The following is a 44,501-nucleotide window of genomic DNA, read 5'->3' on the forward strand; positions in this document are numbered from 1 at the left end:
CCCGGGCCACGATCAGCGCCGTTTCCTGGACCTGTTCGCACGCGACCTCGCCCCCCGCCTGCGCGCATTGACCTGAGATTTCACCGCTCATGGCGTGCCCGCCGTAGCAGTAGGCGTGAACCCCAACCGCTGCGGCGCGGCAGGCCTCCACCGCGACAATGCCGGGATCTCGGTGGGGCACGTTTGAGTCCGGAGATCGCGGGTAGCACGGCGAGGACTTCGACGACCGAGCCGAGGAGCCGCGGTGGGTATACGTCAGTGGATCACGGAGTGGCCGGTCTACCGGCAGTTGACCGGCGAAGACCCCCTCGGCAAGGCGGCCGCCGCGCAGTCCGAGCACAGTCGATCGTTGCAGGCCAGAACGACCGACGCCGACCGTGTCGTGACGTCGGTGTGCCCGTACTGCGGTGTGGGGTGTTCGCAGCGGGTCTACGTCAAAGACGAGAAGGTCGTTCAGATCGAAGGTAATCCGGACTCACCGGTCAGCCGCGGACGACTGTGCCCGAAAGGTGCGGCGAGCCTGCAGTTGACGACCGGGGAGGCCCGGCGCCATCAGGTCCTCTATCGGCCGCCGCACGCCACCGACTGGCAACCGATCGGTCTCGAGCGGGCGATGGACATGGTGGCTGATCGGGTGATCGCCACCCGGCGCGCGTACTGGCAGGACGAGGTCGACGGCAATCGCACCGCCCGCACGATGGGAATCGCGAGTCTGGGCGGAGCCACGCTCGACAACGAAGAGAACTACCTGATCAAGAAGCTGTTCACCGCGCTCGGCGTCGTGCAGATCGAGAACCAGGCCAGGGTCTGCCACAGCTCGACCGTCGTCGGGCTGGGCACCTCGTTCGGTCGCGGCGGCGCCACGACCTTCCTGCAGGACCTGCAGCACGCAGACTGCATCATCATCGAGGGATCCAATTTCGCCGAATGCCATCCGGTCGGCTTCCAGTGGGTGATGGAAGGTAAGGCGCGCGGCGCCGTGGTCATCCACGTCGATCCCCGCTTCACACGCACCAGCGCGCTGGCGGACCTGCACGTTCCGATCCGCGCCGGCACCGATGTCGCATTTCTGGGCGGAATCATCAATCATGTTCTCTCCGAGGACAAGTACTTCCGCGAATTCGTCGTCAACTACACCAATGCGGCGACGATCGTCGACGAGGAGTTCGGCGATACCGAAGACCTCGACGGCCTGTTCTCCGGTTTCGAACCCGAGGCCCGGCACTACAAGAGCGCCGAATGGCAATACGAAGGCGTCGACGTGGCCTCGGCGTCGGGGCAGCGTGGCCGCGGATCCGGCGAGCCGCACAAGGAAGACGACGTCCGTTCCGCCGGACGTCCCGAGCAGCACGGCATGGGCGGCGCGGCGCTGGAGGGCGAGTTCGTTCGTGACGAGACGTTGCAACATCCGCGCTGCGTCTTCCAGATTCTCAAGCGCCACTACGCCCGCTACACACCCGAGACGGTGCACCGCATCTGCGGCATCCCGCCGGAGACCTTTTTCGAAGTCTGCCGGCATCTGACCGAGAACTCCGGTCCCGAGCGCACCAGTGAATTCGTCTACGCCGTCGGCTGGACTCAGCACAGCACGGGCAGCCAATTCATTCGCGCCGCCTGCGTGCTGCAGATGCTGCTCGGCAATATGGGCCGGCCCGGCGGCGGTATTCAGGCCCTGCGCGGGCACGCCAGTATTCAAGGTTCCAGCGATATCCCGACGCTGTTCAATCTGCTGCCCGGCTATATCCCGATGCCGTACGCGATGCCGCGGCAGAGCCGCGCCGATTTCATCGACTCCCATGCCGCGCGCATCGGCTTCTGGGCGAATATGGACGACTATCTGGTCAGCTTGCTCAAGGCGTGGTGGGGTGATGCGGCGACCGCGGACAACGAATTCTGCTTCGACTATCTGCCCCGGCTCACCGGCTCGCACAGCACCTACGACACGGTCTTCGAGCAACTGGAAGGGCGGTGCAAGGGCTATTTCCTGTTGGGGGAGAACCCGGCCGTCGGCTCGGCGAACGCCACGCTGCAGCGGCTGGGCATGGCGAATCTGGATTGGCTTGTGGTGCGCGATTTTTCGTTGATCGAGAGCGCGACCTGGTGGAAGGACGGTCCCGAGACAGAGACCGGTGAGATACGCACGGAAGACAACGGCACCGAGGTGTTCTTCTTCCCCGCCGCCGCGCACACCGAGAAGTCGGGCAGCTTCACCAACACCAACCGCCTGCTGCAGTGGCACGACCAGGCCGTCGAACCCGACGGCGACGCCCGCAGCGACCTGTGGTTCACCTATCACCTCGGGCGCATCATCCGCGAGAAGCTGTCCGGTTCCACCGACCCGCGAGACCGTCCGATCCTCGACCTCACCTGGGACTACCCGACTCTGGGCGATACCGCCGAACCCGACGCCGACGCCGTGCTGGCCGAGATCAACGGCTTCGACGGGCAGGGCAACCCCTTGCAGAGCTATACGCAGCTGCGCAACGACGGCTCGACCACGTGCGGATGCTGGATCTACTGCGGAGTCCGCAAGGACGGCGTGAATCAGGCGGCACGCCGCAAACCACAGACCGAGCAGGACTGGGTCGCGCTCGAATGGGCCTGGGCATGGCCCGACAACCGCAGAATCATGTACAACCGCTGTTCGGCCGCACCCGACGGATCCCCGTGGAGCGAACGCAAGAAGCTCGTGTGGTGGGACGCCGACCAGCAGAAGTGGACGGGCCTGGATGTGCCGGATTTCCAGGTGACCAAGTCACCGGATTACCGGCCCGGCGACGACGCCGCGGGTGTGGACGCGTTGTCGGGCATCGACCCGTTCATCATGCAGGCCGACGGCAAGGGGTGGTTGTACGTCCCGGCCGGCCTCGCCGACGGACCGCTGCCGACCCACTACGAGCCGCAGGACTCACCGGTGCGCAACGAGCTCTACGGACAGCAGCGAAGTCCGGCACGAATGGTGTTCTCGGACCCCCGGAATCGCTACGCGCCCGATGCCGGCGAGGCGGGCGCTCGGGTCTACCCCTACGTGGCGACCACCTACCGGCTCACCGAACAGTTCACCGCGGGCGGCATGTCGCGCTGGACGCCGTACCTGTCGGAGCTGCAGCCGGAAATGTTCTGCGAGGTCTCACCCGAACTCGCGACCGAACGGGGCCTGGTCAACGGCGAGTGGGCGACGATCGTCAGCCCGCGTGCGGTGATCGAGGCCCGGGTGCTGGTCACCGACCGGATGACGCCGCTGACCGTGTCCGACCGCACCGTGCACCACGTCGGCCTGCCGTACCACTGGGGACCCAATGGGCTCAGTACGGGGGATGCCGCCAATGAACTGTCTTCGGTTGTGCTGGATCCGAATTCGCACATCCAGGAGGTCAAGGCATTCACCGTCGACATCCGGCCCGGACGTCGCCCACGCGGCGCCGATGCGACCGCGATGGTCGCCGACTACCAGCGGCGAGCAGGAGTCACCGACAAGACCGGCACGGGAGTGTGAGCATGGACCTCGAACGAGACCTGACCGCCGACGACCCGCCACACGGCGGTGGCTACCCGGATCAGCACCCGCGGATGGGATTTTTCACCGACACCACGGTGTGCATCGGCTGCAAGGCCTGCGAGGTGGCGTGCAAGGAGTGGAACCACGTTCCCGACGACGGTTTGAACTTCACCGGCATGTCCTACGACAACACCGGCGGGCTGGGCGCCGACACCTGGCGCCACGTCGCATTCGTCGAACAGCGCAAACCGATTGCGGCACAGGCGAATACCGCCGAGGTGGTGGATCTCGGAATGCCGAGCTCCACCAAACCGGGGGACGGTGACGGGGAGCGTGGCGAATTCCGCTGGCTGATGTCGTCGGATGTGTGCAAGCACTGCACGCATGCGGCATGCCTCGATGTCTGCCCGACCGGGGCGCTGTTTCGAACCGAGTTCGGAACGGTCGTGGTGCAGGAAGACATCTGCAACGGTTGCGGATACTGCGTGCCGGCCTGCCCGTACGGCGTCATCGACCAGCGCGAGGACGACGGCCGGGTATGGAAGTGCACGCTGTGCTACGACCGGCTCGGCGACGGAATGGAGCCCGCCTGCGCCAAAACCTGTCCCACCGATTCCATTCAGTTCGGCGAACTGTCGCAGCTGCGCGAGCGCGCCGAAGAGCGCGTCCGGCAGCTCCACGACGCCGGCGTCACGGATGCCCGGCTGTACGGGCAGGATCCCGACGACGGCGTCGGCGGCACCGGGGCGTTTTTCCTGCTGCTCGACAAACCGGAGGTGTACGGCCTGCCGCCGGACCCGCTCGTCACCACCCGTGACCTACCGGCCATGTGGCGCAACGTCGGCATCGCGGCGTTGGGCATGCTCGCCGGGCTGTCGGCGACGTTCCTGAAAGGGCGACGATGAGCGAGCACGAGAGGCAGACCGGCATACCGCAGGATCGGTCTGCGCCACCTGATCGAACGGCCGTCACCGGAGACGTGAATCGGTTGCCGCGGCGCCAGCGGGGACGCGGCCGGGGCGAGAAGAAGATGGTGCCCGACGCGCACTTCGAGTCCTATTACGGCAAGCCGATACTCAACAAGCCGACGTGGGAGGCCCGCGATATCGCTGGTTACCTGTTCCTCGGGGGGCTGGCAGGCGGATCGTCGGTGCTGGCGATGGGCGCGGAATTGACCGGCCGCCGGAAAATGGCCCGCGTCACCAAGGTCAGCGGGCTGGCCGCGATCCTCGCCTCCCTGGTGGCGCTAATCCACGACCTCGGCCGCCCGGAACGATTCGTTCGGATGCTGCGAGTGTTCAAGCCGAGTTCGCCGATGAGCGTCGGTTCCTGGATCCTGGCCACCTACGGTCCGCTGGCGGGAGTCGCCGCGGCCACGGAGATCACCGGATGGTTTCCCCGTGTCGGCAGAGCCGCGACCGTCGGGGCCGGCGTCGTCGGCCCGGCCGTCGCCTCCTACACCGCCGCGCTGATGTCGGACACCGCGGTGCCGACCTGGCACGACGGATATTGCGAAATGCCGTTCGTATTCGTCGGCTCGGCCGCCACCGCGGCGGGCGGACTGGCGGTCCTCGCCTCGCCCGCGCACGAGGCGGGCCCCGCCAGGCGCGCCCTGATCCTCGGTGCCGCAACCGAATTGGCCGCCGGTGTGGTGATGAGCCGCCGCATGGGATTGTCGGCAGAGCCACTGCATCAGGGGACCGCGGGCCGATTGATGAACGCCGCCAAGGCATTATCGGTGTTCGGCGCGGTCGTCGGGGGAGTCGGGGGCCGACGGTCGAGGACCGCGGCGATCATCGGCGGCGCCGCCGCGGTGGCAGGTTCGGCGTGCACCCGGTTCGGCATCTTCCACGCCGGCGTCGCGTCCGCCGAGGATCCGAAGTACACAGTGATCCCGCAACGAGAGCGGCTCGCGCAGCGTGAGGGTGTTCCCGGCTGAATACGAGGGGCCGGGGCGGGTAGTGCGGCCGTATAGCGCCGACCTCGGCTTCCTGCGCCGACCGGCGTCGAAACAATTCACTCCCGGCAGAAGAAGGTGTTGGTAGATGAGCGCGGACAAAGCGGATGTCGTAGACCTGTTGATCGCGCAGCATCGACAGATCGAAGATCTCTTCGACAAGTTGCGCGCCGGACCTGACGACAAGCAGAACCTGTTCGAGGAGCTGGTACGGCTGCTGGCGGTGCACGAGACCGCCGAGGAAGAAGTCGTCCATCCGGCAGCTGCGCGCGCGCAGTTCGGTGCGAAGCCGATGGTGGAGAACAGGCTGGCAGAGGAGAACGAGGCGAAGCGCGACCTCGCCGAACTCTACGACCTGGGCGTGGACAACCGGGAATTCGACGCCAAACTCTCGGCGTTCGCTCGAGCGGTGCTCGCGCACGCCGAACACGAGGAAAAGGAAGAATTCGCCTTACTGCGCCAGTCGTTTTCGGGGACCCAGCTGACCCACATGGCCAATACGGTCCGAGGCGCCGAGGCCATCGCACCTACCCGCCCGCACCCACACGCGGGTGAATCGCGTGCGGCCAACCTCGTGGCCGGACCACCACTGGCCGTGTTCGACCGCGCGCGCGACGCACTGCGGAATGCTCGTCAGCACGACACACAGTGACGTGCAGCGCCACCTCGCGCATGCCGACGACGGGGCCTGCGCAGCGAAATGCGGGAAGCCACCGCGAAATTCGAGTAGCGGTCTACTCGGGTCGGTCGCTCCGTCGGTGCATACGCTGACAGCAACGTAGAAAGTTGAATGTTCGGCGTGGCTGGATCGGATGAAAGTAACGACGTCACCGGCACCGCCCGAACCGGGGTTCGTTGCCGCAGCACATCGCGGCGACGGTCGGCGTGAACGGCGACCCGGGTTTCGTGGCGGCGGTGCGGCTCGGCTTATCGCCGCACAGCGTCGTCGGCACTACACCACACCGGTACCGCTGTGGGCCGCCCCGGGGGTTCCTCGTTCGGTCGGTCGACACGATGTCCCCGGAGTCAGGTGGTGGACATCGCCGGTCTCGGTGGCATCGCGGTTGCCCATGTCGGTTTTGCGCTGCCCCGGTCCGGGAGGTTCCGGGTGATGTTCGATTCGTCGATTCGCCGCGGTCGGCGGCGCGATGGCAAGGGCCAGGTACCTGAGGGCGCGAGTAACGATCACGTCGGCTGGATGCAGAGACGCGCGCCGATCGTCGACCGAATTCTAAGCTGGTGGCATACGGAAGGCGCACGCCACGCATCCACCGACTGGAGACCCTGGTGACAGATAGCCGATCCTCGAACTCGCGACGCACAATCGTCATAACCGGTGCCAGCGACGGCATCGGAGCGGTGACCGCCCGGGCGCTGGCCGCCCCGGACGTCGACCTCGTCATCGTCGGCAGGTCGGCGCAGAAACTTGCCACGGTGACCGCCGACACCGGTGCGACCGCCTTCACGGCCGATTTCGCCGTTCTCGACGATGTGCGCGGTCTCGCCGAGCAGATCGGTGACCATGTCGGCTCGATCGACGTGCTGCTCAACAACGCGGGCGGTCTCTTCGAGCCGCGACAGCGGACCGTCGACGGGCACGAACCCAATTTCCAGATCAACCATTTGGCCCCGTTTCTGCTGACCAATCTGCTGCACGACAAGCTCGCCGCCAACGGCGCGCTCGTGCTGAACACCGCGAGCGTCGGCAACCTGTTCGGGCACGTCGACATCTCCGACCTCGACTACCGGCGCCGCCGCGCCTTCGGATGGCGCGCCTACGGGACGAGCAAGCTGATGAACATCATGTTCACCCGCGGTATCGCGCAGCGCTGGTCGTCGGACGGAATCGTCTCCGCCGCAGTACATCCCGGTCCTGTGGCGTCGAGCTTCGGCCGCGACTCCCGCGCCGTCGGCCTGCTCTACCGCACCCCACTGCGCCACGTCGGAACGATCACCCCCGCCCGCGGCGCCGAACCCCTGATCGAACTGGCCGGCCGCGGCGCCGACCCGGAAATCAACGGCGTCTACTTCCATCGGCACCGAGCGCGAGGCCCCGAGTCCCCGCAAGCACACAACCGCCGCCTCATCGACGAACTGTGGACTGCCTCGGCCGATCTCGTCGGCCTCGGCTGAGCAAACATCGCCGAGAGTATCGCCGGCCCCGGTATCGAGGACTTGTTCGCCGCCGGGCGCAATTTTCGGCGTGAGCTGCAGGGAGATGTGAGCGTCGTAGGCGGTGCGTTATGGTCGGGTTCCAGGGGACGTCCCGGCTACCTGCGCGGCAGCCGGTCCTCGGGTCCGGTACTTGCCTGCGATGCGGTGTCAGGGAGGAAATGTGGATATCACCCAGTTGATCCTCGATGACCATCATGAGCAGCGGCGGCTGTTCGCGATCCTGGAGCAGATCGATCGCGAGGACACCGGTGCGCTGGGGGCGATCTGGGACCGGCTGGCGGCGTTTCTCGAGCTGCATGCGCAGGCCGAGGAGGAGATCTTCTATCCCGCGCTGCTGCAGGTCGGGATCGCGGCGCGGCGTGCGAGCGGGGCGGAGGACGAGACACTTGATGCCATCCACGACCACAACGAGATCAGGGATGCGGTCGCCGACGTAGGGCGGCACCAGGTGGGCACCGACGAGTGGTATGCGGCTGTCGCGGCGGCGAACCTGGCCAATAGCGACCATATGGCCGAGGAGGAGCGCGAGGGGCTCACCGACTTTCGCCGCCTGGCCGGACTGCAGCGCCGCCATCAGCTCGCCGTGGCCTTCGCGGCGTACGAGGCGCGCAACTACGCGGGCGTCGTGCCCGTCGACAAAGATCCGGCCGGCTACGTCCGCGCGGCGGAGGCGGCGCTGCGCGGCGAGGGGAACGGATCGCTCAGTGTGGGCAGCTTGAAGCGAATTCCGCCCAGCTGACGGGAGTCGATCAGTCCTCGGCGAATGTTGCGATGCGCGTGGCACTCTGGACAAGTGCCTGTTCCGGCGGATGGCCGCCGGCACGACAACGCTGGGAGGTCGCAGGACATGGTGAGCGTTATCGGTGGCGGGATCGCGGGCAGTTGCCTGGCCGGTGGTCTCGCGCGGCAAGGGCATCGGGTCGCGCTCTACGAACAACAGCGCCCGGGTCCCGGAGCCGGGGCGTTTCTGTTCATCGACGGGCGCGGACACGATGCGATGGAGGCGATGGGCGTCGATCGCTCGGCGCTGCACGAGGTGTCCTATCCGCTCGCGGGACTCGACTACGAGGACAGTCGCGGCCGGCGCAGCGAAATGCCCAGCCGCGGACATCGTTTCTGGTTGCGCCGCAACCTCATGGGCGTGCTCTCGGAATTCGTCGCGCGCTCCGGCGCCGACCTGCGCTACGGCGAGCCGATCACCGAAGTGACGGTGAGCGACGACGATCACACGATCCGGCGGGGCTCCGACGTCGTCACCACCGAGGAGCTGCTGATCGGCGCCGACGGTATCGACTCCGTCGTCCGGGCCGCGCTGGAACCCGCACGCACACCGGTCTACGCCGGTGATGTCGTGCTGTACGGAATGACCGGCACGCCATTGGATCCGCCGCCGCCCACGACCCCCGCGGTCCTCCACTTCTTCGCCGAGGTCGCCGAAGACGGCAGTGCCGGAAGTACTTTCGGCCACATCTGGCGCCCCGAGGACCCCGCAGCCCTGTGGTTCGTGCGGATCCCGCGCGATCCCCTCCCCGGTACTCGCGACGATATCGGGATGCGGCCGGTCGACGAGTGGGCCGAAACCGTCCTGGCCGCAACGCCTTCCAGCCGGGCGCTGGTTTCGGCCTTCCTGTCGCGGACGGAACTCGTGCACGTCAGCAACGCCCGCAACGTCCCGCTGGAAGGCGCACGCGCACCGCAGGATTCGGTGATCCTGATCGGCGACGCCGACCACGCGATCACTCCGGCGGCCGGTGTGGGAGCCCGTGACGCGCTCGAGGACGCCCGTGCGGTCTTCGACGCGATCGCCGGCACCGCCTCACCCGCCGAAGCGATGACCCAACGCCGCAAGCAGATCGTCACCGACCGCGAAACCGCCCAGCGAGCGCGGCGCCGATGACTGTCACCGCGTCGGCAGATCCGTGAGCCGGGACCATTTCGTTGTGCGCCGATGAATTTCGCGCCCACAGGACGTCTCCTTCTCATGAGGAAACTGAGCTACGGGATCAGCATGTCCCTGGACGGCTACATCAACGACCGCGACGGCAGCATCGACTGGTCGAATCCGGACGACGAGTTGCACCAGTTTCACAACGACCGGTATCGGGACATCGAGATTTCACTGCACGGTCGTCGCCTGTACGAGCTGATGGCCGAGTACTGGCCGCATGTGCCCGAGGATGCGCCCCCGATCCAGCGTGAATTCGGCAGGTTGTGGACGGAGAAGCCGAAGGTCGTCTTCTCGCGGACACTGACCGAGGTGCACTGGAACAGCACGCTGGTCAGTGAGAACGCGGTGGAGCAGGTGCGCAGGCTGAAGGCCGAGGGCGATGGCGTCATCGAGGTCGGCGGCGCGAGTCTGGCGGCCTCGCTGATTCCGCACGGGCTCGTCGACGAGTACCAAGTGTTCGTGCTGCCCGTGGTGCTCGGCGGCGGCACACCGATGTTTCCCCTGCTGGACAAGCGTATTCCGCTCCGGTTGGCGCAGACGCGGCATTTCGACACGGCGGTGATGCTGCGCTACGTCGTCGACTGAGGACGGCTCCGGCTCGAGGTCAGAGAACGTCACCCACCGGGGCCCAACCGACTGGCGATTTGGTAGACGTTCCCGAACGGGTCGCGAACCATGGCGCGGCGGTCACCGTACGGCGTGTCGAGCGGTGCCTCCAGCGTGTCCGCGCCCGCGGCGACCGCGCGCTGGTAGGTGGCCCCGACGTCGTCGACGTAGACGTAGAGAAAGGCCGGAAATGGTTCGCGCTCGCCGGATTCCGAGACCATGATCAGCGAATCGCCGACGCGGACCTCGGTCGGCCGGTTCGGCTCCACGTCGCCGGTCGCCCCGAATACGGTCCGCAGAAACGCGACCGCCGCGGGGTGGTCGGCCACCACCATGCGTGGTGTCACCGAACGAAAACCCGGCGGGGGAGCAGAAGCCGTAGCCATGGCGCGAGTCTGGCACGCGATCCTCGACCGGGATGGCGTGTCGGCGGGAAACGTTCGCCGACCTGCGCTGTGGCTCCCGTGGGGCGCGGTCGCCATTGTGCACGCGCTCGCACTCGGGCACAGTTCGGTGCGGCGGTGACGGGTCGTCGGCCGCCGGTTGGTGATCGTTCGAGGCTCGGGTAGCGGAAAGCAGGCGATGCGGTGGGTGTGTACGTGGTGACCGGGGCGGCGTCCGGAATGGGGCGCGCCGCGGCGGAGAAATTGCGTGAGCGGGGCCATACGGTGGTCGGTGTCGATCTCAAGGACGCGCAGGTGGTCGCGGATCTGTCGACGCCGGCCGGCCGCCGCACCGCGATCGACGGTGTGCTCGCGGAGGTGGACGGGCATCTCGACGGCGCGATACTCGCCGCGGGGGTCGGGCCGGCGCCCGGTGCGGACCGGCCGCGGCTGATCTTCGAGGTGAACTACCGCGGCGTCGTCGAACTGCTCGACGGGTGGCGCACGGCCCTGGCCCGGGCCGATGAGGCGAAAGTCGTTGTGTTCGGCAGCAATTCGACGACCACCACCCCGTTGGTGCCGCGCCGGGCGATTCGTGCGCTGCTGGCGGGCGACACGGACAAGGCGCTGCGGGCGTTGCGGATCTTCGGCCGGAACGCGCCGTCGATCGCCTACGGCACCTCGAAGATCGCGGTGAGCCACTGGGTGCGCCGCCACGCGACGACCGCGCAGTGGGCAGGCGCGGGAATCCGGCTCAACGCGCTGGCACCCGGCGCGGTGCTGACGCCGCTGCTGGAGAAGCAGCTCGCGACCCCGGCCGAGGCGAAGAACATCGAGCGTTTCCCGGTCCCGATCGGCGGCTTCGGCGATCCGGGCGATCTGGCCGAATGGGCGGTGTTCATGCTGTCGCCCGCCGCGCGATTCCTGTGCGGCAGTATCGTTTTCGTCGACGGCGGCAGTGACGCCTATTTTCGTGCCGATGACTGGCCACGCGCTGTCCCGCTGCGCAAGCTGCCCGGTTATCTGTGGCGATTCTTCGGCTCGGGTCCGCGCTGAACGTCGCGGACCGCGTCGGGGCGCCTCAGACGGCGGCGAGTTCGTGCCGCAGCACTTCGCTCGCGGCGCGTTCACCCGAGCGGACCGCGCCGTCGACCCAGCCGCACATCACGGCCGAGCTCTCGGTGCCGGCCCAGTGAATCCGGCCGCACGGTTCGCGCAGCGCGCGGCCGAACTGGGTGAGCACGCCGGTCGGCGTGTGACTGAGCATTCCGCCACCGGAGTACCGTTCGGCGCTCCAGTCCTGCTCGACGTAGTCCTCCGGGGAACCGGCCTTCGTCCCGAACCTGCCGGCCAGTTCTCGCAGGATGGCCGTTCTGCGGTCGGTGGCGTCGAGGTGTCCGATCCGGCGGGCGGTGGGCCCCTCCGTGATGACGCACAGGATTCCGGGCCGGGCGGTGTCGGTGCAGGCGTCGAGGGTGACGGTGGCCGGCGACCCCGGCGCGGCCGACTGCCCGGACAATCCGTCGTGCCGCCAGAACGGTTCGGCGTAGACGACGGAGGTCTTGATGATCGAGCCGCTCGGCACACGCTGATGCAGCAGTGAGCGATCGACCGGCAGCATCGGCTCGTACCGGATCTGACCGGCGATCGCCAGCGGGACGGCCACGATCGCCCGATGGGCACGCAGCGCCGACCGACCGGCGTGCACGGTCACTCCGGCATCGTCCTGCTCGATGCCGTGCACCGGCTGCGACAGCCGAATCGCCTCACCGAGCTCGGCCGCCATCGCACGGTAGATCGCACCCATGCCGCCCACGGGCCGGGAGTCCTGGGAACCGCCCCTGACGCTGAACACGAAGTTCGGCCCGCCCCCGGACGCCATCTGATACAGCGCGAAGAGCATCGACACCTCCGAGGCGGCCGAGGTGTAGCTGCCCGCGATGGCGGTCTCGAGCAGATCGTGGGCGGTCCTCGACCGGACGGTGCGATTCAGCCACTGCGCCAAGGTGATTCGATCCCATTTCTCGGCGTTCTTCGCATCCCACGGTGCGTCGAGCGGAATCGACTTGCACAGGTGGGCCAGCTCGGCGAAGCCGGCGCCGAGATGGATCGAGGCCCACGGACTCATCGTCCACGGGATCGTGCCGGTGTAGCGGTACTGCTTGCCGTCGACGACCATCAAAGCCTGGCCGTCGGTGTACTGGCGATAGCTTCCTACGCCGAACTCGTTCATCAGGGCGCGGACCCGGTCCTGGCCGGGCCCGATCCAGGCGCCGCCGCGGTCGATCCAGCAACCGTCCCCGCGCACCTCGGTGAACGTGCGCCCACCGAGCCGGTCGCGAGCTTCGAGTACCGCTACCGATCGGCCCGCCTGTTTCAGTCGCAGCGCGGCGGTCAACCCGGCGAACCCGCCGCCGATTACGCAACAGTCCACATCCGTCATCGAGAGCCGCCTTCGTGTCGACGTTCTCCGGGCGGCGGCGGGGCACGGCACTGCTCACATCCACGACCTCGCCGCTACGAACCACTTCGGTCGGATCGGCACCTCAGGTGGGCAATTTTAGAGCAAATCGGGGAGGTGGCGGACCGTAAACCCCGCACCTACCACCGGTGGCCGGTCGCGACGGGTTTCGGGGAGCCCTCGCGCGGAACGAGCACGACGCGCCGACCCGACATCCGCACTCGCAGGCCGGCGGCGCGGGCGAGGACGACACCGATCAGCGCCGCCGAAAGTGCGGAGACCGCTCCGCAGGCGAACAGGCCGAACCGGGGCCCGAACTCCTCGGTGAGCCATCCGACGATCGGGCCGCCGATAGGTGTGCCGCCGGTGAAGACCATCATGTACAGCGACATCACCCGCCCGCGCATGGCCGGGTCGGTTTCCAGCTGCACCATCGAGTTGCCCGAGGTGTTGAAGGTGAGTCCGAGCAGGCCCACCACGGCGAGCAGCGCGGTGAACAGCCAATAGTCCGGGGCGAAGGCGGCGACCGCCTCGAGTGCGCCGAAGCCGACGGCGGTGCCGACCAGCATCCGCATCCGCACCCGCCCGCGGCGACCGGCCAGCAGCGCGCCCGCGAGCGAACCCGCTGCCAGTGCGGTGTTGAGCAACCCGTACTTGCCGGCATCGACATCGAAGACGTGATACGCGAAGCCCGACAGCACGGTGGGGAAGTTGTAGCCGAAGGTGCCGATGAAGCCCACCATGACGATCGGCCAGAGCAGTTGCGGATGGGCGCTCACATACCGGAGGCCTTCACGCAGTTGCCCTTTCCGGCGCGGCAGGCGCGGCACCGGTGTCAGCTCCGCCGGTCGCATGGCAAGCAGACCGGCGATGACGGCGACGAAGGAACAGGCGTTGATCGCGAAGGCCCAGCCGGAGCCGACGGCGGCGATCAGCGCTCCCGCGACCGCCGGCCCGACCAGTCGCGCGGCCTGGAAGTTCGCGGAGTTCAGACTGACGGCGTTGCGCAACCGCTGCCGGCCGACGATCTCCGGGACGAACGACTGACGAGTCGGATTGTCGACCACGGTCACCATGCCCAGCAGCAGCGCCAGCACGTAGACGTGCCACACCTCGACCGTGCCGGTCAGCGTCAGGACCGCGAGGACCGCGGCGAGCAGTCCCATGGTGGCCTGGGTGAGAACCAGAAGTCCGCGCTTGGGGAAGCGATCGGCGATGACGCCGCCGTAGAGACCGAACAGCAGCATCGGCAGAAACTGCATGGCAGTGGTGATGCCGACGGCGAACGCGCTGCCGGTGAGACCGAGCACCAGCCAGTCCTGCGCGATCCGCTGCATCCAGGTACCCGTATTGGAAACCACCTGGCCCGCGAAGTAGTAGCGATAGTTCGGCACGGTGAGGGAGGCGAACATCCCACTGGGGCGATCCGGCGGTGCCGGCGGTGGCGCGGGCAGATCGGACGGAAGTGAATCGGTGGTGGTCTCGTGGTCGTCGGTGCGAGTCGCGGTCAAGACTGCCTTTCCTGCGGTCAGCTCCTTGTTCGGTGAAGAGCAACGTTCGGTTGCTGCGGATGGGCTCGGAGAGTGGATGCGGCGCGACGCCGGGTGAGCCGGTCGGCGGTCCGCCGATCCACGTTGTTTAGCCTATCTAATCAATTATACTGCGGCGCAGCCGATGATCTCTGTGCGGTTGGCAACAGGAAGACGGTCTCGGCTGGTGGGCCGGGTGATCGTGGCGCCCGAATCACCCGGACCATGCAAGGGCTTGGTCAGCGCGCGGAGGATGCCGGAATCCCCGCACCGGCGGCATCGGCGCCTCCACGGGGGTAGCGCCGATGGAGTGCCGCGGTCGCGGACCGATACGCGGCAGGCTTCACCGGAAGCAGCCATTGCCGCAGCCTGGCCACGGGGCCGATGTTCACCCCGATCTCGTCCAGGATCTCGTCGACGTGGCGAATCGAGAACGGAATGATGTTGGTGCCGCGGGCTTGTTTGCCCTCGGTGCGTTCGATCATCCAGTTCAGGCGGCGCCGGGCGAACTCCCGTCGGTGTTCGGCCGAGGGCAGGCCGGTGCCGCCACCGGCCAGATAGTCGACCACCCACATCGCGGAGGCCTCGGCGGCGATCGGGCTGACCAGCGACGAGCTGTAACCGACGAAGAACAGATTCGGCACATCCAGTGGCAGGATCTGGCGATACAACAGGAAGTTGCCGTCGCCGTCGGTGAGCCGATCCTGCACCGAGGGACGCAGGAACGGCACGCGCTGAACGAAACCGGTGGCGCAGACCACGATGTCGGCATCTCGCAGCGTGTCGTCGGACAGTGCGATGGTCGGTTTGCCGTCCTTTTCGTGCAGTCGCGTGATGACCGCGCCGCGGTGCAGGGTGATGACGTCGTCGCGGATCTTCTCGTAGAAGTTCTCGGTGGCCAGGCTCACCGCGTGGCGGACCACGCGCTCGAACGGGCCGTCGGGCACCAGTCCCAGCCGGTCCAGCAGCAACTGCCGGCGCACGATCAAACCCATGCCCCCGAGCAGCGCGTTGCGCAGGAAACGTCCCGGCCCGGTCAGGAATCGAGCGAACCCGCGCTGGTCGATATGGTCGAACAGCGCCTCACTGAAACGGGTGAGCAGGATGTATTTGTAGGTCACCAGCCCGGCAAGCCTGCGCGGCACCTTCCATGTCACCTCCCGGGCCACGACGGTGGTCGAGCGAGCGACGTCGCTGAGCGCTTCCGCGATATCGCAGGCGGATTTGCCGTAACCCACCACGACGACATCCTTGTCGGCCGCGTCGTCGAGCCGGGTGAAATCCGATGCGGCGCAAACTCTTCCGCCGGCGCGTTCGAAATCCTCCCGGCCCGGATACTCGGGAACGAACGGATCGCAGAAGATGCCGGTTGCCACGATGAGGTGGTCGAAGACCGCCGGTGCCTCCGTCCCGGAGGTGAGGTCCCGGACGATCAGCGTCCAGGTCCCGGTCCGCTCGTCCTGGGCGGCATCGGTCACCTCGGTCCGGAGGCGGATGAGGCGATGCAGATCGAACCGGGTCGCGTAGTCCTCGAGATAGTTCTGCACCTGGGCGCCGCTGGGAAATTGCGGATAGGCGCGCGGCATCGGGAAGTCGGAGAACGCGTAGGTGCCCTTGTTGTTCTGCGTGGTGACGCCCGGATACCGGCGGGTGCGGCTCCACACCCCACCGACGTCGGGGGTGCGGTCGTAGACCGTGACGTCGAATCCGAATTCGGTCAGCAGTTTCGCCGCACAAAGTCCGGAGACCCCGGCTCCGATGACAGCGACCCGCACGGAGGATTCACCTCCCGCGGCCTCGGTTCCGGCATCGCCCGGCGCGCTCACGCGGGCACTCCGGCCGTGCTGCGTGCTTCCTGGAAGAAGGCGGACACCAACTGCTGGAAGCGCTGTGCGTGCTCGATCTGTGTCCAGTGCCCGCAGTGGCCGAACACGTGCAGCTGCGCGTTCGGGATCGTGGCGAACATGTGCTGTGACGCCTCCAGCGGTACCACGCGGTCTTCGCGTCCGTGCAGCAGCAGCACCTCGTGCGGGATGGCCGCGAGTTGTTCGTCGGGCACGATCTGGGCGTCCAGCCAGCGCGCCCGCGGGGGCGGGAAAACCTTCTCGAAGGCTTCCTGCGCGCCGGGCCGGATAGTGGCGCGGTAGCGCAGTTCGGCCAGCTCGTCCGTCACGAGCGACCGGTCGTAGGCCATGATGTCCATGATGTTCTTCATGTTCTGTACCGACGGGGTGTAGCCCCAGAGCTGATCGAGCTCCTCGGTGAAGCGCATCTTGACTCCGCCCGCGCCCATCAGCGCGATCCGGTTCAGGCGCTCCGGATGCCGGGTGGCCAAGTGCAGGGCGAGCCCGCCGCCGAAGGAATTTCCGACCACGTGTGCCTTCTCGATACCGAGGCCGTCGAGCAGAGCCGATATCTGATCGATCCAGGTGTCGAAGATGTGGAAGTCGGCCGGTTCGGGGAGTCCGGTATAGCCGAAGCCGACCAGATCCGGGGCAACGACGCGGAAGTCTCGGGCCAGCACCGGAATCAGGCCGCGCCAGTTCGCCCAGGCGGAGACTCCGGCGCCGGAGCCGTGTAGCAGCAGCACCGGGTCGCCGGTCCCGACGTCGTGGTAGTTGGTGTCGAAGGTGCCGGTGCGCATGCTCCGGCCGATTTCGGGATTCTCGGCGGTCATCGTGTACTTCCTCCGGTTGCCTGAGTGGTTCGGTACGTCGGGTGATTCAGTGGGTCGCGGCCAGTGCCGACAGCAGGTCGTCCTGCACGAGAGCGGGAGACGGGAAGGCGCGTTTGCTGTGGCTCAAGCCGGTCACCACGAGCAGCTCGCAGAGTTTGTAGGCCACCACGCCGGGATTGAGGACCGGCACCTCCAGCACACGTGACAGGTAGGCATGGGACTGGTGCATCGTGGTCGAGCCGAGCACGATCACGTCGGCGCCGTCGTCGTCGATCGCGGCGCGTGCCTCCCGTTCGAGAGCGGCGAAGACGAAATCCTCTTTGCCGGCGAGCAATTCGGCCGTATCGGGTGCGACGCCGATATCGCGGACGGAGGCCATGCGGGCACCGAGCCCTTGCTCGCGGGCCGCCTTGTGGTACAGCTCGTGCCACTGCGGCCACATCGTGATCACCGAGAATTTCTTGCCCAGCAACGACGCCAGCAGCATCGAGGCCTGGCTCGGTGCGACCACCGGAATGGTGAGCCGGGAGCGCAGCGCCGCCAGCGCCGAATCGCTCATCGAGTTCACGCACACCGCCGCGTATCCCTGTTCCTCAGCGCGAGATCCGGCCTCGAGGACGAAGGCGTCGGCCAAGGTCGTTTCGTAGGCGCTGTCCAATGTGGTGCCGCCGGCGCGGGCGCTGACGAAGACGTTCTCGAATCCGGGATGCACGATGTCGTCCGGGATCTGGGCGGCGAAGGCGGCCAGCGCCTCCGGCGGCACCGGTACGGGAACGATGTTGAGTACCTTGCGTTCTGGGCTCACAGTCCCACGTCCTCTCGGGTTCGGGTCAGGGTGTCGACGACGGCGTAGGCGACGGCGCGCACCGCGGTCATCACGTCGGAGACCGACGCGACGCCCATGCCGCCCAGGCCTTCGTTCAGTTCGGCGGGTGCGGTCGCGGGCGGCCAGGGATAGCCGATGCGCGCGCAGGGCACGCCCATGCGGCGGATGAGGGTTCCGTCGGTCTGGCCGCCGAGTAGTGGTGTGGATTCGTAGGGACGGCCTTCCACCTCTTCCCAGCCGCGCCGGCAGGACTGGATGATCCAGTTGCCGGGATCGGTCATGCCGCCGGGCAGCGACCCGTACATCTCCCAGTCGAGGTCGATATCGGGCTCGGTCGCGCGAATGTGGGAGATCAACCGGGCGAACTGGTTTCGCACCTCGCCCGGAGTGGTTCGGGGGTTGACCCGGACGTCGAGGTAGATCTCGGTGGTCGCGGAGGGGAATGCCGGCTTGTCCGGGTTTCCGGAACGCAGGGCCGAGATCCACCCCTCGGGAATGGTGGAGCCGGAGGTGTTGCGCGCGGTGTATTCGGGCAGCCAGGCCTCGATATGTTCGACCACGCGCGCGGCCGGCACGATCGACGAGCGGAACCCCGGTGTGCCCCTGCTGATTCCGGCGTATCCGAAGGTGCCGCGCACCGACACCTTGAACCAGCACATGCCCGGTTCCTCCGGGTAGACGGCCCACCACGGTTTCAGGACGATGGCGTGATCGGGCATCGCGCCGTGGGTGAGCAGGTGGAACACCCCGCTGCTCATGCCCACGTTGTCGCGGTCGCTCATGGTGACCGGCATTCCGCCGCCCGCGAAGCCGATCGCCAGATCACCGATCAGGGGCACACCGGCGTCCGCGACGGCGTGGACGACCTCGGTCAGCCCGGCCACCATGCATTTCGGATTCGAGGCGCCGAGCCCGATCACCAGATCACCGTCCACCCGCGCCTGGGGCACCATATCCGGACGCAATCGCGGCCCGACCCACGGCACATCGGCCTCGGGGTCGATGTGAGTGTCGATCGGCGCGTACAGCAGTAGCCGGCTGCCGCCGCCGCTGCCGCGTATCTCGCCCAGCACATTGCCGGTGTGCTCGCTGACCGGTCGATAGGCGGCGTCGATGCCGACCGCGTGGCGCAGATGGTCGGCCATGAATTCCGAGGCCGCGCGTTCGCGTCCGGTGGGGCTGTGGATGTCGACCAGCGAGACGAGCAGATCGCGGAAGCGGTCGGGGTCGAGTCGATCGCAGACCGCCTCGTACATCGCGCGCCGGTCGTCGTCCAGCGGTAGGTCCTGGATCGATTCCGCCGCGCCCTCCGTGCTGGTGATGGCGTCGTTCATCGCTGTTCCTCCGGTAGCGGGCAGCGGGCGGCCAGCCCGACCCGGTCGGTCACGCAGGTCGCGATGCGCACGAGCGAATGGTCGGTGCCGGTCGGGCCGATGAGCTGCACGCCGAGCGGCAGTCCGGTGGCGCCGGTGCCGGTCGGCAAGCCGACCGCGGGCAGCCCGGCGACGCTGGCGAGCTTGTTGAACACCGGGTCGCCGGTGCTGTCCAGGCCGTGCGGCGCCTCCCCGGTCGCGGCGAGGGTCAACAGCACGTCGGCGCGGCGGTGCGCACCGTCGACGAAGCGCCGGGCAGCGCGAAGAACGCTGCGCGCGTGCTGAATTCGGCTCGGCTCCGCGGTGCGGCCACGGGTGAGGAATTCGGCCAGCCGGGCGCTGATCCCGTCGGTTCCGTCGCGGCCGACGCGGTCGTGGAGTGCCGCGGCGGCCTCCGCGGCCATGATCAGCGCGTGTGCGTCGTCGAGCTCGGCCAGCTCGGGCGGAACGGCGATCTCGGTGACGGTGGTGCCGTGGGCGCGCAGGCCGGCGGCGAACGATTCCAGGCGCTCCAGCGCGTCGGTCCCGGCGCGGTCGTCCCACGGGGGGCCCAGCACACCGACGGTGAGGTCGCGGGTGGCGGGCAGTACCGCGGTCTGTACTCGGTCCGTGAGGACCTGGTCGACCGCGCCGAGCCACACCGGATGCCGCGCGAACGCGCCGAGGGTGTCGAAGCTCAGCGCCACCGGCAGCACGCCGTCGAACGACCACCGGCCGTAACTGGGTTTGAGCGTGAAGACGCCGCAGTAGGAGCCGGGACGCAGCACCGATCCGGCGGTCTGGGTGCCCAGGGCGATGGGCACCTGGCCGTCGGCGACCGCTGCCGCCGAGCCGCTCGACGATCCGCCCGGTGTGTGCTCGAGATTGTGCGGGTTCCGGGTGCGGGCCGGCTCGTAGGTGGCGAACTCGGTGGTGGCGGTCTTGCCGAAGATCAGCGCGCCTGCCGCGCGCAGCCGGCGTACCGCGTCGGCATCGCGGCCGGGGCGATGTCCCGACCAGAGGGGGCTGCCGTAGGCGGTCGGCTGATCGGCGGTGTCGATGATGTCCTTGATGCCCACCGGAATTCCGTGCAGCGGCGAGCGGGGCGTTTCGGCATCGAGTGCGCGGGCCTGCGCGCGAGCCCGGTCCGGATCGAGAAAGGCCCAGGCACGGACGGATTCGTCGCGTACGGCGACGCGCTCCAGATAGCGTTCCACCGTCGTGATGCTCGAGGTCTCGGTGTGCTCGCCGGTGGTGGCGTCCACGGTCATCTCAGCTCACCTTCTTCCGGACCTCGTGGCCCCAGCGCGCCGGGGCGTCGTAGGTCTGCACGACCCAGTCCTCGTCGACAACGGCTCCGCCCCAGCCGATTTCGATGCCGAAGCCGGACGGCGTGGAGAGGTAGAACGAGGTGACCCCGTCGTTGGTGTGGCGACCGAGCGTCATCTTCAGATCGATGCCCGCGGCGGTGATCCGGTCGTAGGCCCGGCCGACGTCGTCGAGCGTGGCGGTCTCGATCATCAGATGGTTGAGGTCGCCGCCGCGCATCCCGAAGCATTCGTTCATCAACGCCAGGCTGTGATGGCGTGAATTGCAGTGCAGGAAGGTGGCATCCGCGCCGTCCCAGACGATGTAGTCGGTGAGCCGGAAACCGAGGACGCGGGTGTAGAAGTCCACCGCCGCCGGATAGTCCGAGCACATGTAGACCACATGCCCCAGGCCCAGTTCGCCGGTGACGAAGCCGCTGATCACCCCGCCGGGCCGTACCGGGTGGTGGTCGGTCAGCACGCCGTAGCCGATCTCGGTGGGAAACCCGTCCAGATCGGCGAACCGGATGGCGGCGGCGACATCGAACGTGTCGCCGGCGGCCACCCGCTCGACCTCGATGCCTTCGGCCTCGACCGCCTCGGCCAGCGTCTTCAGCTGCTCGGGAGTGTTCACCTCCCAGCTGACCCGCCGGACGCGGTCCTCGGCACCGGGATACAACGCGATGCGGTGGTGGCGGTCGTCGAGGCGGATCAGCAGCGGATCCGCCGACGAGGTGCGGGGCCGGGCATCGAGTTCGAGAAGGTCGACCAGCAGATGCTGCCAGGCGTCGATATCGGCGACCTCGACGGTCAGAGCCCCGAGTCGGGCGATGCTCATGATGATTCGTTCACAATCTGTGCGCACCGGCGGCCGGGCCGCCGGTGGTGATCAGCTGGGGAGGAATTGCTCGGCGTGGATCCGCTCGGGCGGCAGGCCCAGTTCGCTCAGCCGGACGCGGGCCGCATCGAGCATGGCCGGGGGACCGCACAGGTAGGCGCTGGTGTTCGGGTCGGCGACGTCGGCCGCGGTGAGCACGCTGACCGGATTACCGGTGAGCACGTCGGGATGGTCGAACGGCTCGTCGACCACCACCCGTACCGACAGCCCCGGGGTGAAACTGCGCCGTCCCGCGAGCTCGTCGAGGTGGAACAGATCGGGTCCGCGGGTACAGCCGAAAACCAGCTCGATGCGGTCGCGATCGCGTGCGGTCTGCAGCGTGTCGAGCATCGACAACATCGGGGCCAGTCCGGTGCCGCCCGCCACCATCAGAATCGGACCGGGTTCGGGACGCAGTCCGAACGACCCCATCGGGCCCTCCATCTCGAGCTCGTCGCCGACGGCGGCGCGCTCACGCAGATAGTGCGACATCGCCCCGGACGGCAGGACGCGCACGGTGAAGGTGAGCCGGCGCTTCTCCCGTTCCCCGGAAGCCATGGAGTACGAGCGCCATTCGCTGGTGCCGGGCACCCGCAGCCGCACGTACTGTCCCGCCCGGAAGGAGAATTTCGCCGACTTCGGCAACCGGATCTGCAGTTCCACCACGGAATCGGCCAGCCAGGTGAGGCCGGCGACCTTGGTGGCGGTCGTGATGATCGGGTTCTCGTCGAGCAGGGCCGCCGGGTAGTCGAGGTCGATCTCGGCGTCGGAACGGGCACGCGCCTGGCACAGCAGCCGCATGCCCGCCGCCGATTCGTCCGCGCGCAACGGGTAGACGCGGCCTTCGGGCATGACCACGTCTCCGGCCGATATCCGGCCGATACAGGTGCCGCAGGTGCCGATCCCGCATTGATGGGCCAGCCGCACGCCGGCGGCGCCGGCGGCGTCCAGCACGGAAATGCCTTCCGGTACGTGGATCTCCTTCACCGTGTCGGTGTAACGCAAACGGACACAATGGGTTCCGGTGTCCGCGCGGTCGGTGGAGCGGATTTCGCTCGGAGACATGGTCATGCGGTCAGTCCTCGTCCCGATACGGCGATTCGAAGTATCCGCGCAGGTGACGGGCGGCCATCTTGCGCCACGCGATGATGGAATAGTCCATGTCGCAGAGCATTTCGTTGTTCCAGCCGTCGAAGCGGGTGTAGTGCTCCTCGGTGGCCTCGCGGGCGAACACGTCGCTGTTGTTGAAGCCTTCGAGCGCGAGCGGCTTGAAGAAATGCTCGAACTTGAAGTCGAATTCGGCCCGTTCCTCGTCGGTGTGGGCGCGGGTCGCCACGACCTCCCAGTACTCGTGGTGGTGGTCGTCGATCGGGACGTAGAACTCGTACTGCACGACGTCGGTGATCGGCCAGTGCTCCACCATCAACACGCCCGGCACCCACAGCGAGGTGCGGAAGTAGTGCTGAACGCTGCCGCGGGCCTTGATGTCGACCTTCGGGTTCTCCAGCACCGGCTGATACAGATCGGGCCGGTCGTAGCGGTTCATCACGCCCTTGGGCCCGTTGGGGATGTCGATCTCCTCGGTGGCGTCGTCGGTGAGGGCATTGACGCCGAGCGGCAGGGCGCGGTCCAGGGCCACCAGGATCTGGTTGTCCCAGTGCACCAGCAGATGTCCCGGATCGAGGCCGTTCTCGGCGGCCAGGCGCCAGTTGCCGACCAGCTTGCGGTGGATGCCGCGCACGATGATGTTGTCGTCCATCAGGTGGGCGACGGGAGAGTTGTTGGGGTCGTTGGTGACTCGCATCGGCAGATCGCTCTCGAGCGGCGGCGGGGTGCCGTAGTCCGCGTCGCCGACGAAGACGAAGATCATGCCGTTGACTTCTTCGACCGGATAGGTCCGGATCGCGGCCCGCCCGATCAGCGAATCGTCGGGATTGCCGACGATGGTGGTGAGGCTGCCGTCGTCGACGCTGTAGGTGTAGCCGTGGTACCAGCAGGTCACGGTGCTCTCGGACAGGCACATGGGCTTCGCCGACAGTTTCACGCCGCGGTGGATACACCGATCCGACAGCGCGTAGGCCTTACCCGCCGACCGGCGCAGGGCGATGTCGTGGCCGCCGATGGTGACGCCTTTGACGGTGCCGTCGGCGAGCTCGGTGGAGAACAGTGCGGGATACCAGTGGTTGGCGTAGCCCCAGTCGGCCTGGACGTAGGGGGCGTAGTGCCGGGTCACACCGGCCGAGGTGCCGTTGTAGTGGTCAGCGGACATCGAGAAACCTCCATCGAGGTGGGGACCACGCGGTGTGTGCGTGGTTGATCCGTGATGAGTGGCGCGGCGGGGAATGCGGCGCGGAATGTGGGCTGGACACCGTGGTGTCCTGAGCCACATTACAGAATCTTCGTGGACTATCAATAGACTTTCAACGTAAATTTCATGTTCCACATTGCGGTCGGCCGGGTTACCCGTGTTGGCTGGTGTCCTATGACCGCCACCGAAGCCGCCGGCGCCGACCGGCCCGCGAATCTGGATCCGGAACGTCGCTGGCATCTGGCCGAGAACACCCACGAAGAGGCGATGACCGCCTTCGAATTCGCCCTGTTGCAGGTCGAGGGCGCGTTCGAGCGGTTCGCCGTGCAGGCGTTACGGATCGCCGGGGATGTGGATCTGGCCTTCAACGAAGTCGTGGCGCTGCATGTCGTGCGCATGCAGGAACGCGCCAAAGACACCGCGACCATCGCGCAGCTGACCAATCGCGAGGATCTGCCCAATCTGCAGTACAACCTGCGGAAGCTGGTCAGCCTGGGTCTGCTCGAGCGCACCAAGTCGGGCACCTCGTCGGTGTTCCGGGTGACCGAGGCCGGGCGCGAGATCTCCGATCGCTATGCCGCGTTGCGGCGTGAACTGCTCACAGCCAATTTGGCCGAATTATCCGATGTGACAACGAAAATGCGGCACGCGGTCCGCACGATGCACATTCTGACCGGCCTCTACGCGGCGGCCAGTCGTGACCTGGCCACCATCAATCCGGCGGTCATGTTCCCGGCCGAGGGCGACGAGGCCGAACCCGAACCGGCCGCGAAGCGGCGCCGGCGGCGCGGTGACGGAGCCGGGTGAACGGTGTCCGGTCAGTGCGGGGTGTGATCACTGAGGAGCGTCTTCTTCTGGATCTTGCCCATCGCATTGCGTGGCAGCGCCTCGACCATGCGAATCTCACGCGGCCGCTTGTGTACCGCCAGTGATCCGGCGACGAAATCGATGAGGGCGTCGTGGTTTCCGGGCTCGCCGACGACATATGCCACGATGCGCTGGCCGAGATCGGCATCGGGGACACCGACCACAGCGGCCTCGCGCACGCCCGGGTGCGACAGCAGTGCGTGTTCGACCTCGCCCGCGCCGATCCGGTAGCCGCCGGATTTGATCATGTCGACCGATTCACGACCGACGATGCGGTGGAAGCCGTCCGGATCGATCACGGCGATGTCGCCGGTGTCGAACCATCCGTCGAGCGACATGACCTCGTCGGTCTTGGCCTTGTTGTGGAGGTAGCCGTCGAACAGTGTGGGCCCGGCGATTTCGAGGCGGCCGAGAGTTTCGCCGTCGTGGCCGACGGTATCGCCGGAGTCCGAGCGGAGCCGGGTTTTCACTCCGGTCACCGGTAGTCCGACCCAGCCGGGGCGGCGCTCACCGTCGTATCGGGTGCTGAGTGTGATGACGGTTTCGGTCATGCCGTACCGCTCGATCGGCGCGCTGCCCGTAAGCGCCCGCAACCCTTCGAACACCGGAACCGGCAGCGGCGCGCTCCCCGAGACCAGCAGGCGAGCGGAGGCGAGCGCCCGCGCGGAATCCGGATCGGCGCAGACCCGCGACCAGACCGTCGGCACGCCGAAATACAGCGATCCGCCCGCCGCGGCGTATCGGTCGGGGGTCGGGCGAGTGGTGTGGACCAGCGGCGATCCGGTGCGCAGGGCGCCCAGCACGCCGACCACCAGGCCGTGCACGTGGAACAGCGGAAGCCCGTGGACGACAACGTCGTCGGCGCTCCACTGCCACGCGTCGCGCAGTCCGTCCAGGCTGGCGGCGATCGCGGCGCGCGACAGCACCACTCCCTTCGGCGCGCCGGTGGTCCCGGAGGTGTAGACGATCAGCGCCGCCGTGGCCGGATCGGGTTCTGGGCCCGTCCAGGATTCGGAGGCGCGCGGGTCGACCGTGACCGCGGGCAGGGAGATATCGGAATCCGTTGCGCCGAGCCATAATTCGGCGCCCGAGTCGGTGAGGATGTGGCGGCGTTCGACCGCGCCGGAATCCGGGGGAACGGGGACCGCGGGCACACCGGCCAGCAGGCAGCCCACGACGGCGATCACGGTGTCGACGCTGGGGCGGGCGTCGATGGCGACACATCCGGCGCCGGCGAGGCGATGCGCGAGCGCGCCCGCCGCGCCCAACAGCGCATCGGGCCGCAGGGCGATGTCGCCGATCGTGACGGCGGGGCGGGACTCGGCCGTTGCGGTCTGCAACCCGGTGAGAAGAGGAACTGGCATGAGGGCCACTTTCTCGTGTATGGTCCGCATTGTGGACCGATGTGCTACATTATGGACCAGTGACGGTATTAGCTCCAGACGACTCCGTCAACAACGGGTGTGCCGCCGCGCGTTCGGCGCAAGGGCGCGGTCGTGAACAGCGTGCTGACCGCCCTGCGGGTATTCGAGGAGGTGGCGCGGCTGCAGCCCGCGGGTCTCAGCGACCTCGCCCGGCGGCTGGAGGTTCCGAAAAGTACGGTGCAGCGCTGTCTGAAAACCCTCGAGGAGGCCGGGTGGGTCCGGTCGTCACCGGAAGGACGGTGGGAGATCACCGGTCTGGCTTTCCGGGTGGGTAGCGCGGTCGCGGGTCGCGACAATCTGCGTGAGGTGGCGCTGCCGGAGCTGTCCGCGCTGCAGATGTCGACCGGTGAGACAGTGCATCTCGCGGTTCCCGACGGCGACGAACTGGTGCTCATCGAACGTCTCGACAGTTCGCACCAGGTGCGCGCGTTCATGGCGCTGGGCACCCGGCTGCCGCTGCACGCCGCCGCGACCGGAAAGGCGTTCCTCGCGACCCTGTCCGACGAACGGATCGCGGCCTACCTGTCCCACGCCCCCGCCAAGACCACCGAACACACCATCACCGACGCGGACGAACTCTGGGAGGAGATCGCTCTCATCCGCCGACGGGGATACGCCACCACGATCGAAGGGCTGCACGACGGAATCTGCGCGGTCGCGGTGGCCCTGCGCGGGCGCTACGGGCCGGCCCGCGCATGCTTCAGCATCTCCGGGCCGTCGTCGCGGCTGACCCCCGCGCTTTTCGAGGATTACGGAGCCCGGGCTCTGGCGACCCGTGCCGCCGTCGAACGGCTGCTCGGCGAGTGAGGTCTGCGGCCGCGGCGCGGGATTTTTTACGTTTTCCCTACGCCTCGCGATCACTGGCTTCGGGTTTGCCGGATTTAGGCTGATTAATCGTGGTTTCACCGATCGACGTCGCCAAACGGGTGGTGCTGGGACGACCGTTTCGCAGCGATCGGCTCGGGGAGACGCTGTTGCCGAAGCGGCTGGCATTGCCGATTTTCGCCAGTGATCCGCTGTCCTCGGTGGCGTATGCGACTCAGGAGATTCTGCTCATCCTGACGCTGGGCGGGCTCAGCTATCTGTATCTGACACCGTGGGTGGCCGGTGGTGTCGTCGTGCTGCTGGCGGTGGTCGCGTTGTCGTATCGCCAGGTCGTGCGCGCCTATCCGTCGGGCGGTGGATCCTATGAGGTCGTCGCCGAGAACCTCGGGGCGATACCGGGTTTGGTCGTCGCGGCGGCGCTGCTGGTCGATTACGTGATGACGGTGGCGGTATCGGTCGCGGCGGGGGTGGACAACGTCATCTCCGCGGCGCCGGCGCTGAACCCGCATCGGGTGCTGATCGATATCGGGTTCATCGTGGCGCTGACCGCGATGAACCTGCGTGGGGTGCGAGAATCCGGCCGGGCGTTCGCCGTGCCGACCTACGCCTTCGTCGCCGGCGTCATGGTGATGATCTCGATCGGTGTGGTCGAGACGCTGATCGGGCACGCACCGGTCGCCGAGAGCGCGCACTACCAGATCAACGCCGCGCACGCCGGCCTCGGCACGGCCGCGGTGGCATTTCTCGCGCTGCGGGCGTTCTCCTCGGGGTGTACGGCGCTGACGGGGGCCGAAGCGATCTCCAACGGCGTCCCCGCGTTCCGAAAACCGAAGTCGCTCAACGCGGCCCGGACCATGACCGCGATGGGTGTGCTGGCGATCGCCATGTTCACCGGTGTCACCGCGCTGGCGATGATCACCCACACGCGCGTCGCCGAGAATACCTGCGACCTGATCGGCTTTCCGGGTGATTGCCGCACCGACGCCCAGAAGACCGTCATCGCGCAGATCGCGGGGGCGGTCTTCGGCGACAGCAGCCTGGGCTTCTACTACCTGATGGTCACCACCGCGTTGATCCTGATCCTCGCCGCGAACACCGCCTACAACGGATTCCCGCTGCTGACCTCGATCCTGGCCCAACATCGTTACCTGCCACGCCAATTGCACACGCGCGGAGACCGGCTCGCCTACTCCAACGGCATCATCCTGCTCGCCGCGGTCGCCGCCGGGTTGATCTACGCCTTCGACGGACAGACCACCAGGTTGATCCAGCTCTACATCGTCGGCGTGTTCACCTCGTTCACGCTGTGCCAAACCGGCATGGTCCGGCATTGGAATCGCGAACTACGCGCGGTGACCGCGCCGGGGCAACGCCGGCGCATCCACCGGGCCCGGGCGATCAACGCGTTCGGCGCCTGCTTCACCGGCGTCGTGCTGGTCGTGGTCATGATCACCAAATTCGGTCACGGCGCCTATCTCGTGGTCATCGCGATGCCACTGCTGGTGCTGATGATGTATTCCATCCACACCCACTACGCGACGGTGCGCGCCGAACTCGACATCGACCCCGACGAGGAGACGACGCTGCCCGGCCGGGTGCATGCGATCGTGCTGGTTTCGGACTGGCACAAGGCAACTCAGCGGGCCGTCCAGTTCGCGCGCGCCACCCGCCCGGACACCCTCACCGCCGTCACGGTCAACGTCGACGACACCGACACCCGGGCGCTGACCCAATCGTGGGAGCGCCACGACGTCAGCATTCCGTTGAAGGTCGTCGAGTCGCCCTACCGCGAAATCACCCGTCCCGTCGTCGAATACATCAAACGGGTCCGCCGATCGCGGCCCCGGGACGTGGTCAGCGTCTACATCCCCGAGTACGTCGTCGGACACTGGTGGGAGAACCTGCTGCACAACCAGAGCTCGCTCCGGCTCAAAGCACGCCTGCTGTTCGAACCGGGTGTCATGGTCACCAGCGTTCCCTACCAACTGCGCTCTTCGCGAAATCGCAAGCCGCCCACAGTCACACCGAGCCCCGGTCAGATCCGCCGCGGCATCGTCGCTCCCTGATCGGAGGTTTCCGCCGCGGTCATCGATCGGCGCGGCCGGCGATGTGGTCGACGTCGATGAGCAGATGTCGTGGTCCCCGGAAGATTTGGCTGCGCCGATACGGTGGCGGATCGACGACCAGCCGCGGTGTCACGACGCGGCGTAGGAAGATCTCCAGTGCGAGATTGACTTCCAATCGCGCGAGCGGGCCGCCCGGGCAGGTGTGGATGCCGCTGCCCCAGCCGAAATGCTCGTTGTCGGGCCGTTGGATGTCGAAGCGGTTCGGATCGGTGAACCGGTTCGGGTCGCGGTTGGCGGCGGCGTAGACCAGATGCACCGCGGACCCTTCCGGAATCACGGTGCCGCCGATCTCGATATCGGCGGTGACGCTGCGGCTGGGGAAGAACTGCACCGCGGCCTGCAACCGCTGGACCTCTTCGATCGCGCGCGGCAGAAGATGTGGCCGGTCGCGCACCTGGTCGTAGGAACCGGGGTTGCGCAACAGTGTCAGCACACAGTTGGCGATGGTGTTGACCGTCGAGTCGTGCCCGGCGATCAGCAGCAGTACCGCATTGGCCAGCACCTGTCCGACCGGCATCGGGCCGTCGGGGCCGTCGTCGTGCAGCAATCGCGACAGCAACCCCGGGCCGGGCGCACGCTGGAGTTGCTCGATCAGGCCGGCCAGATATCGGGTGAGTGCGTCACGGCCGGCGTGCGCCCGGCCGGCGCGAACCTTGCCCTCTGCGGTCCGCGCGTCCGGGCCCAGATCGGTGCCGGTGAGCATGTCGTAGATCCAGGCGTGGAACCGGGGCTCGTCCGCGAGCGGGATGCCGAGAATCGTGGAAATCACCGTCACAGGTACGGGGTAGGCGTAGTCGTCGACCACGTCCATCCGGGTCGTGCCGCCGGCCTCGAATTCGTCGAGCAGCCGGTTGCACAACCGGACGATCACGGGTTCCATGCCGGGGATGACATCGGGCGAGTGCGGCGGGCCGAAGTGGCGCATCACCTGGCGGCGGGCCCGATCGTGATCGGGCGGATCGGAGACGATGATGCTCGGCGTGCTCGCGGCGCCGGCGTTCCCTGCCAGGGGGTTGCCCAGCGGGCTGCGGCCGATATCGGAGCTGACCCGCGGGTCGTGCGCCAGCGCCAGCAGTTCCTGATAACCCGTCACCACATACAGGTTGTCGGCCACGCGCGCGACCGGGGTCCGGCGTAGCTGATCGAAGAACGGGTACGGGTCGGCGCGGTGTTCGAATCTCATCGCCTCGGCCCAGGCGGTCGCCGCCGTCATGCTGCCTCCTCGCTCGACGGAACTCGGCGCTCAATGGAACTCGGCGCCTCGTGAGGTGGGGTCGTGGCCGGTCAGCACCACGTCGGGGATGCCGGTCGGCACTCGCGGATCGGGAAAGCGGGCCGGCATCGGTGCCGGATCGGGGGCCCGGTCGTAGCCCGGCGGTGGCGGCGGAAACGGCGCCGATCGTTCGATCATCGCCGCGTAGTACGGGAGCCATTTGCCGTGGTCGAAGGTCACCGCACCGACGATGCGGCCCCGGCGGCCGTAGACGGCGGCGAACCGAAAGTCCTCGGGCGATCCCTGGGTGAACGCGATCTCGTCGCCGAACGAGCACACGCCCACACCCTTGATGTTCACCCCGAATTGCGCCGACCAGAACGACGGCAGCGGCAAGTGCGGTCGCCGTTCGGTCTCCAGGCTGATCATGTTGTTCGCGGCGACCTGCGCACCGGATACCGCGTTGTCCCAGTGCTCCATCGAGATGAACTGATACTCGTAGAGCACATGAGGCTGCCGTGCGACATCGCCTGCCACGAAGACGTTGTCGGTCACCACGCCGTTGATGTCGAAGGCACGGCAACCGGCATCGCACCCGACGCCCCAGAAACCGGCGGCAAGTCCGGCGCCGCGCAGCCATTCGACATTGCGGATCGACCCGAGCGACGCGACCACCACATCGACGTCCACTGTGGTTCCGTCCGAAAGGCAGGCCCGGCGCACCTTTCCGTCGGCGTCGCCGTCGAGGGACCGGACGGACACACCGGTGCGCAGGTCGACTCCCGCGCCGCGCTGCATCCGCGCGGCGATATCACCGATCACCCCGCCGAGCGGGCCGATCAGTGGACCGCCGCCGCGTTCGGCGACGGTCACCGGCACGCCGCGCTCGCGGCATACCGAGGCCAGTTCCGAGCCGATGAATCCCGAGCCGACGACCAGGACGCGCTGCGGATTCGCGTTCAGCGCTGCCTGCAGCCCCGCAGCGTCCTCGCGGGTGCGCACGGTGAACACTCCGCGCAGGGCGGCCTCGGCCGGGTTGGGCCACGGCCGGGCCCGCACGCCGGTGGCGATGAGCAGCCGGTCGTAGGGCACCGCATCGCCGGTGGCCAACAGGACCTGCCGGTTCGCTCGGTCCAAGCCGGTCGCGGCCACCCCCAGCCGCCAGTCCGCGTCGACGGCCCGCATCCGCGGAAGTGCTGTGTGATCGGCGCGCACCCATCCCTGCAAAACCTGTTTGGACAACGGCGGACGGTCGTACGGTTCGTGCGGCTCGTCGCCGATGATGGTCAAGCTTCCGTGAAAGCCCCTCTCCCGCAGAGCTTCCGCCGCGCGCAACCCGGCCAGCGAGGCGCCCACGATCACGATGCGGCCTTCGGCCCGGAAGGCGTCGACCAGGTCCGCTATCAGCGAGGCGGTCCTCATGTCGCGGGCTCCGCCTCGTCGGGAGTGTGGGTTTCCACCAGGATGGCCTGAACCGGGCAGGACGCCGCCGCCCGCACGACCCGGCGGCGCTGCCCGTCGTCGGGATTGGGGTCGTAGGCCAGCGCCTCGTCGCCCAGTAGCCGCAGCACCTGCGGTGCCAGCGGAACGCACTGGGCATACCCCTGACACCGATTCAGATCGACCACGATGCGCATGTCCTCAGCTCCTCGTTCGAACCGAGTCTGATTGGGCCGGATTGCCTTGCGACCGCTGCGGACCGATCGGCGCTGATCCCCGCGAGGGTCGACGCGAACTCCCACCGGAGGACACGTCCCGGAATGCCCGGTGCCGTGCGGGCACCTCACCAAGGATTCGTAGCGGCCGGGCCGATGGGTTATCGCCGGCGGCGGGGTGTCGCCGAGCGGGGTGGCGCAGCACGCATGTGGTCGCGCACCGGCGACAGCAGCTCGGCCAGCGCCTTGGTGTCCGCGCGGGACAGCGGTTCGAAGAGTTGCTGGTTGACGACCTCGGTATGACCGGGAAGGACCTCGGCGAGCAGCGCCCGGCCGGCATCGGTGATCGTGACCGTGACGCCGCGCTCGTCGTCCGCGGAGGGCGCGCGCGTGACCAGTCCCGCCTTCTCGAGCAGACCGGCCTGATAGGTCAATCCGCTGCGGCTGTAGACGACGCCGTCGGCCAGATCGGTCATGCGCTCACTGCCGGTGGGGGAGTCGAGACCGAGCCGCGCCAGCAGCTGGAACTGCACGTAGCTCAGATCGCCGGCGTCTCGCAGCTGCTGCTCGACCGCGTGCCGGAGCAGGCCGGCGACCTCCATGAGGGCGAAATACGCGCCCAGTTGGACGGCGTCCAGGGGCCGCGGGGTCTCGGACATGGCACGACTGTACAACTCTTGCTTCGATTTCGAAACTCTTGCTTCGAATTCAAAGCACTGCTACCGTGACGGATGTGCTTCGAACTCGAAGCACATCACATCGAGAGTGAGGCACCACGATGAAGGCGGTTCGATTCCACGAGTACGGCGATCCCGAGGTCCTTCGCTACGAGGACGTCGACCGGCCGGTTCCCGGTCCCGGCCAGGTCCGGGTGCGCGTCGCGGCGACATCGTTCAACGGCGTCGACGGCAATATCCGCGCGGGATTGATGCAGGGCCCGATGCCGCTGGCCCTGCCGCACATCCCCGGCCTGGACGTCGCCGGAACCGTCGACGCGCTCGGCGAGGGCGTCGACGAGCCGAAGGTCGGTGACCGGGTCGTAGGCTTCCTGCCGTTCACCGACGACGGCGCCGCGGCGGAGTACGTGCTCGCCCCTGCGCGGAGTCTGGCGGCGGCGCCGGCGAGCGTCCCGCTCGCCGATGCGGCCGCGCTACCGCTGGTCGGACTCACCGCGTGGCAGGCGCTGTTCGACCACGCCGAACTGAAGCCCGGGCAACGGATCCTGATCAGTGGCGCCGGGGGAGCCGTGGGTGGTTATGCGGTACAGCTGGCCAAGGCGGCCGGCGCCCATGTGATCGCCACCGGCAGTCCGCGCAGCCGCGAGCGCGTCGAGGCGCGGGGCGCCGACGAGGTCGTCGACCACACCACCACCGAGGTGACCGCGGCGGTGACCGAGCCGATCGACGTCCTGCTCAACCTCGCGCCGATCGATCCGGCCGAGTTCGCGGCGCTGGCCGGACTGGTCCGCGACGGCGGCGTCGTGGTCGGCACCACCGTGTGGATGCCCGCCCCGGCCGACGCGGCGCGCGGCGTGCGTGCCGTCGACGTCTACGTCCGCAGCGACGCGCGGCAACTGGCGGAACTCGTTGCGCGCGTGGACCTTCGCGCGTTGATCGTCGATGTCGACGAGCGTGTCCCGCTGGCAGAGCTGGCATCGGTGCACACCCGGGCGGCCGCGGGAACGTTGCGGGGCAAGGTCGTCGTCCTCCCGGCCGCGGACTGACTGCGCCGGACCGGCGGGGAGACGACACCGACGGGTGCCGGCGCGGGACCGCTGCCGGCCGGCTCACGCCGGGTGTTCAGAAACTGGACACTTCCCGATGCTCGATCCATCCCACTATGGCTTGCATCACATCAGGTTGTAGCCAGGAGGTTTCGATGACGGTCGTCTCCGAGTTCCCGGTCCGAGCGGACGTTCGGGCGGTACTCAGCGGTCGAAAGCAGTTGCTGATCGACGGCGAATGGACCGATGCCCAGTCGGGTCGGACATTCGCGACGCACAATCCCGCCGACGGCGGTGTGCTGGCGGAGGTGGTCCACGGCGAGGCGGCCGACGTGGACCGCGCCGTCCGCGCCGCCCGCCGCGCCTTCGACAACGGGCCGTGGCAGTGGATGAAACCCAATGAGCGCGAACGGCTGCTGTGGCGGGTGGGCGATCTTCTCTCCGAACGCGCGGAGCAGTTCGGCGAACTCGAGGCGCTGGACAACGGTAAATCCGCGGCGGTCGCCACCGTCGTCGACACCGCGTGGGCGGCCGACGTCTTCCGGTACTACGCGGGCTGGGCGACCAAGATCGTGGGCAGCACGGTCGATGTGTCGATGCCGTTCGCGCCGCCCGGCAGCCGGTTCCACGCGTACACCCTGCGCGAGCCGGTGGGGGTCTGCGGGCTGATCGTGCCGTGGAACTTCCCGCTGTTGATGGCAGCCTGGAAGCTGGCCCCCGCGCTGGCTGCCGGAAATACGGTGGTGCTCAAGCCCGCCGAGCAGACTCCGCTGACCGCGCTGCTGCTGGGAGAGGTGTTCCAGGAGGCCGGATTCCCGCCCGGCGTGGTCAATATCGTGACCGGATTCGGCGATGCCGGCGCCGCCCTGGCCGCGCACGACGACGTCGACAAGGTCGCCTTCACCGGATCCACGGAGGTCGGCAAGTTGGTCGTCGACGCTGCCAAGGGCAATCTGAAGAAGGTGTCGCTGGAGCTGGGCGGCAAGAGCCCCAACGTGGTGTTCGCCGACGCGGATTTCGAGGCCGCGGTCACCGGCTCGCTCAACGCCTGGCTGTTCAATCACGGCCAGTGCTGTGTCGCGGGGACGCGACTGTATGTGGAGGACAAGATCTTCGGCGATTTCACCGCCGCGGTGGCCGAGGCCGCCTCGCGGGTGAAGATCGGTCCCGGCTTGGACCCGTCCACCGAGCTGGGCCCGCTGGTGTCGCAGGAGCAGTTCGACCGCGTCACCGCCTATCTGCAGGCCGGCCTCGCCGACGGGGCGAAGGCGCTCACCGGCGGGGGCCGCCACGGCGACACCGGATACTTCGTGCAACCGACCGTCTTCGTCGACGTGCGGCCCGAATTCAGCATCGTGCGCGAGGAGATCTTCGGCCCGGTCGTGGCGGCGCTTCCGTTCGACGCCGACGAAGGGATCGCGGCCGCCGCGCACCAGGCCAACGATTCGATCTACGGCCTGGCCGCGGGCATCTGGACCCGTGACATCTCCAAGGCCCACCGGGTGGCCCGCGAGCTGAAAGCCGGCTCGGTGTGGATCAACCAGTACAACGGCTTCGACACCGCGATGCCCTTCGGCGGTTACAAGCAGTCCGGCTGGGGCCGTGAACTCGGCCCGGACGGCCTGGACCTGTATTTGCAGACCAAGTCGGTCAACGTCGCCCTCTGATTCCAGCGCAGGAGAACTTTCGTGAAGACAACAGCAGCAGTACTCGTCGAGCCCGGCAAACCGTTCGAACTGATGGAACTCGACCTGGACGGGCCCGGCCCCGGCGAGGTCCTGATCCGCTACACCGCAGCCGGACTGTGTCATTCCGACCTGCATCTCACCGACGGCGATCTGCCGCCGCGCTATCCGATCGTCGGCGGGCACGAGGGCTCGGGAATCATCGAGGAGGTCGGTCCCGGCGTCACCAAGGTCGCTCCCGGCGACCACGTGGTGTGCAGTTTCATTCCCAACTGCGGCACCTGCCGGTACTGTTCGACCGGCCGGCAGAACCTGTGCGATATGGGTGCGACCATCCTGGACGGCTGCATGCCCGACGGGACGTTCCGATTCCATTCCGGCGGAATGGATTTCGGTGCGATGTGCATGCTGGGCACCTTCTCCGAGCGGGCGACGATCTCCCAGCATTCGGTGGTGAAGGTCGACGACTGGCTGCCCCTCGAGACCGCGGTCGTCGTGGGTTGCGGGGTGCCGACGGGGTGGGGCAGCGCGGTCTACTCGGGCAATGTGCGCGCCGGTGACATCACCGTCGTCTACGGCATCGGCGGGCTGGGCATCAATTCGGTGCAGGGCGCCGTCCATGCCGGGGCCAAGTACGTCGTGGTGGTCGACCCGGTCGGCTTCAAACGCGAGACGGCGCTGAAAATGGGTGCCACCCATGCCTTTTCGACGGCCGAGGAGGCGGCCGAGAAGGTCGCCGAACTGTCCTGGGGGCAGGGCGCCGACCAGGCGATCATCACCGTCGGCACGGTGACCGAGGAGGTCGTGTCGGCCGCCTTCGCTGTCATCGGCAAGGGTGGGACGGTCGTCGTCACGGGCCTGGCCGATCCGGCCAAGCTCACCGTTCACGTCTCCGGCGCCGAGCTGACCCTGAACGAGAAGACCATCAAGGGCACGCTGTTCGGATCCGCCAACCCGCAGTACGACATCGTGCGGCTGCTGCGTCTCTACGACAGCGGCCAGTTGAAGCTCGACGAGCTGATCACCACGCGATATTCGCTCGAAGACATCAATCAGGGCTATCAAGACCTGCGCGACGGCAAGAATATCCGTGGTGTGGTGATCCACGCCGGATCGTAGGTCCGCCCCGCGGCCGCCGTCACGGTGGCGGCCGCGGTCCCCGCCCGGGAGCGTGGCAGGCGAACCGCGGCCGACGTGGGTATGCCCGGCAGACAGGAGGTAGCACCGGATGGCGACATCGCAGTGCGGCGAGGCGACGGCGTCGGCGCCGCGCCGGGAGATCGAGCTGTCGTGGCGGCGCTCGAAGCTGTCCGGCGTACCACCCGAATTCGACGGATTCCCCGATCTGCCCACGGTGGAGGTCGATCCGCGCAGCCGGCTGCTCGAGGCCGCGCGGCCGGTTCTCGATCAGATGGCGGTCGCCCTCGCCGACACCGCCTACAGCCTGCTGCTCGCGGATCGCGAGTGCCGGCTGGTCTACCGGTGGTTCGGCGATCCGCGCTTCGAGCAGGCGCTGGACACACTGGGCATCCGGAGCGGAACCAGCCTCGCCGAGGACACCTTCGGCACCAATGCGCTGGGTACCGCGCTCGAAACCCGCCGCGGCATCGCCGTCAACGGCTCCGAGCACTACATCGAGCGCTTCAAGGGATTCACCTGCTACGGTCACCCGATCCTGCATCCGGTCACCCGCCGCCTGGTCGGCGCCTTGGACATCACCAGCACCAACACCCACGCCGATCCGCTGCTCGGCCCGTTTCTGCAGCGGGCGGCACAGGATATCGAACAACGGCTGCTGGATCAGGCCAAGGCGTCCGAACGTGCGCTGCTGGCCGCGTTCCAGACCGTTTCCCGGCAGCGGCGCGCCATCGCCGCGGTCGGTGACGACATCGTGCTGACCAACAAGAGCGCGGTGGATCTGCTCGGCCCGTCCGACTACGCGCTGTTGCGCCCGCTGGCGGAGCGGACCGCCGCACATCCGCGCGTCACCGAGGTTCGGCTCGCGTCCGGTGCGGCGGTGCGCATTCATCTGTCCCAGGCGCCCGGCGCCGGCACCGGCATGCTGTTCCACTTCGAACCCCTCGAAGAGGCGGCGACCGTGACCAGGATGCCGGCGGGCACCACCGGGCACCGGGCGCTGGAAGGGGCGACGACGGGACCGGTTCTGATCGTCGGCGAACGAGGCACCGGCCGCAGCAGCGAGGCTCGGCGGCTGGCGCGCGGCGCAGACGTGGAATTCCATCAATGCGCGGACGTCGCGGCGGACGGCGCCCAGCACTGGATCGACAGGCTGCGGGAGAACTTGTCCGGCCCCGGTGGCGCCGTCTGCGTCGACGGGGTCGATGCCCTGCCGGAGCCGGTGGTCGACCAACTGATCGATGCGATCGACGCCGCGCGCGGGCGCAGAGTGTTGCTCACCTCGCTGCCGCTGCGCACTACCCACGGCGCGCATGCCGCGCTGGCGGCCAGGTGTGTGCAGCGGGTGGACGTGGCGCCGCTGCACGAACGCGTCGCCGAACTGCCCGCGATCACGAAAACCCTGCTGCACGAGCTCGATCCGTCCGCCGATGTGCGGTTGCTGCCGAGCGTGATCGAATTGCTCGCCACCCACCCGTGGCCCGGCAACCTGCACGAACTCAAGGCCGTCCTGGCGCATGTGCTGCGGCATCGCCATCGCGGGGACGTGACGGTAGCCGACCTGCCGGACCGTTACCGCGTGTCCTCGCGGGCCCGCCGCCTTTCCGGTCGCGAGCGCGCCGAGCGCGATGCCATCGTCGAGGCGCTACGCCGCAATCAGGGCAACAAGCTCAAGACGGCCCACGAACTCGGCATCAGCCGCACCACGCTGTATGCCCGGCTCAAGGCGCTGCGCATCACCGACGGCCGATCGTCGCTCGGCCGTCCCGCGTGCCGATAGCGCGGGACGGCGTTCGGGAGCAGCTGCCGCCGAAACGGTTGCGGCACAGCCTGTTCCGGGCGATGCGGGGACCGGGCTACTTGCGTGCGACGGCCGCGTAGGCGGACACCTGCACGTCCATCTTCTTCGCGGGTGCGACACCGTCGGGGCGCCAGCGGTGCGGCACCTCGACACCCGGTTCGATCAGCTCCATGCCGTCGAAGAAGCGCGCGAACTCGTCGCGGCTGCGGACCTGGCACGGCAGACCGCTGCGGCGGTAGATCTCGACCACCGTCGCTATCGCCGTCGGATCGAAGTCCGGGGTGACATGCGTCATCACCAGGTACGAGCCGGGCACGAACCGCTTCATCAGCGTCTCGATGATCCCGTAGGCGCCGTGCTCGTCGGGCACGAAATGCATCAGCGCGTTGAGGCTGACCGCGACCGGCTGGGTCAGGTCCAGCGTCTCGTGCAATCCCGGGGCGTCGAGAATCGCTTCGGGGGTGGTGACGTCGGCGGAGATGTAGTTGGTGCGTCCCTCCGGGGAGCTGATCATCAACGCCCGGGCGTGGACGAGCACGATCGGATCGTTGTCGACGTAGACGACCCGCGAGTCGGGGGCGACCTGCTGGGCCACCTGATGCAGATTCGGCTCGGTGGGGATACCCGTTCCGATATCGAGGAATTGACGAATCCCCGCGTTCGCCAGGAACCGTGTCACACGGTGGATGAACGCCCGGTTCTGCTGCGCGGCCACCCGCACTCCGGGCCAGGTCGCCACGACCTTCTCGGCCGCTTCCGCATCCGCGCTGTAGTGGTCCTGGCCGCCGAGGTAGTAGTCGTACATGCGGGCAGTGTGGGGCTGGTTCTGTCGCAGGTCGACAGGGGAGCCGGATTCCACGTCGCAATCCTTTCCGAGACGAAGCGGCAACGGCGATATGCGGAGTGCCGTGTCGAACGTGTTGCGGGCAACGGGAATCGGCGACCGAGGCCGATTCCCGCACGCGGCGAAAGTCTACCCGGCACCCTCGGCGCGAATCCGGTTCTCGGCGATCTCGTGGCCCGGCCGGTCGACGATCCGGCGCCGTGGACCACCGAGGACAACGGCGCCGGTTGCCGTGGATGGATCCGATTCGGGCCTTCCGGCCCCCCGGCCGGGACCTTCGGCGCTCCCGGTCGGGCACCCCCGCGACGAGGCTGGAATGCGAACCGGCGACGAATACCGACTCTGCGGCGAACAGAGGCTCCACATGACCATCGGCGACAACGTGACGATCGACCGGGCGGGCCTGGATCGGCTCGTCACCGTCCTCGTCGAGCACGGATACCGGGTCATCGGCCCGCAGGTCCGCGATGGGGCGATAGTCCTCGACGAGCTCGATTCGGGCGCCCGGCTGCCCGGGGGCTGGGGTGTGCACACCGAGCCGGGGCGATATCGGCTGTTCCGGCGCGACGACGAAGCCGTCTTCTCGCATTCGGCCGGCCCGGGATCGTGGAAACAATTCCTCCAGCCGCCTCATCGCCGGATCGCCCGGTTCGACGCGGATCTGAATTCCGAACCGGTGCAGGATATTCCGACGCCGACCGCATTTCTCGGAGTGCGCGGCTGCGATATGGCCGCGATCGGCGTGCTCGGGCAGGTGCTCGGCGGCGGCGCCCATCCCGACTCGGCGTTCGCGGCGCGGCGCCGGGAGCTGTTCATCATCGGCGTGAACTGCACCGAGCCGGGCGGCGTGTGCTTCTGCGCATCGATGCACACCGGTCCGGACGTGTCCTCCGGCTACGACCTCGCCCTCACCGAACGCATCGACGACACCGGGCACCGGTTCCTCGTCGACGTGGGTACCGAGGCGGGTGCGCGCATCGCCGCCGAACTGGTCGGCGAACCGAGTTCGGAGGCGGAGATATCGGCGGCGCGAGCCGAGGTCGCGGCGGCGGCGGACCGGATGGGACGCAGCATGCCGGATGTCGATGTCCGCGACGTGCTTCGCCGCTCCCGCGAATCGCCACACTGGCAGGACGTCGCGAGCCGCTGCCTCACCTGCGCCAACTGCACCATGGTGTGTCCCACCTGTTTCTGCACCACCACCGAGGACGTCACCGATCTCACCGGCACACATGCCGAGCGCTGGGAGCGGTGGGCCTCGTGCTTCGAACTCGACTTCTCCCATCTGCACGGCGGCAGCGTGCGGCAGTCGGGAGAGAGCCGGTACCGGCAGTGGCTGACCCACAAATTGAGTACCTGGTACGACCAATTCGGCAGTTCCGGTTGCGTGGGGTGCGGACGCTGCATCGCGTGGTGCCCCGCGGGTATCGACCTGACCGTCGAGGTCGCCCGCCTGGCCGAAACGGCCGAAGGAGGCGAGGATGACCACCGCTGAGGAACTGTCCGCCTTCGCGCCGCTCGCCACGCTGGACCGCGGCAAACTCGGCACGCTCGCGCAAGCCGGGCGAAACGTCCGCTATCCCGCCGGGCAGCGGCTGATCACGGAGGGCCGCCGAGCCGACCGATGCTGGCTCCTCCGATCGGGATGTGTAGCCGTGGACGCGACGCTTCCCGGCCGCGAGCCCTTCGTGGTGCAGACCCTCGGACCCGGTGATCTGCTCGGATGGTCATGGCTCGTGCCTCCCTACCGCTGGCATTTCGGCGCCGTCACCACCGAGCCCGTGCAGGCGATCGAATTCGATGCGGCCCGCCTGGCCGACATCGCCGATGCCGACCCGAAATTCGGCTACACGCTCACCTTGCTGCTCTTCGAGGCGCTGGTGGAGCGGCTGCAGGCCACCCGGGCGAGGTTGCTGAACCTCTACCGCAATCCGGGCGAGGCGGCCACGACCGCCCCGCTGCGCCGGGGGGAGAGCGGAGGTGGGCGGTGAGCAGCGCGCCGGCCGCCGCCGTGGTCGCCGACCCGGACACCATGCTCCGTTATCGGGTGGTCGAGCGCATCGCGCAGACCGCCGATACCGCGACCTTGGTCCTCGCCCCGATAGCTGATGCGGCACAACGGTTCCGGGCCGGCCAGTTCATGATGCTCTACCGATTCGGGGTGGGCGAGATCGCCATCTCGGTCAGCGGAAATCCCTGTGCCGCAGACAATTTCCTCGAGCACACCATCCGCTCGGTCGGTGCGGTGAGCGCCGCGCTGTACGACTCACCGCCCGGTGCCGTGGTCGGGGTGCGCGGGCCGTTCGGCACCGGATGGGATCTCGATTCCGCCGTCGGCCGCGATCTGGTCGTCGTCGGCGGCGGAGTCGGGATGGCGCCGCTGCGTCCGATCGTGCTGGAGGCGCTGGCGCGGCGAGCCGAATACGGCCGGATCGTGCTGATCACCGGCGCGCGAACCCCCGGTGAGACCCTCTTCCGGGACGATCAGCGCGCATGGCAGGCCGACAGCCGGCTCGAGCTGTACCGGACCGTCGATCACCCGGCTCCCGGCTGGACCGGAAGGGTCGGCTTCGTCACCGAACCCCTCCGCGCGCTCGTCGTCGATCCCGCGCGCACCACCGCATTCCTGTGCGGGCCGGAACCGATGATGCGGTTCTGCGCGCAGACGCTGATTCGGCACGGCGTGGCACGCGGCGACATCCGGCTGTCGATGGAGCGCAATATGCAGTGCGGCGTGGGCCGATGCGGCCACTGCCAGCTCGGGCCGCTACTGATCTGCCGGGACGGTCCCGTCGTCGACTACGCGGTGGCCGGACCGCTGATGACGGTACGGGAGTTGTGATGACCGTCCCGACACTCGCGGTATGGAAGTTCACCTCCTGCGACGGCTGCCAGCTCACCCTGCTGGACTGCGAGGACGAGTTGCTGACGCTCGCGGGCCGGATCCGGATCGCGCATTTCACCGAGGCGTCCAGTGCGGTCGAACCCGGGCCCTACGACGTGTCGCTGGTCGAGGGATCGGTCTCCACGCCCGAAGAGGTCGATCGGATCGCCGAAATCCGTTCGCAGTCACGCATTCTCGTCACGATCGGCGCCTGCGCGAGCCACGGCGGCATCCAGGCACTGCGCAACTTCGCCGATATCGGCGACTTCACCTCGATCGTGTACGCGAGCCCGGAGTACATCTCGACGCTGGACACCGTGACCCCGATCGCCGCGCATGTGCGAGTGGACTACGAACTGCGCGGCTGCCCGATCGACCGCCGCCAGCTCCTCGACACCCTCTGCGCCCTGCTGGCCGGTCGCGCACCCGATCTGCCCGACACCAGTGTGTGCACCGAATGCAAGCGCCGCGGCAATACCTGCGTCATGGTCGCCGACGGCATACCGTGCCTGGGCCCGGTCACCCAGGCCGGCTGCGGCGCCCTGTGCCCGTCGTATCACCGCGGCTGTTTCGGATGCTTCGGGCCGATGGCCCGCCCCAATATCGGTGCGCTGCTTCCGATCCTGCGCGTCAACGGCATGTCCTACGACGATGTCGATCGAGTGTTCGCCACATTCGCCGCGGCCGCACCGCCGTTCGCGGAAAGGGGGCGAGATGAGCCACCGCAGTAGGCGATTGACGGTGAATTCGCTGGCTCGGGTGGAGGGCGAAGGAGCCCTGCGGGTCGTCGTCGAGGGCGACAAGGTCACCCGCGCGGAATTGAACATCTACGAGCCGCCACGGTTCTTCGAGGCGTTCCTGCGGGGCAGGGCCTACACCGAGCCGCCCGATCTCACCGCCCGCATCTGCGGAATCTGCCCGGTGGCCTATCAGACCAGCGCGTGTAACGCACTCGAACAACTCTGCGGTATCCGCCTCGACGCGCCGCTGGCGGCGTTGCGGCGGCTGTTGTACTGCGGTGAGTGGATCTCCAGCCACGCCCTGCACATCTACCTGCTGCACCTGCCCGATTTCCTCGGCTATCCCGATGCCGTCGCGCTGGCCGCCGACCACCGGGAACTGGTGGAACACGGTCTGGCGGTGAAGAAGGCGGGCAACAGCCTGCTCGAACTCGTCGGGGGTCGCTCGATCCATCCGATCAACGTCCGGATCGGCGGCTTCTACGCGGTACCGGATCGGGCCCGGTTCGATCCGATCGCCGAACAGCTGCGTCGCGCGCGGGACTACGCCGTCGAGACCGCCGCATTCGCCGCGGGATTCGACTTTCCCGACCTCGAACTCGACCACGACCTGCTCGCCCTCACCGCGCCGGACGGGTACGCCATCGAAGACGGCACCCTGCGCAGCGATACCGGAACCTCGTTCACCGCAGCCGATTTCGGTGCGCACGTCGTCGAAGGGCAGGTGCCGCATTCCACCGCGTTGCACGCCCGGTTGGACGGCCGGCGCTACCTCGCCGGGCCGCTCGCCCGCTACAGCCTCAACTCCGCGCAGCTGTCACCGCTGGCCCGCGAGGTCGCGGCGGCCGCGGGCCTGCGCGCGCGGTGCCGTAACCCCTTCCGCAGCATCCTCGTTCGCGCCGTCGAACTCGTCTACGCCCTCGACGAAGCGCTCCGGCTGATCGACGACTACGAGCGACCCGCGCGACCGGCGGTCCCGGCGCGGCCGCGTGCCGGTGTCGGCCACGGCGTCAGCGAAGCTCCCCGCGGAGTGCTCTACCACCGATACGAAACCGACGACGCGGGAGTCGTCGGCGCGGCCACCATCATTCCGCCCACCTCGCAGAATCAGGCCGCGATCGAGGACGACCTGCGCCGGGTGGTCGAGGCCAACCTCGGACTGGACGATGCGGCACTCACCCACCTGTGTGAACGCACGATCCGCAACTACGACCCGTGCATCTCCTGCTCGGCGCACTTCCTCGAGCTCGACCTGGTCCGCCGATGACCGGACCGCGGGCCGTGGTGATCGGCGTCGGGAACGACTACCGCCACGACGACGGCATCGGCCCCGCCGTGGCCCGTCGCCTCGAATCGCTGCGCATCCCCGCCGTCAGAGTGGCGCAGTGTGACGGCGAACCCACCGGCCTTCTCGACCTGTGGGCCGGTCTCGAGCTCGCGGTGGTCGTGGACGCGGTTCGCTGCGATCCCCCGGCTCCCGGGCGGGTGTGGCGCACCACGGTCGAGGACCTGCGCGGGTGCCCTCGCGCCGCCGGTTCGCACGCGCTCGGCGTTGCGGACGCGCTGCCGCTCGCGCGAGTCCTGGGCCGGGCCCCGGCCGAACTCGTCGTCGTCGCGGTCGAGGCACAGTGCCTCGATCCGGGTGTCGGCCTGTCCGGCCCGGTAGCGGCGG

Annotated in this window: 40 protein-coding genes and 1 pseudogene; 24 read left to right on the top strand and 17 right to left on the bottom strand. The window is 68.1% G+C overall.

All coding sequences use genetic code 11. The features are described from left to right. The 10 genes and pseudogenes from NN2_RS37455 to NN2_RS27440 all read left to right on the top strand — a co-directional run. A pseudogene (locus tag NN2_RS37455) lies at nucleotides 1-76 on the top strand (F420-dependent glucose-6-phosphate dehydrogenase); the annotation flags it as partial. Between the two features lie 168 nt (nucleotides 77-244). Beyond that, nucleotides 245-3,496 (top strand): formate dehydrogenase, encoded by a 3,252-nt coding sequence (gene fdh, locus NN2_RS27405; RefSeq protein WP_063017171.1) that lies wholly within the window; start codon nucleotides 245-247, stop codon nucleotides 3,494-3,496. A 2-nt stretch (nucleotides 3,497-3,498) separates the two neighbouring features. Continuing rightward, a complete protein-coding gene (locus tag NN2_RS27410) occupies nucleotides 3,499-4,404 on the top strand; it encodes a 4Fe-4S dicluster domain-containing protein (protein ID WP_082857308.1) in 906 nt (301 codons plus the stop codon). Between the two features lie 74 nt (nucleotides 4,405-4,478). Continuing rightward, entirely contained in the window at nucleotides 4,479-5,438 is a 960-nt protein-coding gene (gene nrfD, locus NN2_RS27415) for an NrfD/PsrC family molybdoenzyme membrane anchor subunit (protein WP_245658885.1), read from the top strand. A 106-nt stretch (nucleotides 5,439-5,544) separates the two neighbouring features. Next, the gene (locus tag NN2_RS27420) at nucleotides 5,545-6,108 is read left to right on the top strand and encodes a hemerythrin domain-containing protein (RefSeq protein WP_063017173.1); all 564 of its coding nucleotides are present in this window, start codon (nucleotides 5,545-5,547) and stop codon (nucleotides 6,106-6,108) included. A gap of 378 nt (nucleotides 6,109-6,486) precedes the next feature. Continuing rightward, on the top strand, nucleotides 6,487-6,747 hold the full coding sequence (locus NN2_RS37460) for a hypothetical protein (RefSeq protein WP_146102114.1): 261 nt from the start codon (nucleotides 6,487-6,489) through the stop codon (nucleotides 6,745-6,747). Beyond that, entirely contained in the window at nucleotides 6,744-7,589 is an 846-nt protein-coding gene (locus tag NN2_RS27425) for an SDR family NAD(P)-dependent oxidoreductase (RefSeq protein ID WP_063017175.1), read from the top strand. The genes NN2_RS37460 and NN2_RS27425 overlap by 4 nt, the downstream gene beginning before the upstream one ends. A gap of 202 nt (nucleotides 7,590-7,791) precedes the next feature. Continuing rightward, entirely contained in the window at nucleotides 7,792-8,370 is a 579-nt protein-coding gene (locus NN2_RS27430; protein ID WP_063017177.1) for a hemerythrin domain-containing protein, read from the top strand. A 108-nt stretch (nucleotides 8,371-8,478) separates the two neighbouring features. Then, nucleotides 8,479-9,528 carry an FAD-dependent oxidoreductase gene (locus tag NN2_RS27435; RefSeq protein ID WP_063017179.1) on the top strand — a complete coding sequence of 350 codons (1,050 nt, stop codon included), beginning with the start codon at nucleotides 8,479-8,481 and terminating at the stop codon, nucleotides 9,526-9,528. Nucleotides 9,529-9,612: 84 nt separating this feature from the next. Next, on the top strand, nucleotides 9,613-10,164 hold the full coding sequence (locus NN2_RS27440; RefSeq protein WP_063017181.1) for a dihydrofolate reductase family protein: 552 nt from the start codon (nucleotides 9,613-9,615) through the stop codon (nucleotides 10,162-10,164). Between the two features lie 29 nt (nucleotides 10,165-10,193). Here the strand turns inward: NN2_RS27440 and NN2_RS27445 are convergent, their stop codons facing one another. Continuing rightward, nucleotides 10,194-10,571 carry a VOC family protein gene (locus NN2_RS27445; protein WP_245658887.1) on the bottom strand — a complete coding sequence of 126 codons (378 nt, stop codon included), beginning with the start codon at nucleotides 10,569-10,571 and terminating at the stop codon, nucleotides 10,194-10,196. 201 nt (nucleotides 10,572-10,772) lie between these two features. Between NN2_RS27445 and NN2_RS27450 the strand changes: the two genes are divergently transcribed. Continuing rightward, complete coding sequence (locus NN2_RS27450; protein ID WP_063017185.1) at nucleotides 10,773-11,624, top strand: SDR family oxidoreductase; 852 nt, start codon at nucleotides 10,773-10,775, stop codon at nucleotides 11,622-11,624. Nucleotides 11,625-11,649: 25 nt separating this feature from the next. Here NN2_RS27450 and NN2_RS27455 read toward each other — a convergent pair whose 3' ends face one another. The 10 genes from NN2_RS27455 to NN2_RS27500 all read right to left on the bottom strand — a co-directional run bounded on the left by NN2_RS27455 (nucleotide 11,650) and on the right by NN2_RS27500 (nucleotide 23,866). Further along, a complete protein-coding gene (locus tag NN2_RS27455) occupies nucleotides 11,650-13,011 on the bottom strand; it encodes a flavin monoamine oxidase family protein (RefSeq protein ID WP_063017187.1) in 1,362 nt (453 codons plus the stop codon). A gap of 158 nt (nucleotides 13,012-13,169) precedes the next feature. After that, nucleotides 13,170-14,540, bottom strand: a complete 1,371-nt coding sequence (locus tag NN2_RS27460) for an MFS transporter (RefSeq protein WP_063017189.1) — start codon at nucleotides 14,538-14,540, stop codon at nucleotides 13,170-13,172. A gap of 257 nt (nucleotides 14,541-14,797) precedes the next feature. Then, on the bottom strand, nucleotides 14,798-16,384 hold the full coding sequence (locus tag NN2_RS27465; protein ID WP_063910894.1) for a flavin-containing monooxygenase: 1,587 nt from the start codon (nucleotides 16,382-16,384) through the stop codon (nucleotides 14,798-14,800). Beyond that, the gene (locus NN2_RS27470) at nucleotides 16,381-17,235 is read right to left on the bottom strand and encodes an alpha/beta fold hydrolase (RefSeq protein WP_063017191.1); all 855 of its coding nucleotides are present in this window, start codon (nucleotides 17,233-17,235) and stop codon (nucleotides 16,381-16,383) included. The genes NN2_RS27465 and NN2_RS27470 overlap by 4 nt, the downstream gene beginning before the upstream one ends. Nucleotides 17,236-17,281: 46 nt before the next feature. Then, the gene (locus NN2_RS27475; RefSeq protein ID WP_063017193.1) at nucleotides 17,282-18,040 is read right to left on the bottom strand and encodes an aspartate/glutamate racemase family protein; all 759 of its coding nucleotides are present in this window, start codon (nucleotides 18,038-18,040) and stop codon (nucleotides 17,282-17,284) included. Then, on the bottom strand, nucleotides 18,037-19,395 hold the full coding sequence (locus NN2_RS27480; protein ID WP_063017194.1) for a M20 family metallopeptidase: 1,359 nt from the start codon (nucleotides 19,393-19,395) through the stop codon (nucleotides 18,037-18,039). The genes NN2_RS27475 and NN2_RS27480 overlap by 4 nt, the downstream gene beginning before the upstream one ends. Further along, complete coding sequence (locus NN2_RS27485; RefSeq protein ID WP_063017195.1) at nucleotides 19,392-20,684, bottom strand: amidase; 1,293 nt, start codon at nucleotides 20,682-20,684, stop codon at nucleotides 19,392-19,394. Before NN2_RS27485 ends, NN2_RS27480 begins: the two co-directional genes overlap by 4 nt. Nucleotide 20,685: 1 nt before the next feature. Beyond that, on the bottom strand, nucleotides 20,686-21,558 hold the full coding sequence (locus tag NN2_RS27490) for a VOC family protein (protein ID WP_063017196.1): 873 nt from the start codon (nucleotides 21,556-21,558) through the stop codon (nucleotides 20,686-20,688). A 51-nt stretch (nucleotides 21,559-21,609) separates the two neighbouring features. After that, the gene (locus tag NN2_RS27495) at nucleotides 21,610-22,668 is read right to left on the bottom strand and encodes an FAD-binding oxidoreductase (protein WP_063017198.1); all 1,059 of its coding nucleotides are present in this window, start codon (nucleotides 22,666-22,668) and stop codon (nucleotides 21,610-21,612) included. A 4-nt stretch (nucleotides 22,669-22,672) separates the two neighbouring features. Beyond that, a complete protein-coding gene (locus tag NN2_RS27500) occupies nucleotides 22,673-23,866 on the bottom strand; it encodes a Rieske 2Fe-2S domain-containing protein (protein ID WP_063017199.1) in 1,194 nt (397 codons plus the stop codon). Nucleotides 23,867-24,079: 213 nt separating this feature from the next. Here NN2_RS27500 and NN2_RS27505 point away from each other — a divergent pair, with 213 nt between their 5' ends. Next, nucleotides 24,080-24,712, top strand: coding sequence for a winged helix DNA-binding protein (locus NN2_RS27505; protein WP_063017200.1), 633 nt, complete (start codon nucleotides 24,080-24,082; stop codon nucleotides 24,710-24,712). Nucleotides 24,713-24,723: 11 nt separating this feature from the next. Here NN2_RS27505 and NN2_RS27510 read toward each other — a convergent pair whose 3' ends face one another. Beyond that, nucleotides 24,724-26,136 (bottom strand): acyl-CoA synthetase, encoded by a 1,413-nt coding sequence (locus NN2_RS27510; protein WP_082857313.1) that lies wholly within the window; start codon nucleotides 26,134-26,136, stop codon nucleotides 24,724-24,726. A gap of 132 nt (nucleotides 26,137-26,268) precedes the next feature. On the opposite strand from NN2_RS27510, the gene NN2_RS27515 reads away from it, so the two are divergent. Together NN2_RS27515 and NN2_RS27520 are read left to right on the top strand one after the other, a co-directional pair. After that, nucleotides 26,269-27,003: an IclR family transcriptional regulator gene (locus NN2_RS27515; protein WP_063017234.1), complete on the top strand. Its 735-nt coding sequence runs from the start codon at nucleotides 26,269-26,271 to the stop codon at nucleotides 27,001-27,003. Nucleotides 27,004-27,092: 89 nt separating this feature from the next. Further along, nucleotides 27,093-29,087, top strand: a complete 1,995-nt coding sequence (locus NN2_RS27520) for an APC family permease (protein WP_063017202.1) — start codon at nucleotides 27,093-27,095, stop codon at nucleotides 29,085-29,087. Between the two features lie 19 nt (nucleotides 29,088-29,106). On the opposite strand, the gene NN2_RS27525 is transcribed toward NN2_RS27520, so the two are convergent. From NN2_RS27525 to NN2_RS27540, 4 genes are all read right to left on the bottom strand, one after another. Beyond that, nucleotides 29,107-30,360 (bottom strand): cytochrome P450, encoded by a 1,254-nt coding sequence (locus tag NN2_RS27525; protein ID WP_063017203.1) that lies wholly within the window; start codon nucleotides 30,358-30,360, stop codon nucleotides 29,107-29,109. A gap of 30 nt (nucleotides 30,361-30,390) precedes the next feature. After that, nucleotides 30,391-31,782, bottom strand: coding sequence for an NAD(P)/FAD-dependent oxidoreductase (locus NN2_RS27530; RefSeq protein WP_063017204.1), 1,392 nt, complete (start codon nucleotides 31,780-31,782; stop codon nucleotides 30,391-30,393). Continuing rightward, on the bottom strand, nucleotides 31,779-31,997 hold the full coding sequence (locus tag NN2_RS27535) for a ferredoxin (RefSeq protein ID WP_063017206.1): 219 nt from the start codon (nucleotides 31,995-31,997) through the stop codon (nucleotides 31,779-31,781). The genes NN2_RS27530 and NN2_RS27535 overlap by 4 nt, the downstream gene beginning before the upstream one ends. Before the next feature lie 179 nt (nucleotides 31,998-32,176). Further along, the gene (locus NN2_RS27540; RefSeq protein WP_063017208.1) at nucleotides 32,177-32,674 is read right to left on the bottom strand and encodes a MarR family winged helix-turn-helix transcriptional regulator; all 498 of its coding nucleotides are present in this window, start codon (nucleotides 32,672-32,674) and stop codon (nucleotides 32,177-32,179) included. A 119-nt stretch (nucleotides 32,675-32,793) separates the two neighbouring features. Between NN2_RS27540 and NN2_RS27545 the strand changes: the two genes are divergently transcribed. From NN2_RS27545 to NN2_RS27560, 4 genes are all read left to right on the top strand, one after another. Continuing rightward, nucleotides 32,794-33,738 carry an NADP-dependent oxidoreductase gene (locus NN2_RS27545; protein ID WP_063017210.1) on the top strand — a complete coding sequence of 315 codons (945 nt, stop codon included), beginning with the start codon at nucleotides 32,794-32,796 and terminating at the stop codon, nucleotides 33,736-33,738. A gap of 155 nt (nucleotides 33,739-33,893) precedes the next feature. Beyond that, entirely contained in the window at nucleotides 33,894-35,405 is a 1,512-nt protein-coding gene (locus NN2_RS27550) for an aldehyde dehydrogenase family protein (RefSeq protein WP_063017212.1), read from the top strand. Between the two features lie 21 nt (nucleotides 35,406-35,426). Further along, a complete protein-coding gene (locus tag NN2_RS27555; protein WP_063017214.1) occupies nucleotides 35,427-36,542 on the top strand; it encodes an NDMA-dependent alcohol dehydrogenase in 1,116 nt (371 codons plus the stop codon). A gap of 109 nt (nucleotides 36,543-36,651) precedes the next feature. Then, on the top strand, nucleotides 36,652-38,340 hold the full coding sequence (locus NN2_RS27560) for a sigma-54-dependent Fis family transcriptional regulator (RefSeq protein ID WP_063017219.1): 1,689 nt from the start codon (nucleotides 36,652-36,654) through the stop codon (nucleotides 38,338-38,340). A gap of 76 nt (nucleotides 38,341-38,416) precedes the next feature. Here the strand turns inward: NN2_RS27560 and NN2_RS27565 are convergent, their stop codons facing one another. Continuing rightward, nucleotides 38,417-39,220 (bottom strand): SAM-dependent methyltransferase, encoded by an 804-nt coding sequence (locus tag NN2_RS27565; protein WP_227463014.1) that lies wholly within the window; start codon nucleotides 39,218-39,220, stop codon nucleotides 38,417-38,419. A 349-nt stretch (nucleotides 39,221-39,569) separates the two neighbouring features. On the opposite strand from NN2_RS27565, the gene NN2_RS27570 reads away from it, so the two are divergent. The 6 genes from NN2_RS27570 to NN2_RS27595 form a co-directional block, all read left to right on the top strand. Then, nucleotides 39,570-40,700: a 4Fe-4S dicluster domain-containing protein gene (locus NN2_RS27570; protein ID WP_063017235.1), complete on the top strand. Its 1,131-nt coding sequence runs from the start codon at nucleotides 39,570-39,572 to the stop codon at nucleotides 40,698-40,700. Then, a complete protein-coding gene (locus NN2_RS27575) occupies nucleotides 40,687-41,196 on the top strand; it encodes a Crp/Fnr family transcriptional regulator (RefSeq protein WP_063017223.1) in 510 nt (169 codons plus the stop codon). The genes NN2_RS27570 and NN2_RS27575 overlap by 14 nt, the downstream gene beginning before the upstream one ends. 41 nt (nucleotides 41,197-41,237) lie before the next feature. After that, nucleotides 41,238-42,047 carry an FAD/NAD(P)-binding protein gene (locus tag NN2_RS27580; protein WP_063017237.1) on the top strand — a complete coding sequence of 270 codons (810 nt, stop codon included), beginning with the start codon at nucleotides 41,238-41,240 and terminating at the stop codon, nucleotides 42,045-42,047. Further along, complete coding sequence (locus NN2_RS27585; protein ID WP_063017225.1) at nucleotides 42,047-42,820, top strand: NADH-quinone oxidoreductase subunit B family protein; 774 nt, start codon at nucleotides 42,047-42,049, stop codon at nucleotides 42,818-42,820. Before NN2_RS27580 ends, NN2_RS27585 begins: the two co-directional genes overlap by 1 nt. Beyond that, nucleotides 42,804-44,096 carry a Ni/Fe hydrogenase subunit alpha gene (locus NN2_RS27590; RefSeq protein WP_063017227.1) on the top strand — a complete coding sequence of 431 codons (1,293 nt, stop codon included), beginning with the start codon at nucleotides 42,804-42,806 and terminating at the stop codon, nucleotides 44,094-44,096. The genes NN2_RS27585 and NN2_RS27590 overlap by 17 nt, the downstream gene beginning before the upstream one ends. Continuing rightward, on the top strand, nucleotides 44,093-44,501 hold a 409-nt coding region (locus tag NN2_RS27595; protein ID WP_063017229.1), incomplete at its 3' end, for a hydrogenase maturation protease. The genes NN2_RS27590 and NN2_RS27595, both read left to right, overlap by 4 nt.

It is taken from the genome of Nocardia nova NBRC 15556 (assembly GCF_001613005.1).
Classification (GTDB): domain Bacteria; phylum Actinomycetota; class Actinomycetes; order Mycobacteriales; family Mycobacteriaceae; genus Nocardia; species Nocardia nova.

Coding starts and splice junctions, on each gene's coding strand:
- NN2_RS27590 (WP_063017227.1), top strand. CDS start 42,804: ATGAGCCACCGCAGTAGGCGATTGACGGTGAATTCGCTGGCTCGGGTG.
- NN2_RS27545 (WP_063017210.1), top strand. CDS start 32,794: ATGAAGGCGGTTCGATTCCACGAGTACGGCGATCCCGAGGTCCTTCGC.
- NN2_RS27445 (WP_245658887.1), bottom strand. CDS start 10,571: ATGGCTACGGCTTCTGCTCCCCCGCCGGGTTTTCGTTCGGTGACACCA.
- NN2_RS27410 (WP_082857308.1), top strand. CDS start 3,499: ATGGACCTCGAACGAGACCTGACCGCCGACGACCCGCCACACGGCGGT.
- NN2_RS27585 (WP_063017225.1), top strand. CDS start 42,047: ATGACCGTCCCGACACTCGCGGTATGGAAGTTCACCTCCTGCGACGGC.
- NN2_RS27525 (WP_063017203.1), bottom strand. CDS start 30,360: ATGACGGCGGCGACCGCCTGGGCCGAGGCGATGAGATTCGAACACCGC.
- NN2_RS27420 (WP_063017173.1), top strand. CDS start 5,545: ATGAGCGCGGACAAAGCGGATGTCGTAGACCTGTTGATCGCGCAGCAT.
- NN2_RS27560 (WP_063017219.1), top strand. CDS start 36,652: ATGGCGACATCGCAGTGCGGCGAGGCGACGGCGTCGGCGCCGCGCCGG.
- NN2_RS27485 (WP_063017195.1), bottom strand. CDS start 20,684: ATGACCGTGGACGCCACCACCGGCGAGCACACCGAGACCTCGAGCATC.
- NN2_RS27490 (WP_063017196.1), bottom strand. CDS start 21,558: ATGAGCATCGCCCGACTCGGGGCTCTGACCGTCGAGGTCGCCGATATC.
- NN2_RS27470 (WP_063017191.1), bottom strand. CDS start 17,235: ATGACCGCCGAGAATCCCGAAATCGGCCGGAGCATGCGCACCGGCACC.
- NN2_RS27480 (WP_063017194.1), bottom strand. CDS start 19,395: ATGAACGACGCCATCACCAGCACGGAGGGCGCGGCGGAATCGATCCAG.
- NN2_RS27575 (WP_063017223.1), top strand. CDS start 40,687: ATGACCACCGCTGAGGAACTGTCCGCCTTCGCGCCGCTCGCCACGCTG.
- NN2_RS27580 (WP_063017237.1), top strand. CDS start 41,238: ATGCTCCGTTATCGGGTGGTCGAGCGCATCGCGCAGACCGCCGATACC.
- NN2_RS27530 (WP_063017204.1), bottom strand. CDS start 31,782: ATGAGGACCGCCTCGCTGATAGCGGACCTGGTCGACGCCTTCCGGGCC.
- NN2_RS27540 (WP_063017208.1), bottom strand. CDS start 32,674: ATGTCCGAGACCCCGCGGCCCCTGGACGCCGTCCAACTGGGCGCGTAT.
- NN2_RS27550 (WP_063017212.1), top strand. CDS start 33,894: ATGACGGTCGTCTCCGAGTTCCCGGTCCGAGCGGACGTTCGGGCGGTA.
- NN2_RS27570 (WP_063017235.1), top strand. CDS start 39,570: ATGACCATCGGCGACAACGTGACGATCGACCGGGCGGGCCTGGATCGG.
- NN2_RS27535 (WP_063017206.1), bottom strand. CDS start 31,997: ATGCGCATCGTGGTCGATCTGAATCGGTGTCAGGGGTATGCCCAGTGC.
- NN2_RS27510 (WP_082857313.1), bottom strand. CDS start 26,136: ATGCCAGTTCCTCTTCTCACCGGGTTGCAGACCGCAACGGCCGAGTCC.
- NN2_RS27455 (WP_063017187.1), bottom strand. CDS start 13,011: ATGACGGATGTGGACTGTTGCGTAATCGGCGGCGGGTTCGCCGGGTTG.
- NN2_RS27500 (WP_063017199.1), bottom strand. CDS start 23,866: ATGTCCGCTGACCACTACAACGGCACCTCGGCCGGTGTGACCCGGCAC.
- NN2_RS27505 (WP_063017200.1), top strand. CDS start 24,080: ATGACCGCCACCGAAGCCGCCGGCGCCGACCGGCCCGCGAATCTGGAT.
- NN2_RS27440 (WP_063017181.1), top strand. CDS start 9,613: ATGAGGAAACTGAGCTACGGGATCAGCATGTCCCTGGACGGCTACATC.
- NN2_RS27495 (WP_063017198.1), bottom strand. CDS start 22,668: ATGACCATGTCTCCGAGCGAAATCCGCTCCACCGACCGCGCGGACACC.
- NN2_RS27435 (WP_063017179.1), top strand. CDS start 8,479: ATGGTGAGCGTTATCGGTGGCGGGATCGCGGGCAGTTGCCTGGCCGGT.